Annotated in this window: 51 protein-coding genes (1 of these 51 running past the window's edge); 29 read left to right on the plus strand and 22 right to left on the minus strand. The window is 32.2% G+C overall.

Going from position 1 to position 57,671, the window contains the following annotated elements; genetic code table 11:
• The first annotated feature begins 547 nt into the window (after positions 1-547).
• The 7 genes from Q0807_RS17760 to Q0807_RS17790 all read left to right on the plus strand — a co-directional run bounded on the left by Q0807_RS17760 (position 548) and on the right by Q0807_RS17790 (position 8,640).
• Positions 548-1,597 (plus strand): ABC-three component system protein, encoded by a 1,050-nt coding sequence (locus Q0807_RS17760; RefSeq protein WP_299112385.1) that lies wholly within the window; start codon positions 548-550, stop codon positions 1,595-1,597.
• Positions 1,597-2,079 carry an ABC-three component system middle component 2 gene (locus Q0807_RS17765; RefSeq protein ID WP_299112388.1) on the plus strand — a complete coding sequence of 161 codons (483 nt, stop codon included), beginning with the start codon at positions 1,597-1,599 and terminating at the stop codon, positions 2,077-2,079. The genes Q0807_RS17760 and Q0807_RS17765 overlap by 1 nt, the downstream gene beginning before the upstream one ends.
• Positions 2,079-3,890, plus strand: a complete 1,812-nt coding sequence (locus Q0807_RS17770) for an AAA family ATPase (protein WP_299112390.1) — start codon at positions 2,079-2,081, stop codon at positions 3,888-3,890. Before Q0807_RS17765 ends, Q0807_RS17770 begins: the two co-directional genes overlap by 1 nt.
• Positions 3,891-4,110: 220 nt before the next feature.
• The gene (locus Q0807_RS17775) at positions 4,111-4,686 is read left to right on the plus strand and encodes a hypothetical protein (protein ID WP_299112392.1); all 576 of its coding nucleotides are present in this window, start codon (positions 4,111-4,113) and stop codon (positions 4,684-4,686) included.
• A gap of 159 nt (positions 4,687-4,845) precedes the next feature.
• Positions 4,846-6,015 carry a hypothetical protein gene (locus Q0807_RS17780; RefSeq protein ID WP_299112394.1) on the plus strand — a complete coding sequence of 390 codons (1,170 nt, stop codon included), beginning with the start codon at positions 4,846-4,848 and terminating at the stop codon, positions 6,013-6,015.
• Positions 6,016-6,195: 180 nt separating this feature from the next.
• Positions 6,196-8,004, plus strand: a complete 1,809-nt coding sequence (locus tag Q0807_RS17785) for a DUF885 family protein (protein ID WP_299112396.1) — start codon at positions 6,196-6,198, stop codon at positions 8,002-8,004.
• 93 nt (positions 8,005-8,097) lie between these two features.
• Complete coding sequence (locus tag Q0807_RS17790) at positions 8,098-8,640, plus strand: hypothetical protein (RefSeq protein WP_299112398.1); 543 nt, start codon at positions 8,098-8,100, stop codon at positions 8,638-8,640.
• 119 nt (positions 8,641-8,759) lie between these two features.
• Here the strand turns inward: Q0807_RS17790 and Q0807_RS17795 are convergent, their stop codons facing one another.
• Positions 8,760-9,065, minus strand: a complete 306-nt coding sequence (locus Q0807_RS17795) for a helix-turn-helix domain-containing protein (RefSeq protein ID WP_299112400.1) — start codon at positions 9,063-9,065, stop codon at positions 8,760-8,762.
• 123 nt (positions 9,066-9,188) lie between these two features.
• On the opposite strand from Q0807_RS17795, the gene Q0807_RS17800 reads away from it, so the two are divergent.
• Positions 9,189-9,701: a VOC family protein gene (locus tag Q0807_RS17800; RefSeq protein ID WP_299112402.1), complete on the plus strand. Its 513-nt coding sequence runs from the start codon at positions 9,189-9,191 to the stop codon at positions 9,699-9,701.
• Between the two features lie 317 nt (positions 9,702-10,018).
• Here the strand turns inward: Q0807_RS17800 and Q0807_RS17805 are convergent, their stop codons facing one another.
• The 6 genes from Q0807_RS17805 to bshC form a co-directional block, all read right to left on the minus strand.
• Positions 10,019-10,249, minus strand: a complete 231-nt coding sequence (locus Q0807_RS17805) for a DUF3820 family protein (protein WP_299112404.1) — start codon at positions 10,247-10,249, stop codon at positions 10,019-10,021.
• A gap of 38 nt (positions 10,250-10,287) precedes the next feature.
• Complete coding sequence (locus Q0807_RS17810; protein WP_299112406.1) at positions 10,288-10,818, minus strand: DUF922 domain-containing protein; 531 nt, start codon at positions 10,816-10,818, stop codon at positions 10,288-10,290.
• Positions 10,819-10,977: 159 nt separating this feature from the next.
• Positions 10,978-12,894: a LysM peptidoglycan-binding domain-containing protein gene (locus Q0807_RS17815; protein WP_299112408.1), complete on the minus strand. Its 1,917-nt coding sequence runs from the start codon at positions 12,892-12,894 to the stop codon at positions 10,978-10,980.
• A gap of 46 nt (positions 12,895-12,940) precedes the next feature.
• The gene (guaA, locus tag Q0807_RS17820) at positions 12,941-14,476 is read right to left on the minus strand and encodes a glutamine-hydrolyzing GMP synthase (protein WP_299112410.1); all 1,536 of its coding nucleotides are present in this window, start codon (positions 14,474-14,476) and stop codon (positions 12,941-12,943) included.
• A 150-nt stretch (positions 14,477-14,626) separates the two neighbouring features.
• A complete protein-coding gene (locus tag Q0807_RS17825; RefSeq protein ID WP_299112412.1) occupies positions 14,627-15,997 on the minus strand; it encodes an aminotransferase class V-fold PLP-dependent enzyme in 1,371 nt (456 codons plus the stop codon).
• 3 nt (positions 15,998-16,000) lie between these two features.
• Complete coding sequence (bshC, locus tag Q0807_RS17830; RefSeq protein ID WP_299112416.1) at positions 16,001-17,599, minus strand: bacillithiol biosynthesis cysteine-adding enzyme BshC; 1,599 nt, start codon at positions 17,597-17,599, stop codon at positions 16,001-16,003.
• 116 nt (positions 17,600-17,715) lie between these two features.
• On the opposite strand from bshC, the gene Q0807_RS17835 reads away from it, so the two are divergent.
• From Q0807_RS17835 to Q0807_RS17860, 6 genes are all read left to right on the plus strand, one after another.
• Complete coding sequence (locus Q0807_RS17835) at positions 17,716-20,196, plus strand: M14 metallopeptidase family protein (RefSeq protein WP_299112418.1); 2,481 nt, start codon at positions 17,716-17,718, stop codon at positions 20,194-20,196.
• A 14-nt stretch (positions 20,197-20,210) separates the two neighbouring features.
• Entirely contained in the window at positions 20,211-20,861 is a 651-nt protein-coding gene (locus Q0807_RS17840; protein ID WP_299112420.1) for a peroxiredoxin-like family protein, read from the plus strand.
• 193 nt (positions 20,862-21,054) lie between these two features.
• On the plus strand, positions 21,055-21,906 hold the full coding sequence (locus Q0807_RS17845) for a hypothetical protein (RefSeq protein ID WP_299112422.1): 852 nt from the start codon (positions 21,055-21,057) through the stop codon (positions 21,904-21,906).
• Positions 21,907-22,059: 153 nt separating this feature from the next.
• Positions 22,060-22,431 carry a VOC family protein gene (locus Q0807_RS17850; protein WP_299112424.1) on the plus strand — a complete coding sequence of 124 codons (372 nt, stop codon included), beginning with the start codon at positions 22,060-22,062 and terminating at the stop codon, positions 22,429-22,431.
• Positions 22,432-22,667: 236 nt separating this feature from the next.
• On the plus strand, positions 22,668-23,210 hold the full coding sequence (locus Q0807_RS17855; RefSeq protein WP_299112426.1) for a DUF4287 domain-containing protein: 543 nt from the start codon (positions 22,668-22,670) through the stop codon (positions 23,208-23,210).
• Positions 23,211-23,347: 137 nt separating this feature from the next.
• On the plus strand, positions 23,348-24,250 hold the full coding sequence (locus tag Q0807_RS17860; protein WP_299112428.1) for a hypothetical protein: 903 nt from the start codon (positions 23,348-23,350) through the stop codon (positions 24,248-24,250).
• A 35-nt stretch (positions 24,251-24,285) separates the two neighbouring features.
• Here the strand turns inward: Q0807_RS17860 and rimO are convergent, their stop codons facing one another.
• Positions 24,286-25,587 carry a 30S ribosomal protein S12 methylthiotransferase RimO gene (gene rimO, locus Q0807_RS17865; protein WP_299112430.1) on the minus strand — a complete coding sequence of 434 codons (1,302 nt, stop codon included), beginning with the start codon at positions 25,585-25,587 and terminating at the stop codon, positions 24,286-24,288.
• 80 nt (positions 25,588-25,667) lie between these two features.
• Between rimO and Q0807_RS17870 the strand changes: the two genes are divergently transcribed.
• The 3 genes from Q0807_RS17870 (at position 25,668) to Q0807_RS17880 (ending at position 30,247) form a co-directional block, all read left to right on the plus strand.
• The gene (locus tag Q0807_RS17870; protein ID WP_299112432.1) at positions 25,668-26,750 is read left to right on the plus strand and encodes a serine hydrolase; all 1,083 of its coding nucleotides are present in this window, start codon (positions 25,668-25,670) and stop codon (positions 26,748-26,750) included.
• A 92-nt stretch (positions 26,751-26,842) separates the two neighbouring features.
• A complete protein-coding gene (locus Q0807_RS17875) occupies positions 26,843-27,814 on the plus strand; it encodes a fibronectin type III domain-containing protein (protein WP_299112434.1) in 972 nt (323 codons plus the stop codon).
• Positions 27,815-28,063: 249 nt separating this feature from the next.
• Entirely contained in the window at positions 28,064-30,247 is a 2,184-nt protein-coding gene (locus Q0807_RS17880) for a T9SS type B sorting domain-containing protein (RefSeq protein ID WP_299112436.1), read from the plus strand.
• Positions 30,248-30,638: 391 nt separating this feature from the next.
• On the opposite strand, the gene ftsY is transcribed toward Q0807_RS17880, so the two are convergent.
• The 8 genes from ftsY to Q0807_RS17920 all read right to left on the minus strand — a co-directional run bounded on the left by ftsY (position 30,639) and on the right by Q0807_RS17920 (position 35,597).
• The gene (ftsY, locus tag Q0807_RS17885) at positions 30,639-31,613 is read right to left on the minus strand and encodes a signal recognition particle-docking protein FtsY (RefSeq protein WP_299112438.1); all 975 of its coding nucleotides are present in this window, start codon (positions 31,611-31,613) and stop codon (positions 30,639-30,641) included.
• Positions 31,614-31,811: 198 nt separating this feature from the next.
• A complete protein-coding gene (locus tag Q0807_RS17890; protein WP_008271041.1) occupies positions 31,812-31,964 on the minus strand; it encodes a DUF4295 domain-containing protein in 153 nt (50 codons plus the stop codon).
• A gap of 6 nt (positions 31,965-31,970) precedes the next feature.
• Positions 31,971-32,153: a 50S ribosomal protein L33 gene (rpmG, locus tag Q0807_RS17895; protein WP_020896723.1), complete on the minus strand. Its 183-nt coding sequence runs from the start codon at positions 32,151-32,153 to the stop codon at positions 31,971-31,973.
• Between the two features lie 32 nt (positions 32,154-32,185).
• On the minus strand, positions 32,186-32,422 hold the full coding sequence (rpmB, locus tag Q0807_RS17900) for a 50S ribosomal protein L28 (RefSeq protein WP_299112446.1): 237 nt from the start codon (positions 32,420-32,422) through the stop codon (positions 32,186-32,188).
• A 178-nt stretch (positions 32,423-32,600) separates the two neighbouring features.
• Positions 32,601-33,839, minus strand: a complete 1,239-nt coding sequence (locus Q0807_RS17905) for a competence/damage-inducible protein A (RefSeq protein ID WP_299112448.1) — start codon at positions 33,837-33,839, stop codon at positions 32,601-32,603.
• Entirely contained in the window at positions 33,840-34,181 is a 342-nt protein-coding gene (locus Q0807_RS17910; RefSeq protein ID WP_299112450.1) for an Hpt domain-containing protein, read from the minus strand.
• A complete protein-coding gene (locus tag Q0807_RS17915; RefSeq protein WP_299112452.1) occupies positions 34,182-34,793 on the minus strand; it encodes a fumarylacetoacetate hydrolase family protein in 612 nt (203 codons plus the stop codon).
• A 27-nt stretch (positions 34,794-34,820) separates the two neighbouring features.
• The gene (locus Q0807_RS17920; RefSeq protein WP_299112455.1) at positions 34,821-35,597 is read right to left on the minus strand and encodes a 3'-5' exonuclease; all 777 of its coding nucleotides are present in this window, start codon (positions 35,595-35,597) and stop codon (positions 34,821-34,823) included.
• Between the two features lie 118 nt (positions 35,598-35,715).
• Between Q0807_RS17920 and Q0807_RS17925 the strand changes: the two genes are divergently transcribed.
• Positions 35,716-36,804 (plus strand): NADH:flavin oxidoreductase, encoded by a 1,089-nt coding sequence (locus tag Q0807_RS17925; RefSeq protein ID WP_299112458.1) that lies wholly within the window; start codon positions 35,716-35,718, stop codon positions 36,802-36,804.
• A gap of 119 nt (positions 36,805-36,923) precedes the next feature.
• On the opposite strand, the gene Q0807_RS17930 is transcribed toward Q0807_RS17925, so the two are convergent.
• The 4 genes from Q0807_RS17930 to Q0807_RS17945 all read right to left on the minus strand — a co-directional run bounded on the left by Q0807_RS17930 (position 36,924) and on the right by Q0807_RS17945 (position 42,789).
• On the minus strand, positions 36,924-38,351 hold the full coding sequence (locus Q0807_RS17930; protein ID WP_299112461.1) for a dihydrolipoamide acetyltransferase family protein: 1,428 nt from the start codon (positions 38,349-38,351) through the stop codon (positions 36,924-36,926).
• An 89-nt stretch (positions 38,352-38,440) separates the two neighbouring features.
• A complete protein-coding gene (locus Q0807_RS17935; RefSeq protein ID WP_299112464.1) occupies positions 38,441-39,541 on the minus strand; it encodes a glycosyltransferase family 2 protein in 1,101 nt (366 codons plus the stop codon).
• A gap of 6 nt (positions 39,542-39,547) precedes the next feature.
• Positions 39,548-40,165 (minus strand): recombination mediator RecR, encoded by a 618-nt coding sequence (gene recR / locus Q0807_RS17940; RefSeq protein WP_299112468.1) that lies wholly within the window; start codon positions 40,163-40,165, stop codon positions 39,548-39,550.
• Positions 40,166-40,248: 83 nt separating this feature from the next.
• The gene (locus tag Q0807_RS17945) at positions 40,249-42,789 is read right to left on the minus strand and encodes a T9SS type A sorting domain-containing protein (RefSeq protein ID WP_299112471.1); all 2,541 of its coding nucleotides are present in this window, start codon (positions 42,787-42,789) and stop codon (positions 40,249-40,251) included.
• Positions 42,790-42,869: 80 nt separating this feature from the next.
• On the opposite strand from Q0807_RS17945, the gene Q0807_RS17950 reads away from it, so the two are divergent.
• On the plus strand, positions 42,870-44,315 hold the full coding sequence (locus Q0807_RS17950; protein ID WP_299112473.1) for a sodium:solute symporter: 1,446 nt from the start codon (positions 42,870-42,872) through the stop codon (positions 44,313-44,315).
• Here the strand turns inward: Q0807_RS17950 and Q0807_RS17955 are convergent.
• Positions 44,312-44,674, minus strand: coding sequence for a CoA-binding protein (locus tag Q0807_RS17955; protein WP_299112477.1), 363 nt, complete (start codon positions 44,672-44,674; stop codon positions 44,312-44,314). The two genes, Q0807_RS17950 and Q0807_RS17955, sit on opposite strands and share 4 nt — an antisense overlap.
• Before the next feature lie 104 nt (positions 44,675-44,778).
• Here Q0807_RS17955 and Q0807_RS17960 point away from each other — a divergent pair, with 104 nt between their 5' ends.
• A complete protein-coding gene (locus Q0807_RS17960) occupies positions 44,779-47,223 on the plus strand; it encodes an outer membrane beta-barrel family protein (protein WP_299112480.1) in 2,445 nt (814 codons plus the stop codon).
• A 283-nt stretch (positions 47,224-47,506) separates the two neighbouring features.
• Here Q0807_RS17960 and Q0807_RS17965 read toward each other — a convergent pair whose 3' ends face one another.
• Positions 47,507-48,517, minus strand: coding sequence for a 3-oxoacyl-ACP synthase III family protein (locus Q0807_RS17965; protein WP_299112482.1), 1,011 nt, complete (start codon positions 48,515-48,517; stop codon positions 47,507-47,509).
• A gap of 170 nt (positions 48,518-48,687) precedes the next feature.
• On the opposite strand from Q0807_RS17965, the gene htpG reads away from it, so the two are divergent.
• From htpG to Q0807_RS18010, 9 genes are all read left to right on the plus strand, one after another.
• Positions 48,688-50,598 carry a molecular chaperone HtpG gene (htpG, locus tag Q0807_RS17970; protein WP_299112484.1) on the plus strand — a complete coding sequence of 637 codons (1,911 nt, stop codon included), beginning with the start codon at positions 48,688-48,690 and terminating at the stop codon, positions 50,596-50,598.
• A gap of 266 nt (positions 50,599-50,864) precedes the next feature.
• Positions 50,865-51,446: a Crp/Fnr family transcriptional regulator gene (locus tag Q0807_RS17975; RefSeq protein WP_299112486.1), complete on the plus strand. Its 582-nt coding sequence runs from the start codon at positions 50,865-50,867 to the stop codon at positions 51,444-51,446.
• A 150-nt stretch (positions 51,447-51,596) separates the two neighbouring features.
• The gene (locus tag Q0807_RS17980) at positions 51,597-52,142 is read left to right on the plus strand and encodes a hypothetical protein (RefSeq protein ID WP_299112489.1); all 546 of its coding nucleotides are present in this window, start codon (positions 51,597-51,599) and stop codon (positions 52,140-52,142) included.
• 5 nt (positions 52,143-52,147) lie between these two features.
• On the plus strand, positions 52,148-52,783 hold the full coding sequence (locus tag Q0807_RS17985; protein WP_299112492.1) for an MOSC domain-containing protein: 636 nt from the start codon (positions 52,148-52,150) through the stop codon (positions 52,781-52,783).
• Between the two features lie 10 nt (positions 52,784-52,793).
• Complete coding sequence (locus tag Q0807_RS17990; protein WP_299112495.1) at positions 52,794-53,588, plus strand: class I SAM-dependent methyltransferase; 795 nt, start codon at positions 52,794-52,796, stop codon at positions 53,586-53,588.
• 48 nt (positions 53,589-53,636) lie between these two features.
• Entirely contained in the window at positions 53,637-54,374 is a 738-nt protein-coding gene (locus Q0807_RS17995) for an outer membrane beta-barrel protein (RefSeq protein WP_299112497.1), read from the plus strand.
• 18 nt (positions 54,375-54,392) lie between these two features.
• Positions 54,393-55,349 carry a 23S rRNA (adenine(1618)-N(6))-methyltransferase RlmF gene (rlmF, locus tag Q0807_RS18000; RefSeq protein WP_299112499.1) on the plus strand — a complete coding sequence of 319 codons (957 nt, stop codon included), beginning with the start codon at positions 54,393-54,395 and terminating at the stop codon, positions 55,347-55,349.
• A 113-nt stretch (positions 55,350-55,462) separates the two neighbouring features.
• Positions 55,463-56,698, plus strand: a complete 1,236-nt coding sequence (locus tag Q0807_RS18005) for a DEAD/DEAH box helicase (RefSeq protein WP_299112501.1) — start codon at positions 55,463-55,465, stop codon at positions 56,696-56,698.
• A 197-nt stretch (positions 56,699-56,895) separates the two neighbouring features.
• Positions 56,896-57,671, plus strand: partial view of a hypothetical protein gene (locus Q0807_RS18010; RefSeq protein ID WP_299112502.1) — the 5' portion only. The gene runs 538 nt beyond the window's last position; 776 of the gene's 1,314 nt are visible here — the first part of the coding sequence; the start codon lies at positions 56,896-56,898; its stop codon lies beyond the right edge, outside the window.

The raw sequence follows: 57,671 nt of genomic DNA on the forward strand, positions 1-57,671 counted from the left end.
TGCTCATGCTTCACAAATCACTCGAACTGACGTTGGATGTAAAAATTAAAATAATACACCAAAACTCAAAACAACCACTAACGTCACTTCGAGTGAAATTTCTTTTTCTGAAATTTTGTATCGAGAAGCTCCACTCCTTTTGCCTTATTTCTAAAAAACCTCGGCATAATACACTCATTTACATCAAAATATACGTAGAACTACGTATAGCAATAAGCTTCTATTTTATTTAATTTTGATACCATAAAACAATCGCTTATAAATGGAGTTTTAAAATACGCCATTTCTTAAAATCTACACCCTAACCTTAAATTGAATTAAGTCCTAATGTAATTATTAGGATTTTTTTTTGTTTTACGGAAAACAGTAATAAAACAAATTCTAACTGTCTTATTTTTATTGAAATATACGTAGATCTACGTATAGAAATCTTGTAAAGTTTTTCTTAGTTTTATGGGCTGACTAAAAAAAACTTTAATTTAAACGACATACTATGGATATAGACGATTGTTTATATCCAATTGTTAGCGGTAAGCTGAAAAAAAAAATGAAATTTTACAAAACATCACATCAAGTCAATTACGGAAAGAGAATAATACCTCTTAAGATGATTGAGCATATGTCATTTGATGATTGGGAAGATTTTATTGAAGAGTGGATTGATATAAAAAAGACTGAATATATTGAAGCTGAAAGATTCGGAGGTGCCGGAGATAAAGGAAGAGATGTTGTAGGCTATGTAACTGATAAAAATAAACAAAACTATACTTGGGATTGTTTTCAATGCAAACATTATAAAAGTGCATTAACACCTACTCAAGTATATAAAGAATTTATTAAAATATTATACTATACTTTTAAATTAGAATACCCAATTCCTAGAAAATTTTATTTTATTGCACCAAAAGGCTGTGGAACTTCACTTTCCAAATTACTTCAAAATCCAACCGAACTAAAAAAAGCAATAGTAAATAATTGGGACAAACATTGTGAAATTGACACTACTGTAGGTGGAATAAAATTAGAAGGAGAGTTTTTAAAGTGGGTAAACAATTTTGACTTTTCAATTTTTTCAAAAATTCACACTAAGAATATTTTGAAAGAACATATTTCACATCCAAATCATCTAATAAGGTTTGGTGGTGGATTACCTGAACGTGAAAAATTAGACACCGATTCTATACCAAGTTCAATCCAAAGTTCGGAAACCACATACGTTAATCAACTTTTATCTGCATACGGTTCTGAAAGCAAAGAAGATTACAAAAATGTAATAGATTTAGATTCAAAAGAACTTTATAAAAACCATTTTACAAGAGCTAGAATAAGTTTTCATCACGCAGAACAGTTAAGAAATTTCACTAGAGATAACCTACCTATTGACACCTTTGAAGATTTTCAAAATGAAATATTAGAAGGGATTATTGATATTGTGGAAGAAATCCATTCGAATAATTTTATAAAAGTAAAAGAAGTAGAAAGAGAAGCAGGAAAAGCAATAATATCTTCAAACCCACTAAAGGAGGTTAGTCTTATTTATGATAAAAAAGGAATTTGTCATCAATTGGTTAATGATAATAAAATCAAATGGACATAATGGAAACTAAAAAAAATATAAATCCATTTAATAATAGTGTTGAAGCTGGTCTTCGAATCTTAATTATATTAAATGAAGCATTCCCTAAATCTTTTGATTTACAAAACCTTGTTTATCTAGATTACCTAACTATACATTCAGCAGACATTGACAAAACAACGCAAAGTCTACATCCCGCAGTACCTTATCGATCAGGTGAAATAATGGTTAGAAGTTCTATCATTGATAAAGGATTAAATCTTTTTATCACAAAGAATTTAATAGAAAAGCAATATAATTTTAATGGTATAGAATATAAAGCAACTGAAAACGCAATGCCATTTCTTGAATCACTTGAAGAACTATACTCAATCAAACTTCAAGAAAAAGCAAATTGGGCTATTAATAAATACTCAAAACACACCAAACAAGAATTAAAAAACATTATGACTCCAAAATTATCAGAGATAGACAACGAGTTTAATATTGAAATTTTACAATAATGAAAACGGGATTCATAATAAAAGAATTAAGACTGATTGGTAAATCAGTTGAAAATGCAAGTGTCGTTTTTAACAAAGGCGTTAATATCATTACGGGACCTTCAAACGTAGGTAAATCATATATTTTCCAATGTTTCAATTATATGTTTGGTGGTTCAAAACCGCCAAAACCTATTAAAGAATCAAGAAATTACGATTTTATCTATTTAGAATTAATTGATTCAACAAACACCACATATACTTTATTAAGCGATTTAAAAGGTGGCAATTTTAAACTTTATAATTTATCTATAGATAAAATTAAAGAAACTGATGAATTCGAAATCCTTGACAGAAAACATAGTCCCTATAATGAACAAACTGTTTCCGCTTTTTTACTTAAACTAAATAATCTTACAGGCAAAAAAATTAGAACAAACCAAAAGGGAAAAACTAGACCAATTTCATATCGTGATATTGTAAAATTCTCAATGGTTAATGAATCTAAAATCACTACTGAGGAATCATTAATAGTTAGTCATTATACAAAAGCTACCGAAGAATCAAATGTTTTAAAATTAATTGTTACAGGAAATGATGATAGTAATATAATTGAATCCCTTTCTCAAAACCAAATAGCAAATAGGAAAGGAAAATTAGAAATATTAAAAGAGTTTATAGATGACAACACTAAGGATTTAAAGACTTTTAAAGTTGAACCATCATTGATGCTGAATGAAACTAATTCTTTAATTGAAAAATTAACAGAAAACCATTCTAATCTTCAGAATAAATTCAATGAAATAGAAAGTGAAAGAGTAAAAACTTTAGACATTCTTCATAAAAGACAATCACGTAAAAGAGTAATCGAAGAATTATATAAAAGAACAGACTTATTAAAATCTCATTACTATTCAGATGTATCACGCTTAAAATCGACTATTGAAACAAGCATTTTATTAAATGAAGAAAATCATTCTGAAAATGGTAATTGCCCACTTTGTAATGGCGAAATAGAAGGAAAATGTTCAATAGAAGACATTAATAAAATAATAGATTCTTGCAGTAAAGAAATACAAAAAATAGAATCATTGATTCAAGAATTACTTGAATCAGAAAAAATGTTAAAAGAAGAATTTAAGGATATCTCTATAGAAGTTTCAGATTTAGAGAAAAATATAAATAAATACACTCTAGAAATTGATAAAGGAGTTGGCTTGGAAATGAGTTTGATAATTGAACAAATCAACCAACAAAATGAAAAGAAAAGTATAGCTCTTGGAGCTTTATATAAATTTGAGCAACTTGAAAAATTTAAAGCTGAAAAAGAAAAACTAGAAAGCTCTATACCCAAATCTAGTTCTAAAGAAACATTTGAGCATATATCAACTGCATCATTAACACCACTTTCAAAAGCGATAAAATCTGTTCTTAAAGGTTATAATTACCCAAATCTAACTGGTGTCAGTTATAGTGAAGAGCAAAATGATTTTGTAATTTCAGGTGAAGACAGAAATCTATCTGGGAAAGGAGTTAGAGCAATTATTTATTCCGCTTTCATTGTAGCATTACAAGAACTAATATTAAAAAAAGAATATTCAATAGGTGTACCAATAATAGATTCTCCATTAGTCTCTTATAAGAAGCCAGAAAATATTGGAGCAGAAAGGATTAGTGATGATTTAGCAATGGATTTCTATAGATACATCTGTAATCAAAGTGAGTTAGAACAAATAATTGTAATTGAAAATGAAGTACCACCAACAGACATAAAAGAAAACATAAATCATATAAAATACACAAGAGAAAAGGGCTTTATACCAACAAAATAAAACCTACCGCCAACAATGTATAAAAACATAGGGCGTTTCTGCTTAACCGAAAGGTCTGTGATTATTAACAAAGTCCGCTGAATATAAAATTTGAAGTTTAGAACAGAAAAGATAAAAGCAAAATATTTATATTGAGCTAAGTAATAAACTGAAACGATAGTACTTATTACCTGTCCTACGTTCCTTATGCTTAATGCTGTCAACAATACAACCCAAATCAATGGAAGTACTTTTTCACTTCATATTTCAGTTAATTAAAATAGGAATTCTTGCCTCGATTTATTCTTCAATTTTAATCGGAATTTTATTAATTATTGGAAAATTTAAGTCAAATACATTTCTAAAAAGAGTAAAGACCAAGAAGAGAAAGTATTGGTTCTTATTTGGGTTTTTAATTTCAATTGGACTGTTCATTTTCTCTTTTACGTATTGGGGAAATCACGGACTTGGAGATAGCGCAAGAATACCAATTGGGAATTTTAAAGAGGTTGGAGAAACTAATGGAATTAATGCTTATATAGAACCTGATAATTACCGATATGGCGCAATGAATGTGCATAGTTTTATTAAATCTAACAATTATCTTGTCGGAAAAACAGAAGTGAGTCCTGTTGAAAGACCTAAACCCTTCTTTAGTTGGGATTTATCTAAAGACCAAATCACATTTTATGATTCTGAAAAAGAATACAATGCATTTGCTGATAAAAATCGATTACCAAAAAAATCAGAATTTAAAACGTTTCGTGAAAGTTATAGAGAATATTGGAGCGGAATTAGATTTATGCTATTACCATAAAAATACTATTGCCAAAACCATGTATAATTAATTGCTCGGTTACTGACGACTTACGAACATTCCTTGCGGATTTTCTATTCAGTTTTTATTTATTAAATTAGGTGCTTAAACATAGCACAAATTACAAAAAAACACTTGTGGCTTCAGTAAAAAATAACAATGAAAGAATATAAAATAGGGAAAGGTTGGGCGATTTTCATTTACATTTTTGCTCCATTACTGATTGCTCTATTCGTTTGGTTATTAATAATGCCATTTGTATTGGAAGATACACCTATTGAACTGTTCTATGTTTTCGGTCCTATCTCATTAGGAATGATTGTTCTGATGGTTGTTGGACTATTAGACACCATTAACGGTAAGGTGATAATCTCATCTGACACATTAAGTCTAAGAAGTACTTTTATAAATCGGGATTTAAAATTTAAAGAAATCAAAGGCTTTGAAGTGGAACAAAATCACATTTTTGTACTCCCAAATACAGAGAGAAAAAAGAGAATAAAAATAAGTAAATATATTAGTAACTCTAATGAATTAATAACGTGGCTTGGCTCTAAATTTCCCGATTTACATCAAGCAAATGAAGCCGAAGAAAAAACTGAAATTTTAGGTAATCTAGACTATGGGAGAAATACTGAAGAAAGGTCTTCGCAACTTAAACAAGCAAAAATAGTTGCTAAAGTTTTAAATGGACTTGGTGGTTTAATTCTTGTTTGGACAATATTTAGACCAGAACCTTATGAGTATGCAATTTGGGCTTCAATTTCACTGCCAATAATTGCAATATTAGTAGTTGTCTACTACAAAGGTCTTATAAGAATTGACGAAAAAAAAGGAAGTGCATACCCAACAGTATTTTTTGCGATATTAATGTCTTGTTGCGGATTGTTTTTAAGAGCTCTAATTGATAATAATATTTTTAATTACACCAACATTTGGATGCCTTCAATAATGATTATGATAGCTTTGATAGCCTTGGTTGTTTTTGGGACAAAAGCATTCAAGTTTAAGAAAGCAAAAGATTATTTTTCATTACTTTCCCTTTCTCTTTTCTTTTTTGGATTTGGCTACGGCTCTATCGTGATTTTAAACTGCACGTACGACGACAGTGTACCAAAATCTTACACTTCAAAAATAATAGATAAACGAATTAGCACAGGAAAAATGACAACCTATTATTTAGAATTAAAAGCTTGGGGTCCTCAAACCAAAGATGATGATGTGTCGGTATCTAAAGAACTTTATGAAAATTTAGAGATTAATAATAATGTAAATATCTATCTCAAAAAAGGAAGATTTAATATCCCTTGGTTTATTGTAACGGAATAGAGCAATGGTAAGTATTATATAATTAATTGCTAATATTTGCCTACCTACCAAATCCACACTGCTATTTCATTCAACTTTGATGTGTTAAACTGACGACCTAAAAGAGGGCTTCACAACTTAAAACACTATCTTTAAACCACATAGACAATCCATTTTAATATTCAACTAAAACCATCCAAAATGAAAAAGCTACTCATTGCCTGTTTAACCATCAGCTTAGTCTTAGTCTCGTGTAAAGAAGACGTAAAAGAAGAAATTATAGCTACTGAAAATTCAGAGTTCACAGCCATGTTAGAAAGTTATGGCGAAGGTAAATTAAAATTGAATCCTATTGAGGCTACATTTATTGGTGATTCGCGTTTTGATGCTGCATTTCCAAACTTTTTATCAGATGCATACCAAGAAGATTATAATACCTTTTACACCTCTTACACTTCACAATTAAAAGCATTTAACGATGCTGACCTTACAGAAAGTGAACAGATGAGTAAAGCAATAATGGTTTGGGATTGCGAGATGGCATTGGCACAAGCTAGCTTTAAAAACGACGTATATATGCCAATTAACCAAATGTGGTCCGTTAATTTAACGATGACACAATGGGCTTCTGGTACTAGTGCACAACCTTTTAAAACCGTTAAAAATTACGAGGATTGGTTACAACGATTAGAACAGTATAACGTTTGGTTGCAAACCGCAGAAGAACGCATGAAACAAGGTAGCGCAGAAGGTTACGTATTGCCAAAATCCTTGATTACTAAAGTGATTCCGCAGTTTGATGCGCTTACTAAAGTTAACACCTCTGCAGAAGGTATTACAGACCTTTCTGACCATTTATTCTTTGCGCCAATAATTGCTATGCCAGATAGCTTTTCTGAAGAAGATAAAGAACGATTAAATGAAGTGTATTCTAAATTATTAACGGATAAGCTTTTACCATCTTTTAAATCTTTGGCATTCTACTTAAAGTCTAATTATTTAAATGCAGGAAGAATGAGTAGTGGAATATCTGACGTTCCAAATGGAAAAGCCTATTATGACTATGCGATTAAGTTTTATACCACAACAAACATGACGGCTGATGAGATACACAACTTAGGTTTAAAAGAAGTCTCAAGAATTTTAGCCGAAATGGAAAAAGTGAAAGAACAAGTTGGTTTTGAAGGCGACCTTAAAAGCTTTTTTAATGATGTTAGAACCAATAAAGCATTGATGCCTTTTAAGACACCAGAAGAAGTGATTGCAAATTTTAATGCGATACACAACACCATGAAACCAAAATTAAATGAACTTTTTGCGAATAAGCCAAAAGCAGCATTTATAGTAAAACAAACCGAAAAATTTAGAGAAGCTTCTGCTAGTGCAGAGTATAATCCTGGCGCTTCAGATGGTTCTAGACCTGGTGTTTTTTATGTGCCAATTATTGATGCTGCAACTTACAATACATTTTCTGACGAAGCATTATTTTTACATGAAGCCATACCAGGACACCATTATCAGATTTCTTTAACTCAAGAAAACGAGGATTTACCAGAATTTAGAAAGTCGTTATGGTATAGTGCATACGGTGAAGGTTGGGCACTTTATACAGAAAGCTTAGGAAAAGAATTAGGCTTATATACAGATCCTTATCAATATTTTGGAATGTTAGGTATGGAAATGCACAGAGCAATTAGATTAGTTGTAGATACAGGTATCCATGCTAAAGGCTGGTCTAGAGAAAAAGCGATTCAGTATTCGTTAGATAATGAAGCCGAATCTGAAGCTAGTATTACATCTGAAATTGAACGTTATATGGCAATGCCAGGACAAGCCTTGTCTTATAAAATAGGGCAACTAAAAATAAGAGAATTGAGAGCTAAAGCAGAACAACAAATGGGTGATGCTTTTGATATTAAAGCGTTTCATGCGCAAGTGCTAGAAACTGGCTGTATTCCGCTTGCACTTCTTGAAAAGAAAATTGATGCTTGGATTGCTAAAACTAAATAGACTTTTAGACAAGTTAGCAATTGTTGCTTACTATATGTTTAATTCGCTATAAAGCTATGAAACCTTTAATATGTACTTTGTAAAACATCAGTCATGAAACATTTAATGCCTTTAATTCTATTCGTTTTTTGTTTCATTAACTGCAACCAAGTAAAAAAGGAAGAAATAACCCAAACATCTCTAGAAAACAAAATCACTTGTACTAAAACCGAATGCCAAGGCACTTATGTAGGTAAAGAATTTATAAATGGTGATGACATTGCGCACCAATTTTCTAACCAAATGTCTGAAGCAGTTGGCGACCAACTAAAAACACTTTTTAAATCTAGCGACTACAGTAAAGTCAATTTTAAAAACATTATAATGACTACAGTAGGGATGGGTTCTGGTGAAGTGACTTATCATTTATCTATTCCATTTATGACTGTTAGAACAGAATGTGAGGCATACACGTCTTTTGATCATGTTGGCGGTTGGAATCATGCTCCTGCCCTTTCGCAACGTAAAGTGCAATTGCAAGACGTTTTGTTGCCTGGAGAGCACTTAGATATTAGTAATCTAAAAGTTACAGCAGAAGGCTTACAAGAGTATTGGATTCAGTGGAAGCATAAAGTTGTTCAGGCTGAGTGTGAGTGATTATCGTTTTAATTGAAGATTTAGAATAAGAGGTTCTCCATACAATTTGCTCATACTTCACAAATCACTCAAACAGACATTGGATGGAATAAATAAACAACTATCTAACTAAAAATCAATCAGCGCTTACAATCTTCTAAACCCCATTTATCAAGGCTTCTCAAAATACCTTCTAACGACTTACCTCGGGTTATAAGGTTATATTCAACTTTTGGTGGCACCACAGCAAACACTTTTCTAGAAATGAGTCCATCTTTTTCTAATTCTCTAACGGTTTGTGTAAACATCTTATTAGAAATTTCTGGTACTTTTTTTTGTAAAACACCAGATCGTAATGCGCCTTCTAATAAATGAAACAATACCAATGGCTTCCATTTTGTACCAATTAAGCTCATTGTATAATTAAGCGGACAATTATTTTTCATTATTAATCATATTTAAACTACTTATAATCAACAATTAACTCTTTTAGTGTACTATAGCACTTTTCAGTAAGTTATTGCCTAATAAGCAAATATAAATTAATTTTGAATTCTAAAACAAAACTTATGGAAACTAATAAAAATTACCCTAAATCATTTTCCCATATTGGTATCACTGTACCGGACATTAAAGCAGCTGTAAAATTTTATTCGGATGTTATGGGTTGGTATATTATTATGGAACCTTCTACAGTAAAAAAGGAAGCAGATACTGCTATTGGTATAATGTGTATTGACGTTTTTGGTGACGAATGGGAAAGTTTTGAAATTGCACATATGTCTACTTCAGATGGAATTGGCATAGAACTATTCTCTTTTCCGCATGGTGTAAAAGAAGCTCCAGAATTTAATCCATTTAATACAGGTTTATTTCATTTCTGCATTCAAGATCCAGAAATTGAAACGCTAGTTAATAAAATTGTGGCTGCAGGTGGAAAACAACGTATGCCTATTAGAGCGTATTACCCAAATGATAAACCTTATAAAATGTGTTACGTTGAAGATCCTTTTGGGATTGTTTTTGAGGTTTACACGCATAGCTACGAATTAACGTATTCCTCTGGTGCTTACGCTAAATAAAACTTAAAATCCTGACACATTACGTATCAGGATTTTTTTTTGAAATTAATTTGGGGCTAATTTCATGTTGTATGTTATGCTGATTAATGTTTCTTTTTAGAGATCCACAATGGGTTTACTTTATGTTTCATTAATCTAAGAAAGGCTATAACTTCCTTTACTATAAGACACCATTGTTTTTAAAAAGTCACATTAGCGAGTTTGATAATAGAGTTATATAAGGTTGATATGGTCTTATGGTTCTCGATACATTCCAACTGAAAAAGTCGAAATACTCGAACTGACGTTGGTAGTAAGGAAATAGAGAAAGAAGAAAACTACTGTTTGGTAAAATCGCGACGAATAGTCCTAATCATATCTTCTAGCCCATTAACTTTAATTTCAAACATCTGTTTCATCATACTTCCAAGTTTACCTGGTGGAAATCCTTTTTGCTGAAACCAAACGTAATATGCTTCAGGAATATCAACTAAGTATTGATCTTTGTGCTTGCCGAATGGCATTTTGTAGTGTGCTAATTCAATAAGAAGCTGTCCGTCTAATTCCATTTAAAAGTTATGATTGAAATATCTTATTGAAAGATAATTTAAAGTGACTTAAATTCCTCTAGGCTATTGAGTTCTTTTTCAACATAATTAAACCACTCTCTTTGCTTTACAGCATCCATTGAATGTTGTGTTTCTAAGTCGTATTTTTTTTGAGCATCCCTTAGCTCCACATTAATATCCTCATGTAACTTATTTAATTGCTTTTTGACATTCTGATTCACTTGAAGTTCTGAAATCTGCTGTCTAAACTTACGAGCGTAAAGTTCTGTAATATCAAAATGCAACTGCTCATGTCCTAAAATATGAACATCGCTTTTCGCTTTTATATACCAAGATTTATTAGGGTAAAAATGAGATTCTACAATGGTAGAGAATTCTACAATACGTTTTCCGGTAGTTTGAACAGAATAGCCAAAAGTAATACCAGAAGCGGTTAACGCAACAGCATCAGACTCTTTATCTGGACTCGCTTTAAAATCTGCCCAAGTAAGTTTGTTATTAGCATCCCAAGTTAGAGTTTCCTCATTAGATGATTCACTAATAATAAATAAGACGAATAAACATATCAATATATTTTTCAAGGGATAAAAAATGGATTAATGTGGTTGGCTTGCTACATTAGGATAGCATGCCTTTCAAAAATAACGTCTAATAAACAAAAGCCTTCTTATTTTCGTTAAAGCACAGAAAATCAAGGCAAGTTAAGTTCCTGATTAACTAATTTTAGATTAATTAGCCTTTACAACTCTTAAATCATCGTATTTTACAACATAAACAGCCTGATTTACGTAACCTCCAAAGAAATCAGACGTATATCTAAACTTGTTTTCTACATATTCTGTCTCTACTGTATCTGAAGATGCTTCGTATAAATTCTCAGCAGAAGCCAAGCGCATTAATATATCTAAAGTAATATCAAAACCACGTGCAGCATATTTACTAGGTGTTACACCATATTCTTTTCTATACGCCTTTACAAATCCGTTATTCTTAGATTCATCAAAATCCTTATATACAGAAGCATAATGAAATTTAAGGTTAGACAAATTATAGTTATCTATATTTTTACCTTCAAAAGCTTTACCCTTATCTAATGTTGCTAATACTATTTCTGTTTTATTCACATTAAAACCATTTAGCATACTAATAACACTAGATGCAAAAGAATCATTATCTGTTTCTAAAAACACAATTGTTTTGCCTGCTGTGAAGACATTCTGTAATTCTGTATGATAAAGAAAGAATGCATCTTTAGTTTTGTTTTTCTTATCTAATCTTGAAAGAATTAATTTTGAACCAGGGAATTCTTTCTGTAAAGCTTCACTCTCTGCTTTATTAGCACGATCAGAAATAATAACCACCTTAGTCTTTAAGCTATCTGCTTTTACAAAGTCTATCATTGTTTTACGCAGTAATTTATCTTCTGGTAACGTTTGAAACACATTACTATAAACCTGCTTAGGCTTATTCATTGCTGCAATAACAGGTATACGATCAGATTTTAAAGCTGATGCTACACGATCAAAACTTTCTTCTTCCATTGGTCCTATAACTGCATCGTAATCTGAAAAGTCATTTTCGGCTAATATTTTTGAAGTAATAGCTGCATGGTAACGTGTATCAAAAACTTTTAAATCAGTAGATATACCTAATTGCTTTGCAGAGTCTAAGGCCATTAAAACACCAACATGAAAATCTAAAACAATAGATAATAACTTGTTGTTTTTAATTCTGTCCTTTGCTTCTTCTACAGAATCCACATCAATTTTATGCAATTGATAAGGCATCATTAATGCAATTTTCTTTGTCTTAAAATTAGTAAGGTTACGTCTTAAGTTTGTAGTTTCAACATCTACAATACCAGTTGAAGCTATTGTTGTAGCCGAACTTTCTGGTACTTTTAAAACCATACCTGCTTTTAAACCTGTAGTTTTTAATTCCGGATTTAACTGCTCTAACTGTTCTTGTGTTAAATTTAATTTCCCTTTTAAACCGTAAAAAGTTTCTTTAGGTAATACTTCGTAATAACCAAATGAAGTCTCAATAGTTTTTTCTTCTTGGTCCTTAATATTTGGAACATTAAGAACATCGCCTGGCTGAATGGTTTCATTCATATTAGGGTTTAAAGCCTCTAATTCTGCAACTGAAATACCAAATTTATAAGCAATTCTCCATTTGCCTTCTTTTGGTGCAACCGTATACTTTTTTACGGTATTATTTAAAGTACGCTTTGAAGTTACTGTTCTAAATTGTGGAATTTTAATCTTATCACCTTTTATAAGGTTCTCAGAATACAAACGACGATTCGCTTTTTTAAGCTCTTCTTCAGATATACCATACTTTTTAGTTAAACTATAAAGTGTTTCTTTTCGTTTTACTTTATGCGTTTTATAACCCGTAAGTTCACGACTGTTTTTTACAATAGGTTCATTCTTAATTTTAGAATTAGGAATTATTAATACTGTATTAGGCTGAAATTTTTTCTTAGCATCAGGATTTAAAGCATAAATATCAAAAGGCGTGACCAAATATTTTTTTGCAATAGTTTCAATAGTTTCACCAGGTTGTACTTTATGTTCAACATAATTTTGAGCACTTAAACCAATGGTAAAAGCAATTAATAAGATGGTTAAAATATTTTTCATGTATTCTCTTTTACTTTTTATTCTGAAAACTGAGATGTAAATTTTATTATTCCCACTCAATCGTAGCTGGTGGTTTTGAGCTGATATCGTAAACAACTCTATTCACACCTTTTACTTTATTTATAATTTCGTTTGAGGTTTTTTGCAAAAACTCATATGGTAAATTAACCCAATCTGCCGTCATTCCGTCTGTACTCTCCACAGCTCTCAAAGCTACACATTTTTCGTAAGTACGTTCGTCTCCCATTACACCTACACTATTCACAGGTAACAACATAGCACCTGCTTGCCAAACTTTATCGTATAAATTCCAAGAACGAAGGTTATTTATAAAAATAGCATCTACCTCTTGTAATATACGTACTTTCTCCTCAGTTAGATCTCCAAGAATCCTAATTGCTAGTCCTGGACCAGGAAATGGATGACGACCTAACAGCTGACTGTCCATATTCATTGATGCTCCAACACGTCTTACTTCATCTTTAAATAAAGCTCTTAAGGGTTCTACCACACTAAGCTTCATATAATCTGGCAATCCACCAACATTATGATGACTCTTTATCGTTGCACTTGGTCCTCCTGTTGCAGAAACACTTTCTATAACATCAGGATAGATTGTACCTTGTGCTAACCATTTTACATCTTTTATTAAATGGGCTTCATCATCAAAAACATCAATAAATGCTGACCCAATAGCTTTTCTTTTCTTCTCTGGATCACTCAATCCTTTTAACGCATCCAAAAAGCGTGCCGAAGCATCTACTCCTTTAACGTTTAATCCCATGCCTTCGTATTGATGTAATACATCTTCGAATTCATTTTTACGTAACAATCCATTGTTTACAAAGATGCAATACAAATTTTTTCCAATAGCTTTATGCAATAACATGGCTGCAACTGAAGAATCTACACCACCTGATAAACCTAGAACCACTTTATCGTTGCCTAGTTTTTCTTTTAAATCTTGAACCGTTTCTTCAACAAATGCATTGGGTGTCCAATCTTGTTCAACCTCAGCTATTTTAACTAAAAAGTTTTGTAGCAATTGATGTCCATCTGTAGTATGGTACACTTCAGGATGAAACTGAATAGCGTACGTTTGCTCACCGTCAATTCTATAAGCGGCATTTTTAACATCACTCGTACTCGCTAAAAGCACACCATTGGTTGGTAATTGCTTAATGGTATCACTATGGCTCATCCAAACCTGGCTGCCTTCGTGTATATTTTCAAAGAAATCTTCGTCAGATTTTATAAAAGCTAAATTTGCTCTACCATACTCTCTAGTATTAGATTCTGCTACTTCGCCTCCCGAAAAATGGGCCAAATATTGCGCACCATAACAAACGGCTAGCATTGGTTTTTTTCCTCTGATACCTTCTAAATCAGGATGAAGAACATCTTCACCTCTAACCGAGTTTGGGCTACCAGATAAAACAACAGCCTTAAAACTGTCTGAATCTGAAGGAATTTTATTGAATGGGTGAATTTCGCAGTAGATGTTTAATTCTCTAACGCGACGCGCAATAAGTTGTGTGTATTGCGATCCGAAATCTAAAATTAGGACTTTGTTGTGTTGCATGCGCAAAAATAAGAATTGATTTGCGAACTACGATTTACGATTTGCAATTTTTTAGATTAAGTTTTTAACATAAAATCAGTATTTCTGTTATTAAGTTAATACCAAAATGTTGCTTCTTAATTCATCTATTTAACACATTTTAGTTTTCAACTAAACCATACTTTCTAAAATCATAGCAATATCCTTTTCTGTTGTATCAGGATTTATAAAGCAAAAACGAGAACATGTCTCATAAGTTTCACCTTTTTTCCATTTGGTAGGTGTGACTAACGCAAATCCTTTTTCGTGGTTTTCGTACGTCCAATGTGTGTAATCTTCCGGCTCCCAACCTATTCGTCTATATAATACACAAGATAAACTTGGTTCTCTTACTAATTCCAAATCTGGATGCGCTTCTATTAATCGTCCTGCTATTTGTGCTAATTCTAATCCACGTTCCACAGCTTCTTTATAACGGTCTGTACCATGAGTTGCCAAAGAGAACCATAAAGGTAAACCTCTAACACGACGTGTCAATTGAATTTGATAATCGGTAGGATTAAATCCATGAGCGCCTTCATCCTTAAATATTTCGAGATAAGAGCCTTGTTGCGAATGGGCATTTTTCGCCAATTCCATATTCTTATAAATAACAGCTCCACAATCGTATGGTGAAAACATCCATTTATGTGGATCAATTGTTATACTATCTGCTTTATCAATACCATTAAATAAATGACGTACAGAATCTGCTACCAAAGCGCCTCCTCCATAAGCAGCATCTACGTGAAACCATAATTTCTCTTCTTCGCAAACTTTGGCTATACTATCTAAATCATCAATAATTCCTGCATTAGTAGTTCCACCAGTTGCCACTACAGCAAATAAACATTTACGTTGGTGTTCGGTCAGCGTTGCAATAGTTTCTCTAAGCGCTTCGCCTGTTAAATACTCTTCAGAATCTACAAAAAGCATGTCTACATCAGCTACTTTAGCCATAGATTTTATGGACGAATGTGCTCCTAAAGACGTAATTATTAAACCTTTTTTTCTCTTAAAATCAGGGTTTTCTCGCCAATGTTCTCTCGCTGTAACAATAGCAGATAAGTTGGCTGCTGTGCCTCCACTTGTAAAAACACCAAAAGCACCTTCTGGTAAACCTGTTAAAGACACAATCCATTTCATGGCTTCGTTTTCACAAAAAATACCTCCTGCACCTTCCATCCAATAGGCGCCATGTATACTTGATGCCGATGTAATTAAATCGAACATAACTGCCGCCTTCGTTGGTGAAGCTGGCACAAAAGCTAAGTTTCTTGGGTGATCCACAGGTACATTAGCTTTCGCCAAATGCTCTTTCCATAGGTTAAAAGCGTACTCACCTCCTACACCTTTTGGTGTTACGGTTTCTCCAACTAATGCTTTTAATTCTTCGGCTTTTTTAGGTTTTCCTATTTGATGTTCGGTTGCAGAAACGCGTCCGATAACATATTTCATGACATCTAATGTCATTTCTATTAATTCAATATCAATATGATGCATTGACTATTTTAAATTTAGGATTAAGAACTCACCTTTTAGTGGCTCTAAGGCTTTTAGTAATTCTGGAATTAAATCCTCTCCAAATTCTAAATACAATTCAGAAAAATTAGTGTTTCGTTCTTGTAAACTTTGATTAGGAAACAATTGTTCTTGCAACTCTGTACAACGTTCAATTTGGTCTGCTAATTTCCGTTTTTGGGCTATTAACAATCGTTTTTCAAGATGTTTTAAGCCTTTTAATTGTTTTATTTCTTGGGCTTTTACAGCACCAACAAAAGATTCATCAGTCTGTTCTGCAAAACCATACAACCCTTTAAATTGGGTTTCTAAATGTTGAATTTGCTCTGAAAAATCAATATCTATATTAGATATTTTTCTAACCTTTTTATTAATGAACGAATGTCTATCTAAGAACAAATCGTTATCCGAAATATTCAATTTCTCAAGCTTCTCTGCTTGCTTCGTTGTTTTTACCAAGGCTGAATTTCGTAATAACAACATGGGAAACGTGACATTCTGCGCTTCAAAATTAGATTTTAATTGTAACCAATAAATCATTTCTCCGCCTCCACCAATGTAACAGAGGTTTGGTAAAATCACTTCTTGATATAAAGGACGCATAATCACGTTTGGCGAAAATCGCTCCGGAAATTCATCGAGATGCTCTAGTAGCTCACTCTTGCTCCAAGTAATATCAGTATCTAGTACTGAATACACGCCATCACTTTCTGCAATGCGCTCGCGTATTCCATCTTTAATATAAAAGAGGTTGATTTCTCTCGGATTCACCTGAATCTTTAATGCTAAATCTTCTAATTTCTTATTGGTTTCAGAAACGGTTTTAAATGCTGTTTGTTCTAGCATTTCTTTTTTCATCTGCGGAATAAACAAACGTTTCAGTTCTCTATCATCGGCATCTATAATCACTAAACCATGTTCTCCAAATAATTCGTTAGCCAAATAACGTGTGGCATCTGCTAAATTATGATGCTTAAGATACCCTTCCTTAAACCATGTTTTTAGTTGTTCTGCATTTTTTCCACCTCCAAATTCTAAAGAAATGACGTCGAATACTTCATCTAAACCTTCGGTATTAAAATGGCCAACAGCTCCAGTTTGCTCAGAATTCCACTGAATCTTTTTGCCTTTAAAATTGAAATAATTGATTTCTTCAAAATCATGATCTTCTGAAGCCATCCAATACATAGGTACAAAATTGTACTCTGGATATGCTGTTTTTAATTGCTTTGTTAGGTTTATGGTAGATATAATCTTGTACAGAAAATACAATGGTCCTGTAAATAAGTTTAATTGATGACCTGTAGTAATCGTGAAGGTATTTTCAAGATTTAGACTTTCAATATTATCAGCGGTTAAATCAGAAGTATTAAGGTTCTTATATTGATGCTTTAAAACCTTGGTGATGTGATTTCTCGCTTCGCTTTGAAATGAATTAGATTTTTCTTTTATCTGTGCTTCAAAATTTTCCAACTTAGGAAAACGATGGTAAAATTCTTTTAACTCAGGTTTTTCAGCGAGATAATCGCATATAAAATCTGAGAAATAATTGGTTTCCTTAAACGGAATATAATTGGTTGGCATTATCAAACTTATTTATGGCATAAAGATAAGACTCTTCAATTTTTTATCTGCTAATTTTTAGTTAATTCAGTTGCACTAACTATCTTTACTAGCTTACAACCTTAATTTTAAATTAAATGCAAAAATTCATCTTAGTTCTTTTGGTCGTTTTTGGTAGCTTAACCTTAACATCAGCACAATCAATTCAATCTCCTAGTGACTTTTTAGGTTATGACATCGGTACACAATTTAGTAGAAATCATCAGGTAATTGATTATTTTAAAGCTGTTGAAAAAGCAACTCCTAATCAAGTAAAACTAGAAAACTACGGAAAAACCAATGAGCGTAGAGATTTGTATTTGGCTTTTGTAACGAGTGAAGCCAACATGGCACAACTCGAAACTATTAGAGAAAACAATTTAAAAAACGCAGGTTTATTAGATGGCGAACCAACAGCAACAGATATTGCAATTGTTTGGTTAAGTTATAATGTGCATGGTAATGAAGCATCGAGTTCTGAAGCGTCTATGCTAACGCTATATAAATTATTAACTGAGCAAAAAGATTTACTAGAAAACACGGTTGTTATTATTGACCCAAGCGTCAATCCTGATGGTCGTGATCGTTACGTAAATTGGTATAACAGAACAAAAAGCGAACCATACGATGTTGATAAGCAAGCTAGCGAACATAACGAACCTTGGCCAGCAGGACGGCCTAATCATTACCTTTTTGATTTAAATAGAGATTGGGTTTGGGCAACACAAGTAGAAACACAACAACGTTTAGAGTTTTACAATAAATGGATGCCACATGTGCATGTCGATTTTCATGAACAAGGGATTAATGAGCCTTACTATTTTGCACCTGCAGCAGAACCGTTTCATGAAATTATTACAGATTGGCAACGCGATTTCCAAACACAAATAGGACAAAATCACGCTAAATATTTTGATGCTGAAGGTTGGCTATTCTTTACCAGAGAACGTTTTGATTTATTGTATCCAAGTTATGGAGACACTTACCCAACTTTTATGGGAGCGATGGGAATGACTTATGAGCAAGGTGGTCACGGTATGGCTGGTTTAGGTATATTAAATGATGAAGGCCATGTTTTAACTTTAGCAGAACGTTTAACACACCATACAACTACAGGGATTTCTACTGTAGAAATAGCTTCAAAAAATGCAAAACAATTGAATATTGAGTTTGGTAAATTCTTTAATAATGCCAATCTAAAATATAAAAGCTACGTACTAAAAGGAAATGAAGACAAACTGAATAGCTTAAAAACGCTTTTAAACAAACACCATATTACTTTTGAAAATGCGACAAGCGCTAAAGTTTCTGGTTACAATTATGCAACAGGGAAACAAGGTAGTTTTAATGTAGATGCTAGTGCTTTAGTGGTACACACCAATCAACCAAAAGGTAAAATGGTAAAGGTTTTGTTTGAGCCTAACACCAAACTTTCAGACTCTTTAACTTATGATATTACAGCTTGGTCACTACCTTATGCATATGGTTTAGATGCCATAGCAACAACAAGCAATGTTAGTAGTAATATATTAGCAAGTCGTAAATCGCTTCAAGTTTTAAATGATACTTATGGTTATGTGAGCAAATGGGATTCTATGGAAGATGCTCAGTTTTTAGCCGAATTATTAAAGCAAGATTTTAAAGTTAGGTTTACAGAAAAACCGTTCACGTCTAATAACAAAACATTTGAGCGTGGTTCTTTAATCATCACCAAAGGCGACAATAAACATATTGAAAAATTTGTATCTAAATTAAATACTATTGCACAAGAGCATGCACAACCCTTAACTGAAATTAATACTGGTTTTTCACAGAAATCACCAGATATTGGCTCGCCAGATATTAAACTCGTGAACAAGCAAAAAATTGCAGTGCTTTCTGGTGAAGGTACATCGTCTTTAAGTTATGGTGAAATTTGGCATTTCTTTGAGCAACAGCTGCACTACCCTTTAACATCTATAAATACAGACGATTTTAGCCATACCAATTTAAATAAATACAATGTATTAATCATACCAAATGGCTACTACGGAAAAGTACTTACCAATGATAATATGACAAAGCTTAAGGAATGGGTAAGTTCTGGTGGAAAGGTAATTGCTATTGATGGTGCATTGAGAAGTTTTGCGGGTAAAGATGGTTTTAGCTTAAGCTATAAAGATACTGATGATACAGAAAGCGAAGATAATTTAACGCCTTATGCCGATCGCGAACGTGAATACAGCAACAGCCTTATTACAGGTGCCATTTTTAATACCAAAGTAGATGCGACGCATCCTATGGCTTTTGGTTATGGCAATCATTATTTCACACTTAAATTAGGAAGTTCTGCCTACAACCTATTAGAAAGTGGATATAATGTGGCTTATTTAAATGATACTAAAGTGTTTTCTGGTTTTGCAGGCCAAGATGCTGTAAAAACTCTAGACCAAACTTTAGTGTTTGGAGAAGAACCAATGGGCAATGGTAGTTTTATTTACATGGTAGATAATACACTTTTTAGAAGCTTCTGGGAAAATGGAAAATTGTTTTTTGTAAACTCTATTTTCTTTGTAAATAACAATGCTTATGAGTTGTAAATAAAATACAAATAATGAAAACACTTAAAGAACAAACCGACGCTAAGATTGCAGCAGGACGAAAAGCAAAACCTGAATTTATGCAAGGTGTTGATGATATAATTAATAAAGCAAAAGCCTTTAAACAAGGAAAAGATGCCCTTAAAATTGGCGACAAAGCTATAGGTTTTGAATTACCAAACCCTAAAGGAGAAGTAATTTCATTAGCCAATTTATTAGAAAAAGGGCCTGTTGTTGTTACATTTTATCGTGGTAGTTGGTGTCCATATTGCAACTTGCAACTAAGAGCTTTACAAGCTAAGTTAAGTGAAATTAATGCCTTAGGAGCTACGTTGGTTACTATTAGTCCAGAAGTGCCAGATGACTCATTAACAGAAAACGAAATTAGTAAAATGGAGTTTACTGTTTTGTCGGATCAAGATGCTAAAGTTGCCAGACAATATGGTGTGGCTTGGGAAGTCCCAGAATTTTTGATGGAACATATGCGTGTAGATCGTGGACTAGACTTAAAAGCTATTAATAATGGTAACGCTAATGTTTTACCTATTCCGGCGACCTTTATTTTAGATACAGATGGCATTATAAAATGGAATTACGTCAATGTAGATTACAGAACGCGTTCAGAACCAGATGAAATTGTTGATGTGCTAAAAAGTATGAGTTAAGCGATAACAGAATACTTAGAGAAATAGTTATCTATGGTGTTTTAATTTATCGGCAATTGAAGTCGAAAATTTTATATTTAATAATCAAACACTTGACTTTAAATCTTAGAGAAAACACATTCGTTTAACTTTGGATATAAAATATTGAAACGGTTTTATATCTGCGGCACATTATAATTAATTTACCAAAAACATGAAAATTAATACAACATTTAAATTTTTGGCTCTTCCCATATTGAATTTGTTAATACTTATGTTCTTTTTGGAAGTTAATGAAAGCTTAATTATTACACCTATTTTACTTGCAATATTATATATTTATTATTTTATAAAAACTTCAAAAAAGTATAAGAATAGAGGCCTAAATCTATTGTTTATTTTATCTTATTTGGCAATATTATTTTTTCCAACAATCCACTATATTAGTTACAAAATAAATGAAAATAATTATTATCTATCTGATTACTTAAAAGACTCTGCAAACCATAGATTAGAAAACGAAAAAAAAGATAAACAATACAGCACTTTAAATTTTGACATTATTAAAAATAGTTTGATTAGTGAGAACAATTCAACACTTAATAAATCCGAATTCTTTAAATTAAAACAATTAGTATATTTAGATAGTATAAGATTGTCTGGAGTAACATTTGAAGCTATTTCCGACTCTACTTATAACTATAAAAAATACAGTGATCTTGGAGGAGGAGGAATAAAACCGGCCGAAATTTATTTAACAATTTTTAAAAACAATAATAAAATAAATATAATTTATTCTAAAAATAGAACAATACGAAATACCCTTGAAAGCTATTTAAATGGTTATAATTCATTTTATGAGAGAACCAATGATGTTAAAAAAGAAATCGGATTCGTTGACTTTTGGTTAGCTTCAATCTCTTCATTTAAATTTTCTGAAATTATTCCAAATACATACTTAACGAAATCATTATGGCTCATTCAATCAATAATTTCATTCATATTACTTTTTTACATTTCCGCTAATTTTCCACAATTGACAATAAATAAAAAAACTAAGAATTAATAGAAAGATAAAAACGCACTAAAAAAACGTATATAATCCATACCTAGTTTTAGTCTACTTGCGAAACCCCTAAATGGACTAACCCATTAAAAAACATCCAATAAACCTCATAATTAAAACTTTCATTATCTTTAAGTCTAACTAAATAAGATTATGAAACTAGGCGCATTTTCAGTAAGTCTTGCTGTAAAAGACATAAAGGCATCAAAAGCATTTTATGAAACTTTGGGATTTTCCGTTTTTGGTGGTGATTTAGAAAAAAATTACCTCATTATGAAAAATGGCGAATCATTGATTGGTTTGTTTCAAGGGATGTTTGAAAACAATATTCTCACCTTTAATCCTGGTTGGGATCAAAATGCTAATACACTAGAGAACTTTGATGATGTAAGAGATATTCAAAAAGAATTAAAATACAAAAACATTAAGTTTGAGCACGAAACTGATGGTTCTGCTTCTGGACCTGCAAGTTTAGTAGTGTTAGATCCAGATGGCAACGCTATTTTAATTGACCAACATATTTAAAATGTCAATCGGGATAATACTAAAAACATAGAATTTTGTGTTGATAGTTGCACTATAAAAGTGTCCCTAAAACAGAAAATACCCAATAACTAAACTAACAAGTGTGTAACAAGATAACAAAACGATTTGCATTCTATTGTGCTTAACTGACCTATTCATAATATTTGAGTTTCTGTTCAATTATACGACACAATAACACGTAAAAAGTCACACATAGCCTTTAAAAACTAGACCCAATGGAAAAAGCTTTACAAACCATGATTACTAATATGCCTGAAAAAACAGGAAAATCATTAGAGCAATGGAAATCAATTTTAAAAGAAAAAGCATTCGCTAAACATTCTGAAGGTGTTAATTTTCTTAAAAAAGAACATGGTGTAACACATGGTTTTGCTAATACTATTGTCACGCTTTCTAAAGAAGAAAATAATACAGCAGATGATTTAGTTGCCAACCAATACAAAGGCAAGGAAAGTTTATTTCCTATTTATGAAAAGCTACAAGCTACCGTTGAAACCTTTGGAAATGATATAACAATCACTCCGAAGAAAACAAGTGTTAGTGTTATTAGAAAACGTCAATTTGTTTTAATAAAACCAGCGACAAAAACACGAATCGATTTAGGTTTAAAATTACCCGAAAAACCAACTACAGATAGATTGGGTAATTCTGGTCCTTTTGGTACCATGTGCACACATCGTGTGCAAATAACTTCCGTAAATGATATAGATGATGAATTAATTGGATGGATGAAAGAAGCTTACAAAAAAGCCGAATAGCAACTGATTTTTAACACGTTAACAATCACAACGCATAGCATTCACAAAGAATTTGCATTTTTTTTACATTTAAATTTACAACAACCGCAAGGTTCAATACTACATTTGAGAATAATCATCTCAAAAAACAAATAATTATGAAAAGCGCAAACTCAAAATGTAATCACCAAACGGAAATGTTTAATAACAAACAACATGTGCACAAAGAAAACAATACCTATAAACACATGAAAAACCGTGTTACTATTTTCGGAACAACATTAGCCATGCTTTGTGTTGTATGCTTTAGTTGCACAAAATTAAACAGCAGCGAAGTTACTGCGTCAGTATCATCAACTGATAAAGACTTGGCTTTAGAAAGCCAAAATATATATGGTCCCGAACTTAAAGGGATTCAAGATTTATTTTATAGTGTAGATACCAGATTTGCAGCCGTTAAAAAATCTGAGATACAAAGCGCTACTGACATTTACACCTTTCTTAACGATGATGAAAAGCAACAAATAGAACGCATAAAATCAGTTAACCTAGTTGTTATAAAAGACAATCAACAATCTGAAATACAAGCCTACGGAACCACTGACCACCTCACTGATGCACAATTAGAGATATTAAAATCCATGGATTACTTTAATCATTTTACAATTAGAACAGAATTTAGAGGTAAGAATATGGAAACAGGTATTATTGAAGACAAATTTTTTGGTCCACATATTACCGTTGTACCAGACCAACAAGCCACTTACGCAGAAGGTAATGAGGCTTTAATTAATTATCTTAAGGATAACAGTATCTCTGACATCACTGCTGTAATAAACAATCAAATCTTTGCTCTTAAAATAAGCTTTGTAATATCAAAAGAAGGCGAAGTTACAACTGTTAAGCATGATGCTATGACTACTGGATATCCTTCAATTGATGAAAAATTTATTGAGTTAATAAAAAATATACCAGGTAAATGGATTCCTGCTGAAAATGCAAAAGGCGAAAAAATGGAGCAAGAATTAGTCTTTACTTTTGGTCCTGCTGATCGTTGTTAATTATCTAATTCAATCAAATTAAACATTAAAGCACTTTACAAGACTTCGCCATAAAGGTCGAAGTCTTCTGCTTCAATAACTTTAATTGTAGCAAATTCTCCTGTCTTTAAATAAACCTTAGAAGCATCAATTAAAACTTCGTTATCAACATCTGGTGAATCAAATTCGGTACGACCAACAAAGTAGTTGCCTTCTTTACGATCAATAACAACTTTAAACTCCTGCCCTATTTTAGCTTGATTCAATTCCCAAGAAATTTGCGATTGAATTTCCATAATATCATTAGCACGTTGAATTTTCACGTCTTCAGGAACATCGTCTTCTAAATTGTAAGCATGTGTGTTCTCTTCGTGAGAATATGTAAAGCATCCTAAACGTTCAAAACGCATTTCGGATACCCAATTTTTAAGTTCTTCAAAATGTGCTTCTGTTTCTCCAGGATAACCAACTATAAGCGTTGTTCTGATTGTCATTTCGGGAACAATTGCTCTAAATTCATTAATCAATTTTGTCGTCTTCGCTTTTGTAGTTCCACGACGCATAGATTTTAGTAAATCATCAGAAATATGCTGTAAAGGAATATCTAAATAGTTACAAATCTTAGGCTCACGTTTCATAAGGTCTAAAACATCCATCGGAAAACCTGTTGGGAACGCATAATGCAAACGAATCCACTCTATACCTTCAACTTTAACTAAGTTTTCAAGTAATTCAGCAAGGTTTCGTTTTTTGTATATATCTAAACCGTAATACGTTAAATCTTGTGCGATAAGAATTAATTCTTTTACACCATTTGCAGCCAGTTTTTCAGCTTCAGTAACCAAATTTTCAATTGGTGTACTTTTATGTTTTCCTCTCATTATTGGAATAGCACAAAAACTACATGGTCTATCACAACCTTCTGCAATTTTTAGGTACGCGTAATTTTTAGGCGTCGTAGTTAGACGCTCACCAATTAACTCATGTTTATAATCTGCACCTAAAGCTTTTAACAAACCTGGTAATTCAGTTGTCCCAAAATATTGGTCAACATTAGGAATTTCTTTCTCCAAGTCTGGCTTATAGCGTTCACTTAAACAACCTGTTACAAAAACTTTATCAACTTCACCATCTTCCTTCTTCTGCATGTATTCCAAAATGGTATTCACACTTTCTTCCTTGGCATTATTGATAAAACCACAAGTATTAATAACAACCACGTTACCGTCTTGCTCATGTACAACATCTTTGCCACTTGCTTTTAGCTGTCCCATTAATACTTCGCTATCGTAAACATTTTTACTACAGCCAAGTGTTATAACGTTGATTCTGTTTTTCTTAAGAGTTTTTGTACGCATGTTCTATAAAATCAGTTTGCAAAGATACAACGTTAATTAAACCTTTAGTATATTTATCAGTCTTAAATAAAAACTTAACCATGAAATCGTTACAATTACTCTCCTTTTTTATCTGTTTTTGCACCATTTTATCTTGTTCTAGTGATAGTGACACTAATGATGATGACGTACCTCAAACGGAAGCTATTTATTTTCCACCTTTAGATTCTGATACTTGGGAAACAAAATCTATTTCAGAATTAAACTGGAATGAAAATCAACTGCAACCTCTTTTAGATTTTTTAGAAGAAAAAAACACCAGAAGTTTTATTATTCTGCATAATGGTAAAATTGTAGTAGAAGAATATATGAACGGACACGACGCTAACTCCACATGGTATTGGGCAAGTGCTGGAAAAACGTTAACCACTGCCACATCTGGAATCGCAGAACAAGAAGGTTTTATAGATATAAATAATAAAGTTTCTGATTATTTAGGAACAGGTTGGACTAGTGCTGCATTAGATAAAGAGAATTTAATTACCTGTAAACATCTTTTAACCATGACTTCTGGACTAGATGATACCACTGGTGATGATATTTCACCCACTAATTTACAGTATGTTGCTGATGCAGGTACGCGTTGGGCCTATCATAATGTTTATGCTAAAATGCAAGATATTGTCGCTGAAGCTACCAACCAAACATGGAGTAACTATTTTGATGCTAAATTAAAAACACCAATTGGTATGAATGGCAGTTGGATTGCTCTTGGTGATTTAAGTGTTTATTGGAGTAATACAAGAAGCATGGCAAGATTTGGTTTATTGACTTACGCTAATGGCAAATGGGAAGATGAGCAAATTCTAAACGAAAGCTATTTAACAGCTGCGACTAATACGTCCCAGAATGTAAATTTAGCTTATGGTTATTTGTGGTGGTTAAACGGAAAATCTTCTTATCACCTACCTCAAAGTCAAATAGAATTCTCAGGAAATTTAATTCCAGATGCTCCAAACGATATGTTTGCTGCTTTAGGTAAAAATGACCAAAAAATTTATGTGGTTCCGAGTAAAGAATTAGTGATTATAAGAATGGGACAGTCTGCTGAAGACGAAAACTTTGCACTCTCAAACTTTGATAATGAGCTTTGGGTAAAAATTAATAATTTAACTAGTGATTAAGTCCTCTTTACAAGCCTAGTAAATTAGATTTATTGATTTAAGCAATTGTCCTAATAATATTTATATTTGTGACCCTTAAATCAAATCAATCTATGAAAAAATTAATTTTACTTTTAGCTATTTCTATCCTAGCACTTGGCTGCTCGAGTAGTGATGATTCAGGCAGCTCAAGCTGTCCTAAACCTACCAACCTTGATGTTAATAACATCACCAACACAACAGCTACATTTAGCTGGAGTTACGAAGTAGACTCTGCTTTGTTTCAAATAGAGTATGGTCCATTTGGTTTTACACAAGGCTCTGGAACGACTTTAACGATACCTGAACCTTATGTTCATATCGAAAATCTTTTGGAACAAACACAATACACCTTTTATGCACGAGTTTTCTGTAATGAGTCTAACGAATACAGCAGTTGGTCAACACCTTTTAACTTTGTTACCTTAAATTATAATCCTTATTGTAATGACCCTGGAAATCTTTATGTACAACCCTACAATAATTCTGTAAGTTATAATTACATAGACTTAGCATGGTCTGATGGAGATTTTGATGGCTCACAAATTCAACATGGTACGGAGGGTTTTACATTAGGATCAGGAACCATAACAACATATGATGAGACAATATATCCTAGTAATGCTAGAATAAGTGGCTTAAACTCTGATACATCTTACGACTTTTATGTACGTAATACTTGTGGTGAAAGTGGTTATAGTTCTTGGGTAGGTCCTGTAACTCACAGCACTTTGGAAGACCCTTTAAATCCTAGCTGTTTAGACCCTATTAATTTTACTTTAGACCAGATTTATACTACTGCTCAAGGATCAGACGTATTAGTTTTTAGTTGGGACTCTATGAATGGTGAAAACACATGGCAATTACACAAAGTTGGTTCTGGAGACCCTATAGGTTCTGGGACAACAATAGACACAAGTTACAATCCAATTCAATTAACAAATCACACGTATACAGACGCAGTTTATGACTTTTATATTAGAGCTAACTGCGGCACTAACGGTTATAGTGATTGGGTAGGTCCAATTACAGTTACTGGACCATAATAAATTAAAAATAATACGAAGTATAAAAAAGCCTTTAGAATTGTCTAAAGGCTTTTTGTTTTTTAGAATTTAAATGATATTACGGTTATTTAAGAGCCTTCTACTTGTTTGTTTTCCAAGATTCTGTATTGGTTAAGTGCTTCCAATTTTAAATTATTAAACTTTACTACGCAAGTTTTTTATGAAAAGCACATCTAAAAACGAATAGTTAACACCTAACTATTCGTTTTTAAGATTAAAAAAAAAGCTTTGCAGAAAAACCACATCCTCTATTCTATTATTCTCTTTTTAACTTCATCACAAGCCTATTCACAATTATGTGAAGGCAGCTTAGGAGATCCTGTCGTTGAAATCAATTTTGGTTCTGGTACAAATAGAGGTGCTGCTTTAGGTGCAGATATTACAGCATTTACGTATAGTGCTTCTGGCACATTAGATGAAGGCGAATATACCATAGCCAACACTACAAGTGGCTTAAAAGATAATGCATGGCATACAACAACTGATCATACAGGTGACAGTAATGGTTATATGATGGTTATAAATAGTGCTGTACTTGCAAACGAAGGAGTTTTCTATACAAAAACAGTAACTGGACTCTGCGCTAATACTACATTTGAATTTTCCGCATGGTTAATGAACATAATGAATCCATCTGCAGGTACAGATGAATACCATCCAGATGTCACCTTTAGAATAAGTGATACTTCAGGTAATATTCTAGGTTCCTACAACACAGGAGACATTGCACAATCCTCATCTGGAGTTTGGCAACAATATGGTTTCTTTTTTACATTAGATGCTGAAACTGAAGTTGTAATTACTATGCTAAATTCTGCACCAAGTGCACATCCAGGAAATGATATTGCGTTAGATGATATTGCTTTTAGACCTTGTGGTCCAACTATTAGCAATTCAATTGAAGACGAAGAAATTAATAGTATTAGTGTTTGTCAAAACGACAATGTGAGTTACACCTTTCAAACAACCATTTCAGACGGCTATTCTAATCCACAATATCAATGGCAATATTCAGGTGATTTCGGATTAACTTGGATAGATATCGCAGGCGCAACATCATTATATTATACATATACTGACACCAGCACAGCCGGAATATTTTATTATCGCATTACTGCAGCGAATGGTAGTAATATAAATTCTTCATCTTGTCGTATAACTTCAGAAGAAATATTTGTGGAAGTATTTGAAACACCAGAAGCTTTAACTGGAGAATCCGAACAATTGTTTTGCACAACTCAAAATCCTACGATAAGCGATATTGAAGTGAACGCAATGGCAATTTGGTATGATGCAGAAAGTAATGGAACTATATTGCCTAATACAACTAACTTAATTGATGGAGCAACGTATTATGCGAAAAAAGAAACCATTAGTGGCTGCGAAAGCGATGAGATTTTTGCTGTTTCTGTGAGTATTGTTTCTCCAACTCTTATTGTAAATAATATCTCTACTATTGCATGTGATACCAATAATGACAATATTGAAATTATTGACTTAACGGCCTTTGAGCCAGAAATAACAAACTGCAACGATTGTATATTTAGTTATTTTACATCACAAACCGATGCCGAAAATTATTCCGAAGACGGTTTAATTCTTACACCTACCAATTTTGAATGGACTATAGATTCTAATACCATTTTCACTAGAATAGATTCCTCTGATAATTGCTATCAAATTGCTGAAATTTCAATTAATTTAGAAACATCTCCTACTATTCCAATTGATGATTATGTTAGCATTTGTGAAGGTTATAATTCTGTAGTAATTGATGCTGGATATGGATTTAATGATTATTTATGGTCAACAGGAGAAACCTCACAGACCATTACTATAACAAGCGAAAATCTTGGAACCTATTGGGTTTCTGTAACTGAAGATTATGGGACTTATGCCTGTACTTCTACAAATGAATTTGAAGTAATAATATCTAATTCTGCTATTATTTCTAATATTGAAATTGAAGATTGGACGGATAATGATAATTCTATCACAATCTATTTATCGGATTTAAGTCTAGGTAATTATGAATATTCAATAGATGATTTAAACTACCAAGACAGCAATAGCTTTAATGGTTTAAGTTCAGGAGAATACACAGTTTATGTGAGAGATAAAAATGGATGTGGTATTATTCAAGAAGTTGTTTACCTTTTAAATTACCCTAAGTTTTTTACACCAAATGGTGATGGCACAAACGACACTTGGTATATAAAAGATGCATTATCTGAACCAACGTTAATGGTTAAAATTTATAACAGATACGGTAAACTCTTAAAAACGCTAGACGCCAATTCAGTTTGGGACGGTACTTATGGCGGAAACAAACTACCAACATCAGATTATTGGTTTGTTGTAACTAGAGCCAGTGGCAGAAACTATAGAGGGCATTTCTCTTTAAAAAGATAATAAACAGTTAGTTAACCATAAGGATTAAAACTCATAATCCATTGATGGATTTGAAATTGAAAAATATAAAATAATAGTACAAGTCCAAATAAGGTATAAACTATTTTAAAATTATAATATTTAGCTTTTAAACAATGAATACATAAAATAATAATGATTGAAAAAAAAGGTACAATGATGTATGAAGGAAAAGCGGCATAATCATTTAATAATTTGGGTAGTAGTGGGCTTTTTGGTTCATGAAAAAAAAGCGTAAAAATTTCTGCATATTTAATAAACATTAAAGCCGAATACAATAATGTGATTATCGTAATCGGCTTTAAATTTTTAATGTTTTTGAAATCGAAAGGTTCACTCATGCTAATGAGATTCGTGTTTTCACAGGAATTTATTATTTAAAGAAAGAATCTACAAATTCATATTTATTAAATACTTGTAAGTCTTCAATACCTTCACCTACGCCTATATACTTTACAGGTATTTGAAATTGATCACTAATACCAATTACTACACCACCTTTTGCCGTACCATCTAATTTAGTTACTGCTAAAGAAGTTACTTCTGTTGCAGCTGTAAATTGTTTAGCTTGTTCAAAGGCATTTTGACCTGTTGAGCCATCTAAAACCAAAAGCACATCGTGAGGTGCATCCGCAACCACTTTTTGCATTACTCGTTTTACTTTTGTTAACTCATTCATTAAGTTAATCTTATTATGTAAACGACCTGCTGTATCAATAATAATAATATCTGCATCTTGGTTAACTCCAGATTGCAAAGCATCAAACGCCACTGATGCAGGATCAGAACCCATTTCTTGTCTAATCATTGGTACGTCTACGCGATCTGCCCAAACTTGTAATTGATCTATTGCAGCAGCTCTAAAGGTATCTGCAGCACCAAGTACGACTTTCAAACCTTGCTTTTTAAACTGATAGGCTAATTTACCAATAGTGGTTGTTTTACCAACACCATTTACTCCCACGACCATAAGTACATAAGGTGTTTTAGAACCATCCGCTTGTTTTGGTAATTCTGGAATAGTATATTCTGTCTCTTCGCCAGATTTAGTTTCTGACAATAAGGCTGCAATTTCTTCTCTTAGAATTTTATTAAGTTCTGAAGTTCCTAAATACTTATCTTTTGCAACACGCTCTTCAATTCTGGTGATTACTTTTAATGTAGTGTCTACACCAACATCACTTGTAACTAAGATTTCTTCAAGATTATCTAAAACGTCATCATCAACTTTAGACTTTCCGGCTACTGCTTTATTTAATTTATTGAAAAAAGACGACTTAGATTTCTCTAAACCTTTATCTAGGGTTTCTTTCTTGTCTGAAGAGAATATTTTTTTAAAAAAACTCATTTATTTTAGTTTAAAAGTTAAAGTTTAAATGTCTTTAAACTTTTTTATGACTTAGTTAGTTAAGCATACTGTCAAAACCAAAAGCAACAACCTTGCCCTTAATGAATTACTGCTAAGTTGTCATAACTGTTCAAATATAGCCATAAAAAAACTGCTTTCATAAGAAAGCAGTTTAGTAAATCTATATGTAAATAAAGATTATTTTTTGTTTAAAAAGTCATTGACAAACTCTGGTGCCATTACTGATTCTACAAACATGTAAGCTCCAGTTTTTGGTGATTTAACCATTTTTATCGCTTTTGTCAAACGCTTTGATCCTGTCTGTAAAGACGCTACTGATTTCTTTGCCATGTTTTCTTATTTTATCTCTTTATGAACTGTCATACGCTTAAGGATAGGATTAAATTTCTTAATCTCCATACGATCTGGCGTATTCTTCTTATTCTTTGTTGTAATGTATCTTGATGTTCCTGGTTGACCAGACGTTTTGTGCTCTGTGCACTCTAAGATAACTTGTATTCTATTTCCTCTTTTTGCCATTGTAAATTGACTTAAGCGTTAAATAAACGCTATTATTTGTAAAATCCTTTTGCTCTAGCTTCTTTTAACATCGCTTCGATACCAATTTTATTGATAGTCTTTAATGCTGATGTAGAAACTTTTAATGTTACCCACTTATCTTCTTCAGGAATGTAAAAACGTTTTTTGATTAAATTTGCATCAAATCTACGTTTTGTTCTATTCATAGCGTGAGAAACATTGTTTCCAACCATCGCTTTTTTCCCAGTAAGTTCACAAACTCTTGACATTGTTTTCTTTCTTTAGGTGTATTATTGTTTTTCTGTCAACTCTTAATCTTTCTTAATTTTTAAAGGAATTTCCTATAAACATTAGTATTAAGAATCTAATATCCAAACATAGATATTTTAAACAGGGTGCAAATTTAATAAAACTTTGAGGTTTAGCAAAAATAAATATATACTTTTTTTAAATTTCTTTTAGAAGCATCTCAAAAGCCTTGTTTGCGGCTCTCCCAATCACTTTTTCTCGGAGGTTTCCAAAGTCAAAAACTTTCGAAAACACCTTGTCTTTTGTAGCGATAGCAATCCAAACAGTTCCAACTTCTGCATCCGAATCTCCTTTTGCTGGCCCTGCATTACCTGTAGTACTTAAAGCATAATCGGTATTAAATAATGCTCTTACACTCTTTGCCATGGCTTCTGCGACTTCTTTACTCACCACAGAATGTTTATTTATAACCTCTTCAGACAACCCCAAAACTTTAACTTTAGATGCTGTCGCATACGTCACAACACTTCCTTCAAAATAAGCTGAAGCTCCTGCATTTGCCGTAAATGATTCTGCAATTCGACCACCTGTACAACTTTCTGCTATAGCTAATGTTTTTCCTAATTTGGTTAATCGCTTTCCTATTATAGATTCAATAGATTCATCTTCCTCAAATCCCACAAAAATATCTTCGATTTGCGGTAAGAGTAAATTGACTTGCTTCTTAATTTCATCTTCAAGTACTTTTTTATCTAAAGACTTTCCTGATAATCGCAAACGCACACGACCTAAACTTGGTAAATAGGCTAATTTTATAAAATTAGGTAAATCCTCTTCCCATTTTGAAATATCTTCTGCTAATGCACTTTCCCCTTTACCATAAGTTAAAATGGTTTTGTGCATTATATAAGGAAAGTTAAATTGCTCTCTTAATTTAGGAATGACTTGTTCTGAAATTAAAGCCTTCATTTCATAAGGTACACCTGGTAGCGACACAAATACTTTTCCGTTTTTCTCTAACCACATGCCTGGAGCTGTACCATTATGGTTCATTAAAACGCTAGCTTTAGATGGCACTAATGCTTGTTGTTTGTTAACCTCTAAAAGTGGCGCAGAACTCCATTTAGAAAATATTTGCTCTACATTAGCTAAAACAGCTTTGTCCTCAACTAGTGTATCGTTAAAGTACTCGCAAATGGTATGCTTAGTAATATCATCTTTAGTTGGTCCTAAACCACCAGTTATGATTATGATATCAGCATTTGCTTCGGCTTCTTTTAAAGCCTGAAGAATATGAGATTTTTCATCTTGAATAGATGTAATCTGATAAATTGAAATCCCATATTTATTGAATTCCTTACCTATATATGCAGAATTTGTATCTACAATTTGACCAATGAGAATTTCATCGCCAATGGTGATAATTTCGGCTTGCATTTATAGTCCGAAATCGGATTTAATCTCATTTACCGCATTATCTACAGCTGTTAACACAGCTATAAGTTGCTCGTCAACATTTTTGTCTCCTTGCTCAAACTTTCCCCAATCTTGTACTTCAATCAAGGTGTCTAAAACACCAAGTTCAAATAAATCTATTGTTGGTTTCATTTTATGAGCCGCTTGGTAAACTTCTTTGTAATCTTTTGCTGGTACTGCCGTTCTTAAACGCTCAGCATCTTCTGGTACTTCTTCTAAAAAAGCGGCTGCTATCGCTAAAACGAAATCTTCGTCATTTTCAGCCATTTCTCTTACTCTATCTAACTTATAATGTTGTGACATTTATTTAATTTTTATTGAAAACATTTCCTCGTCTTCAAGATATCCTATTAATCGATCTTCTGCAAAAACCTTACCAACTCCTGCAGGTGTGCCTGTAAAGATAATATCTCCAATTTTTAAAGTGAAATATTTTGACACATATTCTATAATTTCGTCAATTTTCCACAGCATTAGTTCAGTATTACCTGTTTGAACGACTTCTTCATTCTTTTTTAAACTGAAATTAATGCTGTTTATATTCTGAAATTTGGTCTTTGGCAACCATTTACCTACAACAGCTGCACCATCAAAGGCCTTTGCTTTTTCCCATGGTAATCCTTTTGATTTTAATTGCGCCTGAAGGTCTCTCGCAGTAAAATCTATACCAAGCCCTATTTGGTCATAATATTTATGCGCAAATTTCTTATCTATATACTTCCCTACTTTATTAATCTTTACTAATACCTCAACTTCATGATGTACCTCATCTGAAAAATCAGGAATAAAAAACGGTTGTTTCTTTAATAAAATCGATGTGTCAGGCTTTAAAAAGATAACAGGATCTGTTGGTTTTTCGTTTTCTAATTCTTTAATGTGGTCTGTGTAATTACGACCGATACAGATTAATTTCATGCTCAATTTATTCGGTTATTTGGACTATTAACTTAGCTTATTATTAAATTGTCTTAATTTAATTGCTGTCAATACTTTTTTAGTGTAAAGTGGAAAATCAGCATTTAGCAACCAACCAAAGTAACCAGGTTCTTTATCTAATACATCTAATACACGTTTTCCTTTATGCTTTCCAAAAGAAAAACATTCCTCACCTTCTTTGTTGAATATTAAGAAGCCTGCAAAATCCGCGAATTTTTTACGCGAGCTAAATTCTGCCAAAAACTTAGTGTCATTTTCTAAATCCTCGTAGCGATCTAATTGTGCTTTTAGAACCTCATAAGTTGCCTTTGTGTCTGCTTCTGCACTGTGCGCATCTTCTAAACTCTTGTCGCAATAAAACTTATAAGCTGCAACTAACGTACGTTGTTCCATTTTATGAAAAATAGTTTGCACATCTACAGATTGCGTATTTTTCATATCAAAATCTACTTCTGCACGAAGCATTTCTTCAGCTAATAGAGGAATATCGAAACGATTAGAATTAAATCCTCCTAAATCGGAATCCTTAATCATATTATAAATCTCTTTAGATAATTCTTTAAAGGTTGGCTTACCAACTACATCAGCATCTGAAATTCCATGAATAGCCGTAACCTCTGCAGGAATTGGCATTTCAGGATTCACAACCCAAGTTTTGGCTTCTTCTTTGCCATCAGGATAGACTTTTAAGATTGAAATTTCTACGATTCTATCTTTTGATATATTGATTCCTGTAGTTTCTAAATCGAAAAAACAGATGGGTTTTGAGAGATTGAGTTGCATTGTTCGTGATTTTTAACAAAGGTATGGAGATTAAAATAATTGCGTTAATTTTTCCTCTAATTTGAGTTTAAAAAATAAATGACCGAAATTAGCTATGTAAATAGATTTAGAACACTTTATGAAAAACAAACCTGAAGACCACGTTACATTTAATTGCGGTACAAAATTAAAAAATCGTTTTATGTTAGCGCCACTCACAAATAGACAAAGTTATGAAAACGGACAGCTTTCTAATGAAGAATTCCATTGGTTGACTATGCGAGCCAAAAGTGATTTTGGTTTGGTTATGACTTGCGCATCTCATGTCCAAGAAATTGGAAAAGGGTTTTCGGGACAATTAGGTATATTTTCTGATGACCATAAGTACGGTCACAAAAAGTTGGCTGACGCTATTAAATCTTATGGCAGCGTCGCTGTGATTCAATTGCATCATGCTGGCATGCGTTCCCCAAAGGAGGTTATTGGACAGAAAGCTGTTTGTCCTTCCGATAGTGAAAAACATAATGCCAGAGCTTTGACTTTAGAAGAAGTCCATCAATTAAAGGATGATTTCATCAATGCAGCCATAAGAGCAAAACAATGCGGCTATGATGGTGTTGAAGTACATGGAGCACATGGTTATATTTTAACTCAATTTTTGAGTTCTGAAATAAATAAAAGAACTGATAATTATGGAGGTTCACTTGAAAACCGCTCTAGACTTTTGTTTGAAATTGTTGATGCTATTAGAAAACATTGTGGTGAAAATTTTTTATTAGGTGTACGATTATCTCCAGAGAAATTCGGAATGAAATTATCTGAGATAAAAATTATATCACAGCAGCTTATTGACTCTAACCAAATCGACTTCTTAGACATCTCGCTTTGGGATTGCTTTAAGTTACCAGAAGAATATCTTGAAAGTGAACTGAATCTATTAGAACATATTTTAAAACTCGATTTTAAAAATGTAAAACTAACTGTTGCCGGCAATATAAGAACTGGTAACGACGTCCAAAAAGTATTAGACCTAGGCGTTGATTTTGTTACTATTGGTCGTTCTGGAATTTTACACCATGATTTTCCTAAACGTGTTATTGAAAATCCTGATTTCAGTCCTATTGAGAATCCTGTATCTGAAGATTATTTAAAAAGAGAAGGCTTAAGTGAAACATTTATTACTTACATGCGTCGATGGGAAGGTTTTGTAGAAGATGTGAAGCCTTAAAAATATCGTAAACTTTTTTCTAACAACATATTAGATACTATTTTAAAAAAAAAGCACAGTTTTAAAACTGTGCTTTTTTTTGTTTAATATAATTTATATGCTCTGAATAATAGAACGGATTAAATCTCGCGATCAAAATCCCAAGCTTCTAAATAATCTTTAACTGCTTTTACAAACTGTCCACCAAGTGCTCCATTGACAACACGATGATCATAAGAGTGTGATAAATACATTTTATAACGAATACCTATATAATCTCCTTGTGGCCCCTCAATAACTGCAGGTGTTTTTCTAATAGCACCTAACGCTAAAATACCAACTTGTGGTTGATTAATAATTGGTGTTCCCATAATGCTACCAAACGTACCAACGTTGGTTACAGTGTAAGTTCCTCCTTGAATATCATCTGGGTCCAACTTCCCTAAACGCGCTCTATTAGCTAAATCATTCACACGTTTCACCATTCCGAATAAATTTAATTGATCTGCATTTTTAATTACAGGTACAATTAAATTACCATCTGGTAAAGCTGCTGCCATACCAACATTAATGGCTTTCTTTTTAATTATTTTATCGCCTTGAACAGAAATATTCATCATCGGAAATTCTTTTAAAGCCTTAGTTATAGCCTCCATAAAGATTGGTGTAAAAGTTAAATTTTCACCTTCACGTTTCATAAAGTTGTCTTTAACCTTTTTTCTCCAGTTCCATATTGTGGTAACATCTGCTTCTATAAACGATTGCACGTGTGCAGAGGTTTGTACAGAGTCTACCATATATTTTGAAATGAGTTTCCCCATTCTGGTCATTTCAATAATCTCATCACCATCTGAAACTACAATTGGTTTTTCTGTAGGTTTCTCCGCTGGTTTTTCAGCTTTTGGTTTTTCCGCTACAGGTGTTGCTTTTTCTTTTAGAGCTTCAGCTGTGCTAGCGCTATTCTGAGTATTTACATTATTAGTTGAATTAACTACTGATTCAGCTTTTGGTGTTGCCTCTGGTTCTACAATAGCTGCAGCAACCGTAGCAGAACTACGAGAATCTAAATAAGCTTTAATATCGTTTTTAGTAACACGACTATCTTTACCAGAACCAACAATAGAATCTAATTCTGATTGCGAAATCCCTTCTTTCTTTGCTATATTTTTAACTAGTGGAGAATAGAACCGATCTTCTGTTGAAGCAAGCGGTTCTGTTGATGCTTTTGCAGCAACAACAGTTTGTGCAACCTCAGCAACTGCTTTAGGAGCTTCTGTTGAAGCAAGCGGTTCTGGTGCAGCTGCAGTTACTTCTACTGTTCCACCACCTTCGGTTTCAATAATTGCAATAGTTTGTCCTACTTGTACAACATCATCAACATTGAATAGCCTTTCAACTAAAACACCATCAACTTCACTAGGGACTTCACTATCTACTTTATCAGTAGCAATTTCTAATACGGCTTCATCAGCTTCAATTGTATCTCCAACTTCTTTAAGCCATGAGGTTATTGTTGCTTCCGCAACACTTTCTCCCATTTTAGGTAACTTAAGTTCAAACTTTGACATATTTTTAATTTGAAGGTCTTTATTTTGTAATTATTTGCAAAATTAATAAAAAAACAGATGATTAACTGATTTTTATTCATTTTTACAACCTAAAAATGTAGCACTTCACCTCTATTTATAGCACTATCACTTCCGAGGATAAATTTACTGCTTTTTGGTAGAAATCTAAAAACTATATTTTCTTGTTTTGATTTCAGTTTCATATCACTGATTACATCACTGGCTATTAGCAGATTAAAATCATAAACCAACATACTACTGCTCTCAACTTTATCTTGAATTGATTCGACAATTTGAGATGGCTTTGGCAATTGCGCTTCTAAAGATTGTTCTAAACTTTTAGTGTAAATCACTGTCCTTTGTGGAACCGTTTCAACTTTTTCTGGTGTTTTGCTTAAGAATTGAGCTAATTTAATCCCAATCCAAACGACAGCATTGAAAACAATGTTCTGTTTAAAATGTTTTTTGTAAAAAATCTGCATCGCACCATAAAAACGCTGTGCATATTTAGCATCTTTCAATGTACTTTCACCTTTAAAGTGAATTACTGAAGTTTCTCCGAAATAGTAATTATCAAAACCTGCTTTTACTATTTTATAAGATAAATCAATATCCTCTCCATACATAAAATAGGCTTCATCAAAACCACCAACAATATCATAAACTTCTTTTTTTAACCACATAAATGCACCAACAAGAATATCTACTTTACCAGTATTTTCTGTTTTAATATGATTGGCATAGTAACCCTTAGTATGACCAAGTACTTTTTTTAAAGATACTTTAGGTGTTGGTACATTCCGTTTACTTTCTGGGAGGAATTTACCTTTACCATCAATAAGCTGACAACCTATAATACCAAGATTAGTTTTAGAATCTGAAAATTTAAGAAGCTTTACAAAAGTATCTTCTGCAACTACCGTATCTGGATTTAAAATACACAAGTACTCTCCTTTTGCTTGAGCAACACCAATATTATTTCCTTTTGAAAACCCTGAATTTTCATTGTTTTCAATTAATCTAACTGAAGGAAATAATTGCTTAACCATAGCACAACTATCATCTGAAGAATTGTTATCTATTACAATAATTTCTGCTTCAATATTAGAAATAGCAGCTTCTACACTTTTTATACATAATTCTAAAAAGTAGCATACATTATAGTTTAATATGATAACAGATAGCTTCAAATAATTTTATGATTTAAGTGAAGCTTCAAAAGGAACACGATCAATAATACTGCGACCTAAGGTAATTTCGTCTGTATATTCTAATTCATTACCTGCTGCAACACCTCTTGCAATGGTTGATGTTGAAACGTTATAATCTTGTATTTGTCTAAAAATATAAAAATTGGTAGTATCGCCTTCCATTGTTGGACTCATGGCAAAAATGAGTTCTTTAACTTTTCCAGATTTTACTTTTTCTACTAAGGACGAAATATTTAAATCTTGAGGACCAATACCATCCATTGGTGAAATTTTCCCGCCCAACACATGATATAGTCCTTTAAACGAACTTGTATTTTCTACAGCCATAACGTCTCTAATATCTTCAACTACACAAATTAACTCGCTATTTCTATTAGGGTTTTCGCATATTTCACAAAGTGCTTTATCACTAATATTATGGCAAGATTTACAAAAGTTAATTTCTGCTCTTACTTTAGATAATGCATTTGCTAATTGAAACGTTTGACTTTCTGGCTGACGCAATAAATGCAGCACTAAACGCAATGCTGTACGCTTGCCAATACCTGGTAACTGCGCCATTTCGTTTACTGCGTTTTCTAAGAGTTTAGATGAAAATTCCATAATTGCGAAGATACTGATTTTTATAAACAAAAAAGTCCAACTGTAAGGGCTTTACAATTGGACTTTCACATCGATTAATTGTTCTATTTTATGATAAGTTTTTTTGTAATTTCTCCCTTATAGCTATTTAATTTCATAAAATAAACACCTGATTCAAAAGATGAAGAATCAATTTTATAAGTACTAGATAAATTTACATTTTTAGAATAAAACATCAATTTACCTAAGGTATTAAAAACTCTAACTGTAACAGCATCGGCTATATTCCATTCTAAATTCAGTTCATTTGTTGCCGGATTTGGATATAACTTCAAATCATCTAATTCAAAATTAGTAACACTTAAGGCTTCATCGTAAAGACTTGATCTCCATAAACCTCTTCCATATGTTGCTGCATATAGTTTACTATCTGCAGTATTAATTTCGAGCTCATTAATTCTAACATTTGGCAGTCCATTATTAAATAAAGACCAAGAATTACCTAAAGTGTTATCCGTGTAATACACACCATAATTCATACCTAAATATAAACCGTCTTTGCCATTGTCTTGCCAAGTTAAAGCCTGAGCAGAGAAACTTGGTAAATCCCAACCGATTGCTGTAAAAGAAGAACCATTATCAGCACTCACATAAACCTTATCGCTATTGGTAGTTGCTATGGCAACCTTATTAGAATCTGTTGGATGCACGGCAATACTATTAATTTGACCTCCTGATAGGTTTAATGTAGATTGCGACCAAGTAATTCCGCCATCAGTAGTATATCGAAATGATCCATTTATAGCAATATAAATTTTATTATTATCCGTTGGTGCTATTTTGAGATGATCTATATCATTAGAAAAATTTTGAGATATTGACTCCCAATTTGAGCCACCATCAATAGATTTATATACCTCATCAAAAGCACAATATATTACATTAGGTGTAATTGGGTCTTGCTCAAAAGGCACAACCCAATTCCAAGATGAATCTCCACCTTTATCGTCTGGCTGGCTTAAATAAGAAACACCACTTACCCAACTCCAATTTGTGTATTTTACAAACGAACCAAACTGCGACGTTCCGTAAAAAATATCAGCATCATTCTTATCTACAAAACCTTCCATACCATCTGCACCAAACCAATCAATCCAATTTCCATCAGATAATAATGCAGACGAACCGTTATCTTGAGAACCACCAGTTACGACGACTGGATTTGTCTGACTAACACCAATTTTATAAAATTGTCTTATTCCCAAACCAGCTGTTAAATCTGTATAGTAACTACTATTAACAATTGTAGGGTTTTCTGCTTTATAAATTCCGCCATCTGTACCTACAAATAATTTAGCATTAGTACCAGTGCCAACAAATTCTAAAATATCTACATCTGCATGGCAATAACCAATATTTTGATTATTAGCACTATCTGGTGTCCATTGTGATGTAACACTAAATGTATCACCTCCATCTATAGACCTCCAAGTATTTATACCTGCAATATGTACGTCGTTTGCATCATTAGGGTTCACTGCAATATCCATATCTCTCGGTGCTTGCCCTCTATCATCAATTCCTGCAGTATCATATCCGAAATAATTTCTATCATCGTGTGTTAATTTAGTAAAACTGCTTCCACTATCTGTTGATTTATATATGGCACCAAAAATTCCATTAGCAGCTTCTAAAACATAAACTACCGATGGGTTATTTAATGACACTCCAATCATTTTTGGTCCTGTTGAAAATCCATTTGGAGTCACTCCTGAAATTTTAGAAAAACTAGAACCACTATTAATTGATTTATAAAAATCTGTTCCTGAAGCATATACCACGCTTGGATCACCAGGTTTAAATTCTATGTCATATCCATTATTTACACCTGCAAAGTAGATAGAGTTCCAATTTAAACCACCATCTGTAGATTTATAAATGCCATTACCTTCAGAACTACAATACATAATTTGAGCATCTGTAGGGTGAATTAATATTTTATTGACTGTACCTCCAGAGACATTACTATGCAATGACCATGTAGAACCACTATCCGTAGATTTAAATATTGAACCATTTGTAGAGCCCCAAAAATAATTTGAACTATTATTTGGGTCTATAGCAAGTGCATTGACGTCTATATTAGCTAAATTATCAGTTAAAACGGTCCATGTTGTTCCTCCATCTAAACTTTTCCAAACACCACCAGTTTCACTACCAGCTATAATATGATTTAGATTTGTATCATCAATTGAAATGGAGGTAATTCTACCTACTCCTGGATTATAACCTGAAGTCGCATTCCAATACGTTGGTCCCATTTCTTCCCACGTACCAACAACTGTTCTTGCCGCAAAACCTTCATTATTTATGTCAGCATTTAAATTATTTAATTCATTGTAGTAGAATTCAGAAGACTTTAATAAACCTGTTTCATCCATTGCTCGTTCTGCAAAATATTGCCAACGTCTAAAAGGTTTATAGCCTGTTCCTCGCTCTCTACCCACTGAATCAAAATGACTTTCAGCAACCGAAACTATTTCTGCTACAGTATGAGAACCCTCAGCAATAAGTTGTTTAAAATCTTGAGCAGATAAGCCAAAACAAAACATAGAAAATACAAATAGGTAAGTATATTTTTTCATAAATAATTCTTTTTTAAAGCACTCGTTTTTTCCAAATGTACTACTTTTCAAAAATAATTCACGCAATTGAAGCTTATAACATGACACCAACTTCTATACTAATTCTCATTGCAAGTTACTTCGGATTGCTTGTATTGATTTCTTATTTTACAGGAAAAGAAGATTCTAATGCCGCATTTTTTAAGGCTAATAAATCAGCACCATGGTACTTAGTAGCCTTTGGAATGATTGGTGCTTCTTTATCTGGTGTAACTTTTATTTCTGTTCCTGGTGCTGTAGAAGCTAAACAATTTGGTTACCTACAAGTTGTTTTTGGTTACTTTTTTGGTTATCTCATTATCTCCTTTGTATTATTACCGCTTTACTATAAGTTAAACCTTACCTCAATTTATACATATTTAAAAGATCGTTTTGGTATTGTGAGTTACAAAACGGGATCTATAGCTTTTCTTATTTCTAGAACTGTTGGTGCTGCTTTCCGCTTGTTTTTAGTAGCTAAAGTTTTACAACTTTTAGTTTTTGACCTATTTGATATTCCGTTTGCCATAACAGTAATGATTACCATTGCTTTAATTTGGCTCTACACTTTTAAAGGCGGTATTAAAACCATCATTTTTACAGATACATTGCAAACATTATTTATGTTGATCTCTGTGGTTGTAGCCATTATATTTTTAGCATCAGCTTTAGATTTAAACAGTATTAGTGATTTAATTACTTACACTAAAGAAAGCAATCTTAGTAAAGTATTCTTTTTTGAAGACGGAAATAATTCACAATATTTCTGGAAAAGCTTTTTATCTGGAATCTTCATAACTATTACCATGACAGGTTTAGACCAAGACATGATGCAAAAAAATCTAACATGTCGTAATTTAAAGGATGCTCAAAAAAATATGGTGACCTTTAGTGTTGTTCTAATTTTTGTGAATATCCTATTCTTAGTACTTGGATTAATGCTCACTCAATATGCAGAGACTAATGGTATTACTGCTTCTAAAGATGATTTATTCCCATCTATAGCAATGCTTCCTGAAATTGGTATTGTAACCTCAGCATTCTTTTTACTAGGATTAATTGCGGCAGCATACTCTAGTGCAGATTCTGCATTAACCTCTTTAACAACTTCTTTTTGTTTCGATATTATAGATATTGAAAACAAACCAGAAACGCGAAGAAAGGGCCTTAGAAAACGAGTTCATATTGGCTTTAGTATTCTACTCGTTCTCGTGATTTTATTATTCGATTTAATCTTTAAAGATGTTTCTGTAATTTGGGAACTATTTAAAGCTGCTGGCTATACTTACGGACCTTTATTAGGCTTGTTTGCTTTTGGACTTATCACTAAAGCACAAATTAAAGACAAGCTAGTTTGGATTATTGCCATTGTAGCTCCTATTCTTTCTTACATTTTAAATATGTACTCTAAAGAACTATTTAATGGCTACGAAATTGGGTTCGAAATCTTAATTATTAACGGACTCTTAATGTTCCTTGGATTACTTCTAATTAAAAAGAAATCTTAATACTGATTTGTTGCTAATAGCACCAAAGTACAAGCCACTTCAAATTCAATACTATTTTCCTTTAACAACTTGTAGAATTCAGGATTTTCTGTTCCTGGATTAAAAATAACACGCTTTGGTTTTAAGCTAATTATATAGTCATAATAGTCTTCTTGTCGCTTTGGGTTTAAATAAAGCGTCACTGTATCAATAGCATCGTAGTCAATTAATTCTGTATCAATCGTTACATCATTAACCCTACCTGGTTTTAAACCAAACGCTTTTACGTCGTGATTATAACTTCTTATTCGTTTTATAGCAATATTTGAGTAACGATCATCTTTTAACGAAGCTCCAATTACAAGTGTCTTTTTGTTCATAATGTTAAAATGGTGTTAACGTAAAATAATTCAGTAACATAAGGTAAAGTTAGTCGTCTATACAATAACAAACTATCAAATCAATCAAAAAAAATCAATCAAAAATGAAATCAATCACGCTTTTCTGTGCGCTAATTTTATCTTTAACGGCACTAGCCCAACCCAATTCTAACGACGACATTAAAAACGGTTCTGTATCAGGACGCGTTATCGATGCGCAACTAAACGAACCCTTACCTTACGTAAATATCGTAATAAAAGATACTGCTAAAAAAATAATTACAGGCGGAATTACTAATGACGACGGAACGTTTGAAATTAAAAACATACCAGAAGGATCTATTACAGTTTCTATTCAATTTGTAGGTTTTAAAACTATAGATAAAAACGTCACTTTAGGTAAAGGAAATTACAAAGTTAATCTTGGTGACATTAAACTTAAAGAAGAATCTACAGGTTTAGACGAAGTTACTATTGTTGCAGATGTATCTACAATACAACAAAAAGTAGATCGTAAAGTGATTACTATTGGGAAAGATTTACAAACTGCAGGAGCAACTGCAAGTGAGCTAATGAATAATTTACCATCTGTTAGTGTAGACCAACAAACAGGTTCAATCAGTTTACGTGGTAATCAAAATGTTAGAGTAATGGTTGATGGAAAATTATCTAATATTCCTGCAGAACAATTACTAAAACAAATTCCATCTAACTCTATAAAGAGTGTTGAATTAATCACAAATCCTTCGGCAAAATATAATCCTGAAGGCATGAGTGGCATCATCAATATTGTACTTCATAAAAACACGAAAATTGGTTTTAATGGTAACATTACTGTTGGCTTAGCGCATGATATTGAAGCCAAATTTAACAGCTCTATAGATGCGAATTATCGAAATGGAAAAGTGAACGTTTACGGTTCTTACGGCAATAACATCAGCAGAAATGCTAACTATGGTTACATAAATAGAACTGAACAAGACATCACACAAAATTTTGACATCCTTAATGATAACAAATCTCATTTATTTAAAATAGGACTTGATTATTACTTAAATGATAAAAACACTATTTCGTTATTTACCAACCAGAATATCTTTAACGGAGAAACTGATGTCAACTCTAGTATTGCCTATTTAAATGATGCATCATTAAATGAATCGCAATATTTAAGCGGCATAAATGAAAATGATTCGCAACAATATAACTTTAATTATAAGCGCGACTTTAATAAAGAAGGTCATAATATAGAGTTAGAAGTTGACCATAATATTTATGAAGGTTCTGGATATAATAACAACATATTTTTCACTTCTCAACGTCCCAATTTTATTGAAGACACAGACACAGATAGAAACAGTACAACGCTTAATTTAGATTATGTAAACCCATTATCTGAATCTGTAAAATTAGAATTAGGTCTACAAGCACGTTTTTTTGACACCAATATTTTTTACGAGTCTGATGCAAGAGAACAGAATGACGACGACGAATACATTCCAACAACCACAAATTTCGATTATACAAGAGATATTTATTCTGCGTACGCTACGTATGGTAAAAAGATGGAAAAATGGAGTTACCAAGTTGGTTTAAGAGCAGAAACTGTGACTGTAGATTCTAATGCCTTTAAAAAATTCTTAGATTCAAATGAAGAATTAAATATTAATTTTGAAAATGATTATTTCGAATTATACCCTTCGGCATTTGTAACATATTCACCTTCAGAAAAAAACTCGTATCAATTTAGTTATAGCAGAAGAATTGACAGACCAGGAATTGGGCAAGTTAACCCTTTACCAAATTGGAGTACTCCATTGATTTCTGAATTTGGAAATCAAGAATTACGTCCACAATTCACAAATTCTGTTGAAACAAATTACACAAGACAACTTGAAAAAGGAAGTATCACTGCTGGTGTTTTTTACAGAATTATTGAAGACGAAATTCAGCAAGCCATTTTAATAGATAGAACAGATACCAACCGTTTAATTTTTACCAATTTAAACTTTGACAATACCTCATCTTATGGTATAGAATTATCGTCTAGTTACAGACCCACAAAGTGGTGGAGCGTTAATGCTAGTTTCGATTTATATTCACAAACACAAAAAAGTTTAGCTGAATCTTTTGATACCAATGACGAGATTGTTTTAAATACCGTTGAAGTTGATAATGTAGCTTGGAGTGCCAGAGCTTTTAACAATTTTAAAGTGAGTAAAAGCCTTAGTTTTTCAGCATTTGGAATGTACCGTTCAAAAAACAAAAACATTCAATTTGAAATGAACGATATGCTTATGGTAAACTTAGGTATGCGTTATAATTTTATGGAAGGCAGAGCAAACTTTAGTCTAAGTTACAATGATATTTTTAATACCATGTATGCTGAGTTTGATGGCGAAAGACCCTATGCTCAACAAGGCCAATTTAATTGGGAAAGTCAGCAAATATCCACAAGTTTATCTTACCGTTTTGGTGGTGGAAAATACAGCGCCAAATCTCGTAAAAGAAGAGATAATGATGTTAAAGAAGGTGGTGGCATGTTTTAAACAAATATTTAATAGTTAACATAAATGTTGATGGTTAGTGTTAGTGCTTAACTATTAAATTAAGAAAACCCGAAACGTAATTTTCGGGTTTTTGTTAAATACGCGTTAAATAATCTTTGTGATATAATAAATCTAAAATTACAACGTCTATATAATAGTAGGTTTTAATCATAGTAATTATAAACATTAGGGTTTATATATGATTAGTTAAGTTTGGTTAATGGTTAAAAAGCCCATACAATGTTTTGTATGGGCTTTTTTTTATTTTAAAACTTAAAGTTAATTACCACTTCATAATAACACTTCCCCAAGTAAAACCACTACCAAAAGCGGCTAATACAACTGTATCACCTTCTTTTATTTTACCTTGTTCCCAAGCTTCAGTTAAAGCAATAGGTATAGATGCTGCGGTTGTGTTTCCATATTTCTGTATATTATTAAAAACTTGGTCGTCACTTAACTTAAACTTACGTTGTATAAACTGAGAAATACGCAAATTGGCTTGATGAGGAATTAACATATCAATATCATCAACCTGCAGGTTGTTTTTCGTTAAACCTTCCATGATTACTTCACTAAAACGAACAACGGCATTTTTAAATACAAACTGACCATTCATATGTGGATAATAACTCACATCATTTGGATCGTTGTCAGCTAAAATATCATTTACCCAACGTTTACCCATTCCTGGTGCAATTAGCACTAATTCTTCTGCGTGCTCACCTTGCGAATGTAAATGTGTAGACAAAACACCTTTAGAATTATCTTCTTCTCTGGTTAACACAGCTGCACCAGCTCCATCACCAAAAATTACAGTTACACCTCTTCCTCGAGTGGTAACATCCATTCCGTGAGAATGTAATTCACTACCAATTACGAGGATGTTTTTATACATTCCAGTTTTTATAAAATTATCTGCGACAGACATGGCATATATAAAACCAGAACATTGATTACGTACATCTAACGCTCCAACCGTTTTTATATCTAATGCATGCTGTACTTGTACTCCTGGACCAGGGAAATACATATCGGGACTCAATGTAGCAAATACTATAAAATCAATATCATCTTTATCTAAACCAGAACGTTCAATGGCTATTTTTGCAGCTTCAACTCCCATTGAAGCAGTTGTTTCACCACTTCCTTTTTCTACCCAACGACGTTCTTTTATTCCGGTACGTTCTTGTATCCACTCATCATTAGTATCCATCAACTTAGACAAATCGTCATTTGTCACCACATTATCAGGCACATACTTACCTAAACCAATTATTTTTGAATTATACATAGCTATTTTTTAGTACTGCAATTTAATATTTAAGAAGCGATATATTTTTATTAGAAATTATATTCGTTATGCATGCATAGTACTTGTGTCACTTTGTCACATTTTAAGACTTGGTATTTTATTTGACTATAGGTTAATATTCAAATTAATAATACAAAAAACTATATATCATGACAAAAGGAAGTATTAATGTATCGGTAGAGAATATCTTTCCGCTTATTAAAAAATTCTTATACTCTGATCACGAAATCTTTTTACGTGAGCTAATTAGTAATGGTACAGATGCCACACTAAAATTAAAACACCTTACAAGCATAGGTGAATCTAAATCTGAATACGGAAACCCAATAATCGAGGTTAAAATTGATAAAGAAGGAAAGAAACTTCATATTATTGATCAAGGATTAGGAATGTCTGCAGACGAAGTTGAAAAGTATATTAACCAAGTGGCATTTTCTGGTGCTGAAGAATTTTTAGATAAGTATAAAGATTCGGCAAAAGACTCAGGTATTATAGGGCATTTTGGTCTTGGTTTCTATTCTGCGTTTATGGTTGCAGAGAAAGTTGAAATTATTACTAAATCTCATACTGGAGCTGATGCAGCACATTGGACGTGTGATGGTTCACCAGAGTTTACTTTAGAAGCTTCTGACAGAACTGAAAGAGGAACAGAAATTATTCTACATATTGCTGAAGATTCAACAGAGTTTTTAGAAGAATCTAGAATTAGTGAATTACTAAATAAGTATAACAAGTTTATGCCTATTCCTATTAAATTTGGAACTAAGGAAATAGACGATCCAGATTTTACACCTGTAACAACTACAGATGCTGAAGGTAAAGAAACTACAGAGCCTCAGAAAAAAATTGTTGTAGATAATATCATTAACAATCCAAATCCGGCTTGGACAAAACAACCAGCTGATTTAAAAGACGAAGATTACAGTAGTTTCTACAGAGAATTGTATCCAATGCAATTTGAAGAGCCATTGTTTCATATTCATTTAAATGTTGATTATCCGTTTAACTTAACAGGAATCTTGTATTTCCCTAAGATGACGAATGACATGAACATGCAGAAGGATAAAATTCAACTGTATCAAAACCAAGTTTATGTAACTGATAATGTAGAAGGTATTGTACCAGAATTCTTAACCATGTTAAGAGGTGTTATTGACTCGCCAGATATTCCATTAAACGTATCACGTTCTTACTTACAAGCGGATGGTGCTGTAAAGAAAATTTCATCTTACATTACTCGTAAAGTAGCTGATAAGTTAAAATCTTTATTCAACGCTAATCGTGAAGATTTTGAAGCAAAATGGGACGATATTAAAATTGTTATTGAATACGGAATGTTATCTGAAGAAAAATTCTTTGAAAAAGCAGATGCATTTGCCTTATACCCAACAGTAGATGGTAAATATTTTACTTACGAAGAGCTTTTCAATAAAATTAAAGCAAACCAGACTGATAAAGATGGTAAGTTAGTTGTGCTTTATGCTTCTAACAAAGACCAACAACACTCTTATATTGAAGCTGCAAAAGCTAAAGGCTACGAGGTATTGTTATTAGACTCTCCTATTGTTTCTCACTTAATTCAGAAATTAGAATCTACAAAAGAAAACATTTCTTTTGCTAGAGTTGATGGTGATCATATTGATAACTTAATTAAGAAAGACGAAAACACTATTTCTAAATTAACAGAAGAAGAACAAACGGAATTAGATACGCTTTTAAAAGCAACAATTCCTTCTGAAAAATTCTCTATACAATTAGAAGCTATGGATAGTGATGCTTCTCCTTTTATTATTACACAACCAGAATTTATGCGTAGAATGAAAGAAATGCAGCAGACTGGTGGTGGCGGAATGCACATGTTTGGAAACATGCCAGAAATTCACAACCTTATTGTTAACACAAACTCTGAATTGGTAAGTGAAATTTTAAGCACTAAAACGAAGAAGAAACAAGAACGCTTAATTACACAAAGTTTAGATTTAGCACGTTTATCTCAAGGCCTTTTAAAAGGTGAAGAGTTAACTAACTTTATTAAACGTAGTTATGAATTACTAAAGTAAGTAGATTTTGTCTCATATTTTTTTTAAAAAATATGGATAACAAAAACGTGCTTTCAAAAATAATCAGCATAGCTAAATGATTAAGTAATAAATTCCTGTAAAAACAAGAATCTTATTAATGATTATAAAAACCACTTCAATAGTTTGAAGTGGTTTTTTCATTCAAAAAAAATACGGTTTAACCATTAATTATATCTTGTACCGAATTAACATGTTCACTCTAAATGTTATATATAACTTAATAGCATCTAACAATTCTAATTTAAGTGATTTCCGATAATTCAGTAATAAAAGATATTTTTAAAGATCTTGATTTCAATGACAGTGAAATTAAAATTATTGAATCCGTATTCAAAAAACTATCAATAGAAAAAGGAACCAAACTTCTTAACGCTGGTGATTTAGCAGATAGGCAGTATTATATTTTAAAAGGTTGCTTAAGAGCATATCATGTAGATACTCATGGTAAGGAACACACTGTACAGTTTGGCATAAAAGATTGGTGGATTAGTGACTATACAGCCTTTTTCTCAAATGAAAAAGCCATAATGAATATTGAGGCTATCCAAAACTCCATAATTTACAGTATATCTAAAGAGGGTAAAGACGAATTGTACACTAAAATTCCTAAAATAGATAAGTTCTTTAGAATAAAGCTAGAAAAAGCCTTTGCCACGTTTCAGAAGAGGATTCTTGCTAATTTGGCTCAATCAGCAAAGGAACGCTATATTGACTTTATTACAACCTATCCTAATATTGAAAAGAGTGTAAAAAATTACCATATAGCATCTTACCTAGGTATTACTACTGAGAGTCTAAGCAGAATTAGAAAAGATTTATCCAAATAGGGAATTTATTACCATACATCAATTTTATAACTTAATAATAATCATACTTTTGTGGTCCTAACTAGGTAAATATTCACTTATTTCCCTTAAGATTAATAGCTAAAAAGCGCAAGTTATATAACTTGCGCTTTTTTTTATATAAATTAGCCTATGGAAGAAATTAAAATATTATTCTTTATTGTTGGTGCTTTTTTTGGTGTTAATCAAAGTCAAATAGTAGCAGAAAAATCTACAGTAACAATAAACCCAGAAGAAAAAACAATCACAATTATACAAGAGAATTTAATTTCCGTCGTTCAGCAAGAAAGTGACAGTATCAGTTTAACTGCTGAATTATTAAAAGTCAGCAATACCAATGTAAAATGGAGTTCAGAATTTGATGGTTATTTACAAAAAGAGAAAGAGTTCTACACCTCTGAAGATAAAAAAACACTCAATTTAAAACTGAAACTAACTTATACAACTAATGATGATTTAAAAGATTTTGGTATTTATCTAAATAAAGATGGTGAATTCTCAATGACCAATTTCCCAAAGTATCATATGTCAACAACAGATGGTATCTTAAATGATCGTTACTGGAATTTTAAAGCTGATCAACCTTTTACATTTACACTAGAGCCACTAACAGATATCCCAGAAAAATATAATCCATACATAAAGAGTTTATTCCCAATCTGGAAAACCATTAAGTAATAGTTATGCGAGTCATTTCAACCAATTTAGGGGAACCAACCAAATTTATATGGAACGAAAAAGAAATCACAACTGGTATTTATAAAAAACCAACTAATGGCTCTATTTATTTAGGTAAAACGGATGTTAAAGGCGATACCGTATCTAACAGAAAAGTGCATGGTGGCGAATTTAAAGCTTGCTACTTATTCTCTGCAGATCAATATCCTTACTGGCAAGACTTGTATCCGCATTTAGAATGGACCTTTGGTATGTTAGGTGAAAATCTTACGGTTAAAGGTTTAGACGAACAACAACTTTTTATTGGAGACATATATAAATTAGGAAATGCTTTAGTACAAATCACCCAACCTAGAGAACCTTGCTTTAAATTTGCATATAAATTTGGCAGTAATGCTGTTTTGCAACAATTTATTAATCATGGTTTTTCTGGTACTTATGTGAAAGTTTTAGAAGAAGGTGATGTAAATATTGATGATACATTTCAATTAGTAGAACACCAACCAAATGGTATCACCGTTTTTCAGTTATTTGAATTGCTTTATGCTGAAAATAAAAACAAAGCACACATAGAAAGTTTACTAAACAACAATGCTTTACCTGAAAATTTAAAAAAACGCTTGACGTATTTTTTGAAATAATTACAACACGATGAATTCTAGTATATATAACAAAATAGGAATCAATTACAACGAAACACGTAAAGCTGACTCCTATTTAACAGAACAATTTCTTAAACACCTTAATCCAAATAAGGAAGGATTATACTTAGATATTGGTTGCGGAACAGGGAACTACACCAATGCATTACAACTAAAAGGATTTGAGTTTATTGGTATTGATCCATCTATAGAAATGCTAAAAAAAGCACATTCAATCAATAAAAATATAAAATGGGATTTTGCTGCTGCAGAAAAAACGAATCTGGCTCAGCAAAGCATAGATGGTATTATTGCCACGTTAACCATGCATCATTGGGTTAATCTTACTAGAGCATTTTCAGAATTAAACTACATTTTAAAACCTCATGGTAAAATTGTAATCTTTACGTCTACACCTCAACAAATGGAAGGTTATTGGCTAAACCATTATTTCCCAAAAATGCTATCGGATTCTATGATACAAATGCCAACTTTAGAGGTTATAGAAAATGCGATGGCTCATTCTAGATTAATAATTACAAAAACAGAAACCTATAATGTAAAACCAGATTTAGAAGACCAATTTCTATATTGTGGTAAGCAAAATCCAGAATTGTATTTTGATGATAGTATAAGACATGGAATTTCCTCTTTTAGTGCATTAGCCAACGGACATGAGATAGAAAATGGCTTAACCAAATTAAGACAAGATATTGATAGCGGAAAAATCAATGAAATTGTAAAATCTTACGAGAATAATCTTGGCGATTATCTTTATGTCATTGCTGAGAAAACAGAGGTTTAAACCGTGTAGTTTTACACTATCTTTACAATTGTATTAACCAATCAAATTATGAAGCAAAAGTTTTTCATTATTGTTCTAATTAGTTTTATAGCCAATGTGTTTGCTCAAAACAACAACATTGATTTGCAATTATCATTAGGACCAACATTATCTATTCCTAATACAAGTGAATTAACTAATTCTGATGTTGATGGAAGACCACAAATAAAGTCTAAAATGAATATTGGCCTTTTTGTTTTACCAAGTATTAAATATTCATTAAATGAAAAATCATCTTTAGATTTTGGTATCGGATATTATCTAGACAGGTTTTCAATAGAAGATAAATTAGGAGCCGTTACCAATGAAGGAAATAGGAATATTCATCAAATCCAAACACCTATCAACTATAACTTTCATTTTGGCACAAACAAATCTTATGAGTTTGGTATTGGAGCATTTGCAAGTTTTGTTTTATCGGCAAAAGAAAAAGGAGATGTAATTACAAATAACTCTGAAATCAATATAGTTGACCCTAATGACCCAACGTTTTCAAGTAACACAACTGTTAGCTACAGTAAAGACATAAAAGATAATTATAACACTGTAAATTTTGGTGCGTTTCTTCAGATTAAGAAGAACATCACTTTTTCGGAAAGTAAAAAAGGGTTTATACTTTTAAAAATAAACCAATATTTCAATGCTATTAAGAATAATAATTCTGAATCTGATATAAATCAATATCTAGAATTTAAGAATGAAAAAGAGCCAATGACAGTTAATATCGGCATTGGAATATTATTATAACAAAAAACACTTTTTAAATTGCAAGAGAAAAAACCACATCCAAAAGTAAAATCAGAACTTCATCCTAGAAGTCAGCATAGGGAACGTTATAATTTTAAAAAACTTATTAAAAGTTCACCAAAATTAGCAGCATATGTTGCACCTAATAAATATGGTGATGAGTCAATAGACTTTTTTAATCCTGCAGCTGTAAAAGAATTAAACAAAGCGTTGTTATTGCATCATTATGATTTAGAGTATTGGGATATTCCTGAGCATTATTTGTGTCCTCCAATTCCTGGTAGAGCCGATTATATCCATAATATTGCCGATTTATTAAAAGGTAAAAGTTCTGAAATCCCTCAAGGAAATCATATTAGAGGTTTAGATATTGGTGTTGGTGCTAACTGTATTTACCCTATTATTGGTCAGCATGAATATGGTTGGTCTTTTATTGGTAGTGATACAGATGAAAAAGCAATTAGCTCAGCCAAAGAAATAGAGCAACGTAATTATAATTTAAAATCTACAGTAGAGATTAGACGACAAGAAAAATCGAATGATTTCTTCCACAATATTTTAAAACCTGAAGAAAAAGTAGATTTCACTATTTGTAATCCTCCGTTTCATGCGTCTTTAGATGATGCTCAAAAAGCAAGTCTAAAAAAACTAAAAAATCTAAAAGGAAAACGACCAAGCAAGGCACTTTTAAATTTTGGTGGTCAGCAGAATGAGTTATGGACCAAAGGAGGTGAAGTGCGTTTTGTAAAAGATATGATTTACGAAAGCAAACAATTTGGTAAACAATGCTATTGGTTTACAAGTTTAATTTCTAAAGAAGTAACTTTAAAACCAACGTATAAGGTTTTACAAAAAGTAAATGCAACTGAAGTAAAAACGATTGAAATGGGACAGGGTAACAAAATCAGCAGATTTATTGCTTGGACATTCTTAACCGAACAAGAACAAAAGGATTGGATTGCAACACGTTGGTAAAATTAATATTCTACTTTTGTCATTCCGTAATTAATGCGGAATCTACTTTAAACTTTACGGTTAGATAGATTCCTGCCTTCGCAGGAATGACAGATAATACAAATACAAAACATATGTCATTTAAAGACTTACACTTAATAAAGCCATTACTAAAAGCTGTTGCAGCTTCTGGTTACGCAGAACCAACTTTGGTACAACAACGTACTATTCCTTTCGTTTTAGACAAAAAGGATGTTATTGTTTCTGCACAAACCGGAACAGGAAAAACAGCTGCCTTTGCATTGCCTATTCTTCAGCAATTGTATGATAAGCAAGATGCACCTAAAAAGGGAAAGAAAATAAGAGCTTTAATCATAAGTCCTACTCGAGAATTAGCCATTCAAATTCAACAAAACTTTAAAACTTATGCTGAGTTCACTAACCTAAAATCTTTAGTGGTTTTTGGTGGTGCTTCTATTGAACCACAAATTGATATGCTAAAAAATGGTGTTGATATTTTAGTGGCAACACCTGGTCGTCTGCTCGATTTACACAAGCAAGATTACATAAATCTCGATTATGTTGAAACATTTGTTTTAGATGAAGCCGATTTAATGTTAGCTATGGGTTTTATTGATGATGTAAAAAAGATTGACCGTTTATGTCCTGAGGAAAAACAAACCTTATTATTCTCAGCAACGATTCCTTATAAAATTGAAGAATTAGCAAAAACCATTCTTAAAGACCCAGAACGTATTGATGTTACACCAACTAAATCTGTAGCAAAAGACGTGAGTCAGGTGTTGTATTATGTTCCTAAACAAAGTAAAATTGAATTGTGTTTGCATTTAATGCGAAATACTATTGAAGGTAACGTTCTTATTTTTAGACGTACTAAATATGGTGTTGATAAGCTTGAAGAAACTTTATCAAAAAACGGTTTTGCAGTAAATAGTATACATGGAGATAAACCACAAAGCGAACGCCAAAATGCTCTTAATAAATTTAAGAATGGCTACGTTAAAATTCTAATTGCAACAGATGTTGCTGCTCGTGGAATTGATATTAATGAACTAGATAATGTTCTTAATTTTGATATGCCAAATGTAGCAGAAACTTACATTCATAGAATAGGTAGAACTGGTAGAGCTGGTAACACAGGTAAAGCGTACGCAATGTGTTCTGCTGATGAGAAGAGTTATGTAAAAACGATTCAGAATGCTATTAATGTTCAAATACCTGTTGAGACTGAACATCCTTATCCTTTAGACCCAAAAGCTCAACCTGTTGTACATAAACGACAAGGTAGTAAGTATAAAAAAGGAAGAAAGAGTGAGGCTTCTAAGAAGAAGAAGAAACGCTGGTATTAGGTTAGATTGATTAGACTTTTTAGATATAAAAATATTAAAATCAAGAACAAAGACAAAAAGCACTTAGGTTATCTAAGTGCTTTTTGTGTTATAAAGATTAAAAAACTACTCTCAAAGGTTTCAAACTATCAATAAAAAGATTGATTTTAATTGAATATGTTTAAATTTAAGCGGAATATGAACTCACCAACCAAAACATGAGCGAAGATTATAACAAACCAGCGTTTAAAAAACTGCTTCAAAAACTACAAGAAGAAAGTTGGCAATTAGAATTACTGATTTCTGGTTTTGCCATATTTGGTTTGTTTAGTGCTTTTCCTGCTTTAAAAATTGCATTAAACACAACTAAAACTAATGACAACTTTCAGCTAGGTGTTATCTTAATAATAGCATTATCTGCTTGTTCTATTTTAATTTTTAATTTACTACTACATGTCCTTTTACGTGGACTTTGGATTGGTGCTTTAGGATTACGATATGTATCTGGTGATATTGATTATGAAAGACTAAATTACAGTAACAAATTTGATAATTATCTTAGAAAAAAGGTTGGCTCTTTTGACAAATACATAGCACGTTTAGAAAATTATTGCAGTATTATTTTTGCTATCTCCTTCTTATTAATTTTTTACGTTTTAGCTTATGCTCTAACCATTACTGCCATTGGTTTAACTATTTATTTCTTTTTACAAGAACCTGAAGTTGGTTCTATATTAACTTGGATTGGAGTTCCTATATTAGTGTTTTTTATAGTTGGAATGCTCCTCACTTTTTTCGACTTTATTACCTTAGGTTTTTTAAAAAAGAAAAACTGGATAAGTAAAATATACTTCCCAATCTATTGGGTGTTTAGTTTTATTACGTTATCCTTTCTATACAGACCTTTAGTCTATAATTTTTTAGACAATAAATTTGGAAGACGTTTAAGTTTCTTCCTTGTGCCTATTTATCTTGCTCTTCTCTTTATAATAAC

Source organism: uncultured Winogradskyella sp., assembly GCF_947495255.1.
Lineage (GTDB): Bacteria > Bacteroidota > Bacteroidia > Flavobacteriales > Flavobacteriaceae > Winogradskyella.

What these genes read in the sequence shown, in the direction of transcription:
- Q0807_RS17985 (WP_299112492.1), top strand. Translation starts at nt 52,148, where the DNA reads ATGCGAGTCATTTCAACCAATTTAGGGGAACCAACCAAATTTATATGG.
- Q0807_RS17920 (WP_299112455.1), bottom strand. Translation starts at nt 35,597, where the DNA reads ATGCAACTCAATCTCTCAAAACCCATCTGTTTTTTCGATTTAGAAACT.
- Q0807_RS17840 (WP_299112420.1), top strand. Translation starts at nt 20,211, where the DNA reads ATGAAAACACTTAAAGAACAAACCGACGCTAAGATTGCAGCAGGACGA.
- rpmG (WP_020896723.1), bottom strand. Translation starts at nt 32,153, where the DNA reads ATGGCAAAAAGAGGAAATAGAATACAAGTTATCTTAGAGTGCACAGAG.
- Q0807_RS17790 (WP_299112398.1), top strand. Translation starts at nt 8,098, where the DNA reads ATGAAACATTTAATGCCTTTAATTCTATTCGTTTTTTGTTTCATTAAC.
- Q0807_RS17795 (WP_299112400.1), bottom strand. Translation starts at nt 9,065, where the DNA reads ATGAAAAATAATTGTCCGCTTAATTATACAATGAGCTTAATTGGTACA.
- Q0807_RS17965 (WP_299112482.1), bottom strand. Translation starts at nt 48,517, where the DNA reads ATGTATAATTCAAAAATAATTGGTTTAGGTAAGTATGTGCCTGATAAT.
- Q0807_RS17980 (WP_299112489.1), top strand. Translation starts at nt 51,597, where the DNA reads ATGGAAGAAATTAAAATATTATTCTTTATTGTTGGTGCTTTTTTTGGT.
- Q0807_RS17760 (WP_299112385.1), top strand. Translation starts at nt 548, where the DNA reads ATGAAATTTTACAAAACATCACATCAAGTCAATTACGGAAAGAGAATA.
- Q0807_RS17825 (WP_299112412.1), bottom strand. Translation starts at nt 15,997, where the DNA reads ATGCATCATATTGATATTGAATTAATAGAAATGACATTAGATGTCATG.
- recR (WP_299112468.1), bottom strand. Translation starts at nt 40,165, where the DNA reads ATGGAATTTTCATCTAAACTCTTAGAAAACGCAGTAAACGAAATGGCG.
- ftsY (WP_299112438.1), bottom strand. Translation starts at nt 31,613, where the DNA reads ATGAGTTTTTTTAAAAAAATATTCTCTTCAGACAAGAAAGAAACCCTA.
- Q0807_RS17990 (WP_299112495.1), top strand. Translation starts at nt 52,794, where the DNA reads ATGAATTCTAGTATATATAACAAAATAGGAATCAATTACAACGAAACA.
- Q0807_RS17950 (WP_299112473.1), top strand. Translation starts at nt 42,870, where the DNA reads ATGACACCAACTTCTATACTAATTCTCATTGCAAGTTACTTCGGATTG.
- Q0807_RS17805 (WP_299112404.1), bottom strand. Translation starts at nt 10,249, where the DNA reads ATGGAATTAGACGGACAGCTTCTTATTGAATTAGCACACTACAAAATG.
- Q0807_RS17855 (WP_299112426.1), top strand. Translation starts at nt 22,668, where the DNA reads ATGGAAAAAGCTTTACAAACCATGATTACTAATATGCCTGAAAAAACA.
- Q0807_RS17910 (WP_299112450.1), bottom strand. Translation starts at nt 34,181, where the DNA reads ATGTCACAACATTATAAGTTAGATAGAGTAAGAGAAATGGCTGAAAAT.
- htpG (WP_299112484.1), top strand. Translation starts at nt 48,688, where the DNA reads ATGACAAAAGGAAGTATTAATGTATCGGTAGAGAATATCTTTCCGCTT.
- Q0807_RS17765 (WP_299112388.1), top strand. Translation starts at nt 1,597, where the DNA reads ATGGAAACTAAAAAAAATATAAATCCATTTAATAATAGTGTTGAAGCT.
- Q0807_RS17925 (WP_299112458.1), top strand. Translation starts at nt 35,716, where the DNA reads ATGAAAAACAAACCTGAAGACCACGTTACATTTAATTGCGGTACAAAA.
- rpmB (WP_299112446.1), bottom strand. Translation starts at nt 32,422, where the DNA reads ATGTCAAGAGTTTGTGAACTTACTGGGAAAAAAGCGATGGTTGGAAAC.
- Q0807_RS17955 (WP_299112477.1), bottom strand. Translation starts at nt 44,674, where the DNA reads ATGAACAAAAAGACACTTGTAATTGGAGCTTCGTTAAAAGATGATCGT.
- Q0807_RS17915 (WP_299112452.1), bottom strand. Translation starts at nt 34,793, where the DNA reads ATGAAATTAATCTGTATCGGTCGTAATTACACAGACCACATTAAAGAA.
- Q0807_RS17815 (WP_299112408.1), bottom strand. Translation starts at nt 12,894, where the DNA reads ATGAAAAATATTTTAACCATCTTATTAATTGCTTTTACCATTGGTTTA.
- Q0807_RS17850 (WP_299112424.1), top strand. Translation starts at nt 22,060, where the DNA reads ATGAAACTAGGCGCATTTTCAGTAAGTCTTGCTGTAAAAGACATAAAG.
- Q0807_RS17945 (WP_299112471.1), bottom strand. Translation starts at nt 42,789, where the DNA reads ATGAAAAAATATACTTACCTATTTGTATTTTCTATGTTTTGTTTTGGC.
- Q0807_RS17860 (WP_299112428.1), top strand. Translation starts at nt 23,348, where the DNA reads ATGAAAAGCGCAAACTCAAAATGTAATCACCAAACGGAAATGTTTAAT.
- guaA (WP_299112410.1), bottom strand. Translation starts at nt 14,476, where the DNA reads ATGCAACACAACAAAGTCCTAATTTTAGATTTCGGATCGCAATACACA.
- Q0807_RS17780 (WP_299112394.1), top strand. Translation starts at nt 4,846, where the DNA reads ATGAAAGAATATAAAATAGGGAAAGGTTGGGCGATTTTCATTTACATT.
- Q0807_RS17785 (WP_299112396.1), top strand. Translation starts at nt 6,196, where the DNA reads ATGAAAAAGCTACTCATTGCCTGTTTAACCATCAGCTTAGTCTTAGTC.
- Q0807_RS17800 (WP_299112402.1), top strand. Translation starts at nt 9,189, where the DNA reads ATGGAAACTAATAAAAATTACCCTAAATCATTTTCCCATATTGGTATC.
- Q0807_RS17960 (WP_299112480.1), top strand. Translation starts at nt 44,779, where the DNA reads ATGAAATCAATCACGCTTTTCTGTGCGCTAATTTTATCTTTAACGGCA.
- bshC (WP_299112416.1), bottom strand. Translation starts at nt 17,599, where the DNA reads ATGCCAACCAATTATATTCCGTTTAAGGAAACCAATTATTTCTCAGAT.
- Q0807_RS17930 (WP_299112461.1), bottom strand. Translation starts at nt 38,351, where the DNA reads ATGTCAAAGTTTGAACTTAAGTTACCTAAAATGGGAGAAAGTGTTGCG.
- Q0807_RS17775 (WP_299112392.1), top strand. Translation starts at nt 4,111, where the DNA reads ATGGAAGTACTTTTTCACTTCATATTTCAGTTAATTAAAATAGGAATT.
- Q0807_RS17995 (WP_299112497.1), top strand. Translation starts at nt 53,637, where the DNA reads ATGAAGCAAAAGTTTTTCATTATTGTTCTAATTAGTTTTATAGCCAAT.
- Q0807_RS17905 (WP_299112448.1), bottom strand. Translation starts at nt 33,839, where the DNA reads ATGCAAGCCGAAATTATCACCATTGGCGATGAAATTCTCATTGGTCAA.
- Q0807_RS17875 (WP_299112434.1), top strand. Translation starts at nt 26,843, where the DNA reads ATGAAAAAATTAATTTTACTTTTAGCTATTTCTATCCTAGCACTTGGC.
- Q0807_RS18005 (WP_299112501.1), top strand. Translation starts at nt 55,463, where the DNA reads ATGTCATTTAAAGACTTACACTTAATAAAGCCATTACTAAAAGCTGTT.
- Q0807_RS17845 (WP_299112422.1), top strand. Translation starts at nt 21,055, where the DNA reads ATGAAAATTAATACAACATTTAAATTTTTGGCTCTTCCCATATTGAAT.
- Q0807_RS17835 (WP_299112418.1), top strand. Translation starts at nt 17,716, where the DNA reads ATGCAAAAATTCATCTTAGTTCTTTTGGTCGTTTTTGGTAGCTTAACC.
- Q0807_RS17770 (WP_299112390.1), top strand. Translation starts at nt 2,079, where the DNA reads ATGAAAACGGGATTCATAATAAAAGAATTAAGACTGATTGGTAAATCA.
- Q0807_RS17870 (WP_299112432.1), top strand. Translation starts at nt 25,668, where the DNA reads ATGAAATCGTTACAATTACTCTCCTTTTTTATCTGTTTTTGCACCATT.
- Q0807_RS17890 (WP_008271041.1), bottom strand. Translation starts at nt 31,964, where the DNA reads ATGGCAAAGAAATCAGTAGCGTCTTTACAGACAGGATCAAAGCGTTTG.
- rimO (WP_299112430.1), bottom strand. Translation starts at nt 25,587, where the DNA reads ATGCGTACAAAAACTCTTAAGAAAAACAGAATCAACGTTATAACACTT.